General features: G+C 63.1%; 62 protein-coding genes and 1 tRNA gene (2 of these 63 cut by a window edge). 41 read left to right on the top strand and 22 right to left on the bottom strand.

Features of this window, described 5'->3' with window-relative positions:
- From NKH13_RS08130 to cyoA, 5 genes are all read right to left on the bottom strand, one after another.
- On the bottom strand, nt 1-573 hold the start of the coding sequence (locus tag NKH13_RS08130) for a DUF3182 family protein (RefSeq protein ID WP_352912002.1). 621 nt of this gene lie to the left of the window's left edge; 573 of the gene's 1,194 nt are visible here — the first part of the coding sequence; its start codon is at nt 571-573; the stop codon falls past the left edge of the window.
- Nucleotides 574-830: 257 nt separating this feature from the next.
- Nucleotides 831-1,259, bottom strand: a complete 429-nt coding sequence (gene cyoD / locus NKH13_RS08125) for a cytochrome o ubiquinol oxidase subunit IV (RefSeq protein ID WP_352911999.1) — start codon at nt 1,257-1,259, stop codon at nt 831-833.
- The gene (gene cyoC / locus NKH13_RS08120) at nt 1,256-1,909 is read right to left on the bottom strand and encodes a cytochrome o ubiquinol oxidase subunit III (protein WP_352911996.1); all 654 of its coding nucleotides are present in this window, start codon (nt 1,907-1,909) and stop codon (nt 1,256-1,258) included. Before cyoC ends, cyoD begins: the two co-directional genes overlap by 4 nt.
- Nucleotides 1,906-3,912: a cytochrome o ubiquinol oxidase subunit I gene (cyoB, locus tag NKH13_RS08115; RefSeq protein WP_352911993.1), complete on the bottom strand. Its 2,007-nt coding sequence runs from the start codon at nt 3,910-3,912 to the stop codon at nt 1,906-1,908. The genes cyoC and cyoB overlap by 4 nt, the downstream gene beginning before the upstream one ends.
- Before the next feature lie 2 nt (nt 3,913-3,914).
- Nucleotides 3,915-4,862, bottom strand: a complete 948-nt coding sequence (gene cyoA, locus NKH13_RS08110; protein ID WP_352911990.1) for a ubiquinol oxidase subunit II — start codon at nt 4,860-4,862, stop codon at nt 3,915-3,917.
- Nucleotides 4,863-5,462: 600 nt separating this feature from the next.
- Here cyoA and NKH13_RS08105 point away from each other — a divergent pair.
- From NKH13_RS08105 to NKH13_RS08055, 11 genes are all read left to right on the top strand, one after another.
- Nucleotides 5,463-6,605, top strand: coding sequence for an ABC transporter substrate-binding protein (locus tag NKH13_RS08105; protein WP_352911987.1), 1,143 nt, complete (start codon nt 5,463-5,465; stop codon nt 6,603-6,605).
- A complete protein-coding gene (locus tag NKH13_RS08100; RefSeq protein WP_352911984.1) occupies nt 6,605-7,456 on the top strand; it encodes an IclR family transcriptional regulator in 852 nt (283 codons plus the stop codon). The genes NKH13_RS08105 and NKH13_RS08100 overlap by 1 nt, the downstream gene beginning before the upstream one ends.
- 23 nt (nt 7,457-7,479) lie before the next feature.
- The gene (locus tag NKH13_RS08095) at nt 7,480-8,511 is read left to right on the top strand and encodes a sugar ABC transporter substrate-binding protein (RefSeq protein ID WP_352911981.1); all 1,032 of its coding nucleotides are present in this window, start codon (nt 7,480-7,482) and stop codon (nt 8,509-8,511) included.
- 138 nt (nt 8,512-8,649) lie between these two features.
- The gene (locus tag NKH13_RS08090; RefSeq protein ID WP_352911978.1) at nt 8,650-9,633 is read left to right on the top strand and encodes an ABC transporter permease; all 984 of its coding nucleotides are present in this window, start codon (nt 8,650-8,652) and stop codon (nt 9,631-9,633) included.
- A complete protein-coding gene (locus NKH13_RS08085; protein ID WP_352911974.1) occupies nt 9,623-11,155 on the top strand; it encodes a sugar ABC transporter ATP-binding protein in 1,533 nt (510 codons plus the stop codon). The genes NKH13_RS08090 and NKH13_RS08085 overlap by 11 nt, the downstream gene beginning before the upstream one ends.
- Nucleotides 11,156-11,217: 62 nt before the next feature.
- Nucleotides 11,218-12,213: an ABC transporter permease gene (locus tag NKH13_RS08080; RefSeq protein ID WP_352911971.1), complete on the top strand. Its 996-nt coding sequence runs from the start codon at nt 11,218-11,220 to the stop codon at nt 12,211-12,213.
- Nucleotide 12,214: 1 nt separating this feature from the next.
- Nucleotides 12,215-13,000 (top strand): SDR family NAD(P)-dependent oxidoreductase, encoded by a 786-nt coding sequence (locus NKH13_RS08075; RefSeq protein WP_352911968.1) that lies wholly within the window; start codon nt 12,215-12,217, stop codon nt 12,998-13,000.
- A 17-nt stretch (nt 13,001-13,017) separates the two neighbouring features.
- The gene (locus NKH13_RS08070) at nt 13,018-14,223 is read left to right on the top strand and encodes a CaiB/BaiF CoA transferase family protein (protein ID WP_352911966.1); all 1,206 of its coding nucleotides are present in this window, start codon (nt 13,018-13,020) and stop codon (nt 14,221-14,223) included.
- A 2-nt stretch (nt 14,224-14,225) separates the two neighbouring features.
- Nucleotides 14,226-15,011, top strand: a complete 786-nt coding sequence (locus tag NKH13_RS08065; protein ID WP_352911964.1) for an enoyl-CoA hydratase/isomerase family protein — start codon at nt 14,226-14,228, stop codon at nt 15,009-15,011.
- Nucleotides 15,008-16,783 (top strand): CoA-transferase, encoded by a 1,776-nt coding sequence (locus tag NKH13_RS08060; protein ID WP_352911961.1) that lies wholly within the window; start codon nt 15,008-15,010, stop codon nt 16,781-16,783. Before NKH13_RS08065 ends, NKH13_RS08060 begins: the two co-directional genes overlap by 4 nt.
- A 14-nt stretch (nt 16,784-16,797) precedes the next feature.
- Nucleotides 16,798-17,631 (top strand): SMP-30/gluconolactonase/LRE family protein, encoded by an 834-nt coding sequence (locus NKH13_RS08055; RefSeq protein WP_352911958.1) that lies wholly within the window; start codon nt 16,798-16,800, stop codon nt 17,629-17,631.
- Nucleotides 17,632-17,662: 31 nt separating this feature from the next.
- Here the strand turns inward: NKH13_RS08055 and NKH13_RS08050 are convergent, their stop codons facing one another.
- Nucleotides 17,663-18,004 carry a hypothetical protein gene (locus NKH13_RS08050; RefSeq protein WP_352911955.1) on the bottom strand — a complete coding sequence of 114 codons (342 nt, stop codon included), beginning with the start codon at nt 18,002-18,004 and terminating at the stop codon, nt 17,663-17,665.
- Nucleotides 18,005-18,171: 167 nt separating this feature from the next.
- Nucleotides 18,172-18,624: an EF-hand domain-containing protein gene (locus tag NKH13_RS08045; RefSeq protein ID WP_352911952.1), complete on the bottom strand. Its 453-nt coding sequence runs from the start codon at nt 18,622-18,624 to the stop codon at nt 18,172-18,174.
- A 172-nt stretch (nt 18,625-18,796) separates the two neighbouring features.
- Between NKH13_RS08045 and NKH13_RS08040 the strand changes: the two genes are divergently transcribed.
- Entirely contained in the window at nt 18,797-19,108 is a 312-nt protein-coding gene (locus NKH13_RS08040; RefSeq protein ID WP_352911951.1) for a DUF3606 domain-containing protein, read from the top strand.
- 32 nt (nt 19,109-19,140) lie between these two features.
- Here NKH13_RS08040 and NKH13_RS08035 read toward each other — a convergent pair whose 3' ends face one another.
- Nucleotides 19,141-19,689 carry a DNA-3-methyladenine glycosylase gene (locus NKH13_RS08035; RefSeq protein WP_352911949.1) on the bottom strand — a complete coding sequence of 183 codons (549 nt, stop codon included), beginning with the start codon at nt 19,687-19,689 and terminating at the stop codon, nt 19,141-19,143.
- Between the two features lie 236 nt (nt 19,690-19,925).
- Here NKH13_RS08035 and NKH13_RS08030 point away from each other — a divergent pair, with 236 nt between their 5' ends.
- Together NKH13_RS08030 and NKH13_RS08025 are read left to right on the top strand one after the other, a co-directional pair.
- A complete protein-coding gene (locus NKH13_RS08030) occupies nt 19,926-20,444 on the top strand; it encodes a metallophosphoesterase (RefSeq protein ID WP_352911947.1) in 519 nt (172 codons plus the stop codon).
- Between the two features lie 72 nt (nt 20,445-20,516).
- Nucleotides 20,517-20,831, top strand: coding sequence for a hypothetical protein (locus NKH13_RS08025; protein WP_352912223.1), 315 nt, complete (start codon nt 20,517-20,519; stop codon nt 20,829-20,831).
- A 101-nt stretch (nt 20,832-20,932) separates the two neighbouring features.
- Here the strand turns inward: NKH13_RS08025 and NKH13_RS08020 are convergent, their stop codons facing one another.
- From NKH13_RS08020 to NKH13_RS08005, 4 genes are all read right to left on the bottom strand, one after another.
- Nucleotides 20,933-21,166: a hypothetical protein gene (locus tag NKH13_RS08020; protein WP_023720474.1), complete on the bottom strand. Its 234-nt coding sequence runs from the start codon at nt 21,164-21,166 to the stop codon at nt 20,933-20,935.
- Between the two features lie 37 nt (nt 21,167-21,203).
- Nucleotides 21,204-21,413 carry a hypothetical protein gene (locus NKH13_RS08015; RefSeq protein ID WP_352474763.1) on the bottom strand — a complete coding sequence of 70 codons (210 nt, stop codon included), beginning with the start codon at nt 21,411-21,413 and terminating at the stop codon, nt 21,204-21,206.
- 291 nt (nt 21,414-21,704) lie between these two features.
- A complete protein-coding gene (locus NKH13_RS08010) occupies nt 21,705-22,694 on the bottom strand; it encodes a DUF2332 domain-containing protein (RefSeq protein ID WP_352911944.1) in 990 nt (329 codons plus the stop codon).
- A gap of 256 nt (nt 22,695-22,950) precedes the next feature.
- Nucleotides 22,951-23,027, bottom strand: a tRNA-Arg gene (locus NKH13_RS08005).
- 219 nt (nt 23,028-23,246) lie between these two features.
- Here NKH13_RS08005 and hsdR point away from each other — a divergent pair.
- From hsdR to NKH13_RS07990, 3 genes are all read left to right on the top strand, one after another.
- Nucleotides 23,247-25,691 (top strand): EcoAI/FtnUII family type I restriction enzme subunit R, encoded by a 2,445-nt coding sequence (gene hsdR / locus NKH13_RS08000; RefSeq protein WP_352911942.1) that lies wholly within the window; start codon nt 23,247-23,249, stop codon nt 25,689-25,691.
- Between the two features lie 98 nt (nt 25,692-25,789).
- On the top strand, nt 25,790-27,148 hold the full coding sequence (locus NKH13_RS07995; RefSeq protein ID WP_352911940.1) for an N-6 DNA methylase: 1,359 nt from the start codon (nt 25,790-25,792) through the stop codon (nt 27,146-27,148).
- The gene (locus NKH13_RS07990; RefSeq protein WP_352911938.1) at nt 27,145-28,878 is read left to right on the top strand and encodes a restriction endonuclease subunit S; all 1,734 of its coding nucleotides are present in this window, start codon (nt 27,145-27,147) and stop codon (nt 28,876-28,878) included. Before NKH13_RS07995 ends, NKH13_RS07990 begins: the two co-directional genes overlap by 4 nt.
- Nucleotides 28,879-29,197: 319 nt before the next feature.
- Here NKH13_RS07990 and NKH13_RS07985 read toward each other — a convergent pair whose 3' ends face one another.
- A complete protein-coding gene (locus NKH13_RS07985; RefSeq protein WP_352911936.1) occupies nt 29,198-30,118 on the bottom strand; it encodes a zinc-binding dehydrogenase in 921 nt (306 codons plus the stop codon).
- 165 nt (nt 30,119-30,283) lie between these two features.
- On the opposite strand from NKH13_RS07985, the gene NKH13_RS07980 reads away from it, so the two are divergent.
- On the top strand, nt 30,284-31,093 hold the full coding sequence (locus NKH13_RS07980) for an AraC family transcriptional regulator (protein ID WP_352911933.1): 810 nt from the start codon (nt 30,284-30,286) through the stop codon (nt 31,091-31,093).
- Between the two features lie 37 nt (nt 31,094-31,130).
- On the opposite strand, the gene NKH13_RS07975 is transcribed toward NKH13_RS07980, so the two are convergent.
- Entirely contained in the window at nt 31,131-32,024 is an 894-nt protein-coding gene (locus tag NKH13_RS07975) for a D-alanyl-D-alanine carboxypeptidase family protein (RefSeq protein ID WP_352911931.1), read from the bottom strand.
- Nucleotides 32,025-32,261: 237 nt separating this feature from the next.
- On the opposite strand from NKH13_RS07975, the gene NKH13_RS07970 reads away from it, so the two are divergent.
- On the top strand, nt 32,262-33,368 hold the full coding sequence (locus NKH13_RS07970; protein ID WP_352911928.1) for a hypothetical protein: 1,107 nt from the start codon (nt 32,262-32,264) through the stop codon (nt 33,366-33,368).
- Between the two features lie 76 nt (nt 33,369-33,444).
- Nucleotides 33,445-34,065: a nucleoside triphosphate hydrolase gene (locus tag NKH13_RS07965; protein WP_352911926.1), complete on the top strand. Its 621-nt coding sequence runs from the start codon at nt 33,445-33,447 to the stop codon at nt 34,063-34,065.
- A gap of 43 nt (nt 34,066-34,108) precedes the next feature.
- Here NKH13_RS07965 and NKH13_RS07960 read toward each other — a convergent pair whose 3' ends face one another.
- Nucleotides 34,109-34,399, bottom strand: a complete 291-nt coding sequence (locus NKH13_RS07960) for a hypothetical protein (RefSeq protein ID WP_352911923.1) — start codon at nt 34,397-34,399, stop codon at nt 34,109-34,111.
- Here NKH13_RS07960 and NKH13_RS07955 point away from each other — a divergent pair.
- Nucleotides 34,392-34,517, top strand: a complete 126-nt coding sequence (locus tag NKH13_RS07955) for a hypothetical protein (RefSeq protein WP_352911920.1) — start codon at nt 34,392-34,394, stop codon at nt 34,515-34,517. The genes NKH13_RS07960 and NKH13_RS07955 overlap by 8 nt on opposite strands.
- A 21-nt stretch (nt 34,518-34,538) precedes the next feature.
- On the opposite strand, the gene NKH13_RS07950 is transcribed toward NKH13_RS07955, so the two are convergent.
- From NKH13_RS07950 to NKH13_RS07940, 3 genes are all read right to left on the bottom strand, one after another.
- On the bottom strand, nt 34,539-35,243 hold the full coding sequence (locus tag NKH13_RS07950) for a glutathione S-transferase family protein (protein WP_352911918.1): 705 nt from the start codon (nt 35,241-35,243) through the stop codon (nt 34,539-34,541).
- 135 nt (nt 35,244-35,378) lie between these two features.
- Nucleotides 35,379-36,587, bottom strand: a complete 1,209-nt coding sequence (locus NKH13_RS07945) for a beta-ketoacyl-[acyl-carrier-protein] synthase family protein (RefSeq protein ID WP_352467770.1) — start codon at nt 36,585-36,587, stop codon at nt 35,379-35,381.
- A gap of 4 nt (nt 36,588-36,591) precedes the next feature.
- Entirely contained in the window at nt 36,592-36,846 is a 255-nt protein-coding gene (locus tag NKH13_RS07940; protein ID WP_023677013.1) for an acyl carrier protein, read from the bottom strand.
- 202 nt (nt 36,847-37,048) lie between these two features.
- Here NKH13_RS07940 and NKH13_RS07935 point away from each other — a divergent pair, with 202 nt between their 5' ends.
- Genes NKH13_RS07935 through NKH13_RS07920 form a run of 4 tightly spaced genes read left to right on the top strand, consistent with a single transcriptional unit; the run spans nt 37,049 to nt 38,828 of the window.
- The gene (locus NKH13_RS07935; RefSeq protein ID WP_352911915.1) at nt 37,049-37,888 is read left to right on the top strand and encodes an urease accessory protein UreD; all 840 of its coding nucleotides are present in this window, start codon (nt 37,049-37,051) and stop codon (nt 37,886-37,888) included.
- A 28-nt stretch (nt 37,889-37,916) separates the two neighbouring features.
- Nucleotides 37,917-38,219, top strand: coding sequence for an urease subunit gamma (locus NKH13_RS07930; protein ID WP_023677011.1), 303 nt, complete (start codon nt 37,917-37,919; stop codon nt 38,217-38,219).
- Nucleotides 38,220-38,238: 19 nt separating this feature from the next.
- Nucleotides 38,239-38,493 (top strand): DUF1272 domain-containing protein, encoded by a 255-nt coding sequence (locus tag NKH13_RS07925; protein ID WP_352911913.1) that lies wholly within the window; start codon nt 38,239-38,241, stop codon nt 38,491-38,493.
- Between the two features lie 29 nt (nt 38,494-38,522).
- Nucleotides 38,523-38,828 (top strand): urease subunit beta, encoded by a 306-nt coding sequence (locus NKH13_RS07920; protein WP_352911909.1) that lies wholly within the window; start codon nt 38,523-38,525, stop codon nt 38,826-38,828.
- A gap of 26 nt (nt 38,829-38,854) precedes the next feature.
- Here the strand turns inward: NKH13_RS07920 and NKH13_RS07915 are convergent, their stop codons facing one another.
- Nucleotides 38,855-39,349 (bottom strand): hypothetical protein, encoded by a 495-nt coding sequence (locus NKH13_RS07915; RefSeq protein WP_023722544.1) that lies wholly within the window; start codon nt 39,347-39,349, stop codon nt 38,855-38,857.
- A 126-nt stretch (nt 39,350-39,475) separates the two neighbouring features.
- Nucleotides 39,476-39,859, bottom strand: a complete 384-nt coding sequence (locus NKH13_RS07910) for a hypothetical protein (RefSeq protein ID WP_352911905.1) — start codon at nt 39,857-39,859, stop codon at nt 39,476-39,478.
- 176 nt (nt 39,860-40,035) lie between these two features.
- Between NKH13_RS07910 and NKH13_RS07905 the strand changes: the two genes are divergently transcribed.
- From NKH13_RS07905 to NKH13_RS07870, 8 genes are all read left to right on the top strand, one after another.
- The gene (locus NKH13_RS07905) at nt 40,036-40,377 is read left to right on the top strand and encodes a DUF6547 family protein (protein WP_352911902.1); all 342 of its coding nucleotides are present in this window, start codon (nt 40,036-40,038) and stop codon (nt 40,375-40,377) included.
- Nucleotides 40,378-40,547: 170 nt separating this feature from the next.
- The gene (ureC, locus tag NKH13_RS07900; protein WP_352911899.1) at nt 40,548-42,263 is read left to right on the top strand and encodes an urease subunit alpha; all 1,716 of its coding nucleotides are present in this window, start codon (nt 40,548-40,550) and stop codon (nt 42,261-42,263) included.
- 47 nt (nt 42,264-42,310) lie between these two features.
- The gene (locus NKH13_RS07895; RefSeq protein ID WP_352467774.1) at nt 42,311-42,904 is read left to right on the top strand and encodes a hypothetical protein; all 594 of its coding nucleotides are present in this window, start codon (nt 42,311-42,313) and stop codon (nt 42,902-42,904) included.
- A 57-nt stretch (nt 42,905-42,961) separates the two neighbouring features.
- A complete protein-coding gene (locus NKH13_RS07890) occupies nt 42,962-43,546 on the top strand; it encodes an urease accessory protein UreE (protein WP_352911896.1) in 585 nt (194 codons plus the stop codon).
- Nucleotides 43,533-44,228, top strand: a complete 696-nt coding sequence (locus NKH13_RS07885) for an urease accessory protein UreF (protein WP_502908305.1) — start codon at nt 43,533-43,535, stop codon at nt 44,226-44,228. Before NKH13_RS07890 ends, NKH13_RS07885 begins: the two co-directional genes overlap by 14 nt.
- Nucleotides 44,225-44,665 carry a DUF3995 domain-containing protein gene (locus NKH13_RS07880; protein WP_352911891.1) on the top strand — a complete coding sequence of 147 codons (441 nt, stop codon included), beginning with the start codon at nt 44,225-44,227 and terminating at the stop codon, nt 44,663-44,665. Before NKH13_RS07885 ends, NKH13_RS07880 begins: the two co-directional genes overlap by 4 nt.
- Nucleotides 44,662-45,303, top strand: coding sequence for an urease accessory protein UreG (ureG, locus tag NKH13_RS07875; protein ID WP_352911888.1), 642 nt, complete (start codon nt 44,662-44,664; stop codon nt 45,301-45,303). Before NKH13_RS07880 ends, ureG begins: the two co-directional genes overlap by 4 nt.
- An 81-nt stretch (nt 45,304-45,384) precedes the next feature.
- The gene (locus NKH13_RS07870; protein ID WP_352911885.1) at nt 45,385-46,152 is read left to right on the top strand and encodes a class II aldolase and adducin N-terminal domain-containing protein; all 768 of its coding nucleotides are present in this window, start codon (nt 45,385-45,387) and stop codon (nt 46,150-46,152) included.
- Nucleotides 46,153-46,174: 22 nt separating this feature from the next.
- Here NKH13_RS07870 and NKH13_RS07865 read toward each other — a convergent pair whose 3' ends face one another.
- Nucleotides 46,175-46,807 (bottom strand): HAD family hydrolase, encoded by a 633-nt coding sequence (locus NKH13_RS07865; protein ID WP_352911882.1) that lies wholly within the window; start codon nt 46,805-46,807, stop codon nt 46,175-46,177.
- A 329-nt stretch (nt 46,808-47,136) separates the two neighbouring features.
- On the opposite strand from NKH13_RS07865, the gene NKH13_RS07860 reads away from it, so the two are divergent.
- Nucleotides 47,137-48,096 carry a sugar-binding transcriptional regulator gene (locus tag NKH13_RS07860; RefSeq protein WP_352716338.1) on the top strand — a complete coding sequence of 320 codons (960 nt, stop codon included), beginning with the start codon at nt 47,137-47,139 and terminating at the stop codon, nt 48,094-48,096.
- Nucleotides 48,097-48,171: 75 nt separating this feature from the next.
- Here NKH13_RS07860 and NKH13_RS07855 read toward each other — a convergent pair whose 3' ends face one another.
- Nucleotides 48,172-48,357 carry a hypothetical protein gene (locus NKH13_RS07855; protein ID WP_292662415.1) on the bottom strand — a complete coding sequence of 62 codons (186 nt, stop codon included), beginning with the start codon at nt 48,355-48,357 and terminating at the stop codon, nt 48,172-48,174.
- 110 nt (nt 48,358-48,467) lie between these two features.
- Between NKH13_RS07855 and gcvA the strand changes: the two genes are divergently transcribed.
- From gcvA to NKH13_RS07820, 7 genes are all read left to right on the top strand, one after another.
- The gene (gene gcvA / locus NKH13_RS07850; protein ID WP_292662413.1) at nt 48,468-49,379 is read left to right on the top strand and encodes a transcriptional regulator GcvA; all 912 of its coding nucleotides are present in this window, start codon (nt 48,468-48,470) and stop codon (nt 49,377-49,379) included.
- Nucleotides 49,380-49,600: 221 nt separating this feature from the next.
- Nucleotides 49,601-50,911 (top strand): ABC transporter substrate-binding protein, encoded by a 1,311-nt coding sequence (locus tag NKH13_RS07845; RefSeq protein WP_352467784.1) that lies wholly within the window; start codon nt 49,601-49,603, stop codon nt 50,909-50,911.
- A gap of 113 nt (nt 50,912-51,024) precedes the next feature.
- Nucleotides 51,025-51,897, top strand: coding sequence for a carbohydrate ABC transporter permease (locus tag NKH13_RS07840; protein ID WP_031195183.1), 873 nt, complete (start codon nt 51,025-51,027; stop codon nt 51,895-51,897).
- An 11-nt stretch (nt 51,898-51,908) separates the two neighbouring features.
- Nucleotides 51,909-52,733 (top strand): carbohydrate ABC transporter permease, encoded by an 825-nt coding sequence (locus tag NKH13_RS07835; protein WP_352911877.1) that lies wholly within the window; start codon nt 51,909-51,911, stop codon nt 52,731-52,733.
- Nucleotides 52,734-52,784: 51 nt separating this feature from the next.
- Nucleotides 52,785-53,789 carry an ABC transporter ATP-binding protein gene (locus NKH13_RS07830; RefSeq protein ID WP_352911875.1) on the top strand — a complete coding sequence of 335 codons (1,005 nt, stop codon included), beginning with the start codon at nt 52,785-52,787 and terminating at the stop codon, nt 53,787-53,789.
- Nucleotides 53,786-54,556, top strand: a complete 771-nt coding sequence (locus NKH13_RS07825) for an L-iditol 2-dehydrogenase (protein WP_352911874.1) — start codon at nt 53,786-53,788, stop codon at nt 54,554-54,556. The genes NKH13_RS07830 and NKH13_RS07825 overlap by 4 nt, the downstream gene beginning before the upstream one ends.
- A gap of 72 nt (nt 54,557-54,628) precedes the next feature.
- On the top strand, nt 54,629-54,946 hold the beginning of the coding sequence (locus NKH13_RS07820) for a mannitol dehydrogenase family protein (protein ID WP_352911872.1). It continues 1,161 nt past the right edge of the window; 318 of the gene's 1,479 nt are visible here — the first part of the coding sequence; the start codon lies at nt 54,629-54,631; the stop codon falls past the right edge of the window.

Genomic DNA, 54,946 nt, shown 5'->3' with positions numbered 1-54,946 from the left:
CAGCAGCCTTTCGACATCGCCGACCGTCGCGGCGGTGTGCTGGTCGCGGCCCCGCGAAGCGCGCGGTGGCTTGAACCGGACCAGCCCGAGCTCCAGCAGACGTTGCGCTGCGCGCAGCGCGTCATGGCGTGAAAATGCAGTGTAGCCGGGCAGTACGGCCGCGGCGACGGCGCTGCCGAAGCCGGCGGGCCATTCCTTTGGCCGTGCCGCCGACCCGTCCACCAGCTCGTGGGTTATGGCCTTGGTGGTTGCGAGGCGCCAGGGCACCACGCCGCCGAAGAGGTCGTCGGGCCCGTTGATGCCCAGTTGGGCCGCATCGGCAGCAAGCAGGCTGTCGTCCGGCACGAAATACAGCCCGCCGCTGTCACCGCCGCCATCACGCAGGCCCTGGCGGAAGGAAAATCCCTTCAACGCTGCAATCGTGCGCGCGACGGCAGCGACGGTTTTCCATTCGTGCGCGTAGATGGTCTCGCCGCCCGGCGCGGAGAATACGACCACAACACCTTTCGTCCCGCTTGGTTGCTTACCGCTTAGCCCGGTCATGTCGAGCCCTTCGCCCATTGCCGAGCCCATCGCCGTTTCCGCGGCGATGCGTCCGAACCGAAAAACCCGCTTCCTCGGCGAATGTTCCGGGCAACGGCGCGCTATCCGGTTTGACCGAGTTGCGGCGATCGGAACATCGGCGGCTCATGGTTTTTATGCGGGAGCCTCAGACAGGGAGATGGATGTGCTCAAGGAGGCCGCGCCGCGCGCCCTGGGAGAGGCCGAGGTCGTCCGCTTGAGACCGAGCTCGCTGTCGCATGAACTGCGGCCAACGGCCGGAATAATCGCTAGCGGTTCATGTTCATGTTCGCGTTCATCGACATCAAATTGTGGTCGAGATTGGCCATGATCCAGATCGAGCCGCCGATCACCAGCACAACGATCAGCACGCCGAAGGCAAGCGCCAGGGCGTTGTTGGTGTTGTCCGGCCCCGTCGTGATGTGCAGGAAGAAGACGAGATGCACGCCCATCTGGGCGATCGCCAGCACGACCAGCGCCACCGGAATGCCGGGTGCCCATATCAGGTTCGTTCCGGGCAACCAGAACGAGGCGATGGTCAGCAGCGTTGCCAGCCCAAGGCCGATCACATAACCGCGTAACCCGGATCCGACTTCGGTGTCGCCGAGGTATTCGTCACCCGGCGCCGTATCGATGTCGTAGCGCTCCAGGCCATCGGTGTCGCGCCGTTGCGCGTGGCGATCGTCCGCATTGCTCATCGACTTGCTCCCAGGAGATAGACCACCGTGAACAGGGCGACCCAGATGATGTCGAGGGCGTGCCAGAACAGGCTGAAGCACATGAAACGCCGAAGAATATCGTCGCGGAATCCCTTGGCGAAGATCTGCGCCATCATCGTAAGCAGCCACAGCAGCCCCGCCGTGACGTGAAGGCCGTGGCATCCCACCAGCGTGAAGAACGCCGACAGGAAAGCGCTGCGTGTCGGTCCGGCACCGCTGGCAACCATATGCGCGAACTCGCGCAACTCGAGCAGGATGAAGGTGGCGCCGAGCACGAAGGTGACAGCCATCGCGACATAGAACCAGGAGCTTCGTCGCGCTGTCACGGCGAGGCTGGCGAGACCGCAGGTAAAGCTCGACAACAGCAAAGCGGCCGTCTCGATCGCGACGTTGCGCAGGTCGAACAGCTCGGCTCCGCTTGGTCCGCCCGCCGTCTTGCCCGCCAGCACGGCGTAGGCCGCGAAGAAGGCCGAGAACATCACGATGTCGCTCAGGAGGAAGATCCAGAAGCCGTAGCCCACGACGATCCGGATCGGTGCCGGGCCGCTGTCGCCGTGGCTGGGTGCACGGCCGTGGCTGCGATGGCCGAGGCGGTAGGGGTCACGCTCTCGAACGTCGATCGCGGTCATTGCCTTGGCCCCGTATGAGTGGCCAGCGCCTCGCGGCGGGCACTTCGGTTGGCGCGGTCGATCCGGGCGACTTCGGCGGCAGGAATGACGTATTCGGGGATGTCGCGCCACGCGAATATGACGAAGGTGGCGAAAGCGCCGAGCGCGCCGAGCGCCACCATCCACCAGATGTGCCAGATGAGGGCGAAGCCCATCACGGTCGCAAAGAAGGCGCAGATGAACCCGGTGGGACTGTTGCGCGGCATCTCGATCGGCTCGTATTCAGGCTCGTCGCGCAGCCGGTTTTGCTCGCGTGCCCGCTGCTTGATGTTCCAGTAGGGCTCTTCGCCCTCGACATGCGGAAGCGCGGCGAAGTTGAAGACCGGCGGCGGCGAGGGCGTGGCCCATTCCAGCGAGCGCCCGTCCCAGGGATCCCCGGTGGCATCTCGAAGCGCCGCACGCTGCCGGATGCTGACGACGAGTTGTATGATCTGCGCGACCACGCCGGCGGTGGTGATTAACATGCCGGCGCCGGCAACCAGCACCCAGGGATACCAGGCCGGCACGTCGAAATGCTGCATGCGGCGGGTCATGCCGAGCAGGCCGACAGCGTAGAGCGGCACGAAGGTGGCGTAGAACCCGATCAGCGTCAGCCAGAAGGCCAGCTTGCCCCAGCCCTCGTGCAGCCGGAAGCCGAATGCCTTGGGAAACCAGTAGGTATATCCCGCGAAGGCGCCGAACAGCACACCGCCGATGATGACGTTATGGAAATGCGCCACCAGGAACAGGCTGTTGTGGAGCAGGAAATCGGCCGGCGGCACGGCCAGCAACACGCCCGTCATGCCGCCGATGACGAACGTCACCATGAAGCCCAGCGACCACAGCATTGGCGTCGCGAAGCGGATGCGGCCGCCATACATGGTGAACATCCAGTTGTAGATCTTCACGCCGGTACCGACAGCGATAATGCTGGTGGCGATGCCGAACGCGGCGTTGACGTCGGCGCCGGCTCCCATGGTGAAGAAGTGGTGCAGCCACACCATGAAGGAGACGATGCAGATGAACAGCGTCGCGGCCACCATCGAGCGGTAGCCGAACAGCGGCTTGCTGGAGAACGTGGAGATAACCTCCGAGAAGATGCCGAACGCCGGCAGGACGAGGATGTAGACCTCGGGATGGCCCCAGGCCCAGATCAGGTTCACGAACATCAGCATGTTGCCGCCGGCTTCATTGGTGAAGAAATGAAAGCCGAAATAGCGGTCGAGCGTCAGCATCGCGAGCGTCGCGGTGAGGACCGGGAACGCGGCGACGATGAGCAAGCTGGCGGCGAGTGAGGTCCAGCAGAACATCGACATCCTGAGGTAACTCATGCCGGGCGCCCGCATCTTCAGGATCGTGGTGACGAAATTGATGCCGGTGAGCAGCGTTCCGACGCCCGCTATCTGCACTGCCCACAGATAATAATCGACGCCGACGCCCGGCGAGTAGGCGGTCTCGCTGAGCGGCGGATAGGGCAGCCATCCGGTGCGCGCGAATTCGCCGATCACCAGCGAGATGTTGACCAGCAGCGCACCGGTGGCGGTGAGCCAGAAACTCACCGAGTTGAGCGTTGGAAAGGCAACGTCGCGAACGCCGAGCTGCAGCGGCACGACCAGGTTCATCAGGCCGATGACGAACGGCATCGCCCCGAAAAAGATCATGATGGTGCCGTGGGCGGAAAAGACCTGGTTGAAGTGGTCGGGCGGCAGATAGCCGGGCGCCTGGAAGGCGAGGGCCTGCTGGGACCGCATCATGATGGCGTCGCTGAAGCCGCGCAGCAGCATCAGCAGCGCCAGCAGCGTGTACATCACGCCAATCCGCTTGTGATCGACGCTGGTGATCCATTCGCGCCACAGATAGGGGAAATGGCCGGCCAGGAAGACCCAGGCCAGCACGCCGAGGATTGCCAGGGCGACGACCGCCGAGGCGATCATCGGCAGAGGCTGATCGAACGGAATGACGTCCCAGCTCAATTTTCCGAGCATTGTCAGCCTCCTGTCTTGGGCAATACGCTCGGCTCGGGGCGACCGGCCTGGGGGCCGGGCGCGGGCGGAACGCCCTGCGTCGCGATTTCATGGAAAAGGTCCGGCTCGACCGAGCGATAGGTCGAAGGCGGCACGTCCAGGCTCTGTCTGGCCAGTTCCTGGTAGCTGGCCTTGTCGAGTGCCTGTCCCTGGTTTCGCGCCGAATTGACGAATGCATCGAAGGCGTCCGCCGCCACGGCATGCAGCACGAATTGCATGCCTGGAAAACCGTCGCCGCTGAAATGGGCCGACCGCCCATAGAATTCGCCCGGCTGATCCGCCTGCAGGTGAAGCTGCGTTGTCATGCCGTTCATCGTGTAGATCATGCCGCCGAGCTGAGGCACGAAGAACGCATTCATGACGCTTGCCGAGGTGAGCGAGAAATGCACCGGCCTGCCCGCCGGCACCACAAGCTGGTTGATGCTCGCGATATTCTGCTCGGGGTAGATGAACAGCCATTTCCAGTCGAGCGAGACGACCTGCACCTCAAGCGGCTTTTGCTGGGAATCCAGCGGCTTCATTGGATCGAGGTCATGCGACCCGATCCAGATGATGCCGCTCAGAAACAGGATGACGAGGATGGGGATCGACCAGACCACCAGTTCGATGCGTCCGGAATAGGCCCATTCCGGCAGATACCGCGCCCTTGTGTTGGTCTCCCGGAACCACCAGGCAAAACCGAGCGTCGCCACGATCGTCGGGACGACGATGGCCAGCATGATGGCGACCGAATTGAGCAGGATCGTGCGCTGCGCCGCGCCGACTGGCCCTTGCGGGTCGAGCACGCCGCCCTGGCAGCCGGCAAGCAGCCCAGCAAGTAGCCCAGCAAGTAGCCCAGCAAGTAGCATCGTCGCGCCGACGCGGCCAAAACGGATGACGGCACAATTTCGAACGATCGCCCTCAGCAACATGAAATCTCGCCGTTTCCTGAAAACCGATTGGAACGTTGCAGGCAGCGTGGCTGCCAACCCCGAATGTGCGCGCCGGTATGCTCCTGGCGACAGTTTCTTCATGCACGCGGCTCCGGCTGGCAGAACCACATGCGGCGGACGTCATCGTTAAGCGGTCGACCTGTCGAGAACCCCTCCAAATCCTAAAAACCAGCGGCAAATCTTAAGAAACCAGAAACAGTACCCAGATCGAAGTTATCGCCAGAAACGTGGCGAATGCCAAGGCGGTGAACCGGTTCATGGCCGCGCCCACAGTTGGTCCATTTAGTCCGCTCCCTGCGACTCGTCGCTGAATCCAGTGACGCTGCCCAATGACGCTGCTCTGAATGGTTGCGCCAACCGAACGTATGTTCGTCGCGAAGGTTCCAAAAAGCCAGATCCAACGCAGCCTTTGGTTGCAGTCCGGCGGCCACGCGATGCGCATCAGGGCCGCATGGGCGGCTCTCCTGCCTAGCGGAAGCCGAGGTCGGCTTTGCGTATGTAAAAATTACTTGTCTAGGTAAAAATAGTTGCTACTAATCGGCTGGGCCGACGCATGGCCGGTTCAGGAGGAATTACGGCATGACAAGACTGCGCGGCCTCGCGTGGGATCACCGACGCTGCTGGGGTCCGCTCGACGCCAGCATCGGGCCGTATTGTGCCGCCAATCCCGGCCTTGAGATCGAATGGGACCGCCGCAGCCTTTACGAGTTCGGCGAGGGCGCGCTTGGTCCGGTGCTCGACGCCTATGATCTCGTCGTGTTCGACCATCCGTTCATCGGCGATATTGCCGAAGGCGGGCTGATGGTGCCGTTCGATTTGTCGGCTGAGCAGCGCCGCGGCTTCGAACAGGATTCAGTTGGCGCATCCTGGCAATCCTACGCAAGGGACGGGCGCCAATGGGCGTTGCCGATCGATGCTGCCTGTCAGGTTGCCTCGTATCGCCCCGATCTCGTGGAGCGCTACGGACCGCTGCCGCGCAGCCATGACGAGGTGCTGGAGCTCGGCCGGAGCGCCTTGAAGGACGGCAAATGGCTTGGGCTGCCATTGGTGCCGACTGACGCCATGTGCCTGCTTTTGACGCTCGGTGAGCCCCGCGACGACGGCGACGAGTTCATCGCCAGGCAAAAAATCGAGCAGGCCGTCGGGCAGTTGCGCCAGCTTGCGGCGCTGTCGCATCCGAACTCGCCGAAATGGAACCCGATCCGCTGCTACGATCATATGATCGCACATGACGACGTGGTCTACGTGCCGTTCGCCTTCGGCTATGTGAACTATGCCTCCAAGGCAGACAGGCCGTATCTGCGCTTCGCCGACGTGCCGACGCCGCGATCCGCCGGCGCCTTGCTCGGTGGCGCCGGCATCGGCGTCAGCGCCCAATCGAAACACAAGCAGGCAGCCATCGATTACGCGCTGTTTCTGTGCTCGCCCGGCTATCAGCGCGGCGACTATGTGAAATCCGGCGGACAGCCGGGATCGCTGACGGCATGGCAAGATGGCGAGGTCAACGCTCTCTCAGGCGGCTTCTTCGCGTCGACGCTGGCGACGATCGAAGCCTCCTATCTGCGCCCGACCCATCCGGGCTTCATCAGCTTCTTCCGCCAATGCGCCCCTCATGCCGCGGCGGCCATCGCCGGCGAATTGCCGGCGGCCGAGCTCGCAGATCGGCTGAACCGGCTCTATCGCGAGACCAGGCATGGCCAGCCGCAACGGAGCGTCGCGTAATGGCCACCGATATTGCCCAGATCGTCGACGAAGGCGAAAGCGGCCGCAACGGCTACCGCGTGCCTGCGGTGGAGAAGGCGCTCAACATCCTGGAATTCATGGCTGCCAGCGGCGAGCCGCTGACCCAGACCGAGATCGCCACGGGAATGGGGCGCTCCATTCACGAGATCTACCGCATCCTGCTGCTGCTGGAGAAGCGCGGCTACATTTTCCGGACGCAATCGGACCGCTTTCGCCTGTCGCTGAAGCTGTTCGAACTGGCGCATATGCATCCGCCGGTAAACCGCCTGGTCGAATGTGCGCTGCCGGTGATGCGCGGCCTTGCCGCCAATGCCGACCAGAGCTGCCATCTGGTCGTGCGCGAAGGCGAGAGCGCACTGGTCGTGCTGCAGATCGATTCGCCTTTGCCGATGCGATATTCGGTTGCCCTCGGCTCGCATTTCCCGATCCTCGAAACGAGCTCCGGCGCGGTGCTGCTAGCGCATTCGAGCCGCGCCGAGCGTGACCGCATCGTCGAGCGGATCGTCGCTGCGGGCGAGGGCCAAGGCAGCCGGACGGAAATCGAAGCGCGGCTGAACGAAGTCGCAAGGCTCGGCTATGAAATGCGCGCCTCGCTGGCTGTCGAGGGCTGCACCAACATCTCGATGCCGGTGCGCGACCATACCGGTGCGGTCATTGCCGCGCTCACCGTCCCGTTCCTGCCGCAGAAGGCCGCGCGCTTCGATCGCAAGACCGTCTTCGAACGAACCAAGGCGGCGGCCGAGACGATATCGGCGGCGCTGGGCGCGGGCGAAGCTGCCGCCTCTTCACGTGCCGACCCGGAACGGCGGGACTATCCGTTCAGCAACTGACAAGAAATACAGGGAGAAGAAACATGAACTGGTCCAAATCGATGCTGTTTGCCTCGGCGGCCGCGCTGGCTCTGAGCGCCGCCGCCGCACACGCCGAAAACATGCCGAAGCGCATCGGCTACGTCACCAATTACGCCACGCACGAGTGGTATCAGAACGTCATCAAGGGCATGCAGGCCCGCGCCAAGGAACTCGGCATCGAGCTCGAGGTGCAGGACGCCAATCTCGACATCGCCAAGGAGGTTTCCGCCGCCGAAGACTTCATGGCCAAAGGCGTCGACGTGCTGATTGTCACGCCCGTCAACGAGGAAGGCGTCGTACCGCTGCTGCGCCAGGCGAAATCCAACAACGTTCCGGTCGTGCTCGAAGGCAATCCGGTCAAGGGCATGACCACAATGGTCGCGATTTGCGACTACGACACCGGCTACACAGCCGGCGTTGAAGCCGGCAAATACGCCAAGGAGAAGCTCGAAGGCAAAGCCAAGGTGATGAATGTCGGCCTGCCGCTGCTGTCCGCCACCGTGCTGCGGTCGCAGGGTTTCATGGATGGCCTGAAGACCATCATCCCCGACGCGGTCATGGTCCACGACCTCGACGGCGGCGGCAACCCGGACCGCGCGCTCGAAGTCTCTTCGGCGGCTCTTGCCAAGAACGCCGACATCAACATCATCTACGGCATCAACGATTCCTCGTCGCTCGGCGGCCTTCAGGCCTGGAAAGCGGCCGGCAAGTCGCAGGACGGCCTGTTGACGGTCGGCACCGGCGGCGAAGGCCTCGCCTTCATCAATGCGATGCAGAACGAGCCGTCCTATCGAATCGAGGCCGCGATGTTCCCCGAAAAGGAAGGCTACACCGCCATCGATGCAGCGGTTAAGCTCTTCAACGGCGAAGAGGTGCCGGAACACATCGTCAGTCCGACCGCGCCGATGAACGGCGACGACTGGAAGAAGTTCTATGACTACGACGGCACCACACGAACGATCAAATGGGATGCCGTCAATGCGCTTCAGCCACCGGAAAAATGCATGAAAACTTCCGCCGATCTGAAGAAGTAAGGATTCCGGGTAGCCCTTCCCGCGCGGCGGGAAGGGCATCGGATCGGATGCCGACGGCAAAACAGGTCAACCGCCCTGTTTTGGCCGGCAGTTTCCAAACGGCGACGGCACCCGATGCGGCCCCGAAATGAAATGGACATGAGCGAGCTTACGCAATCCTCCGCGCCAAGGCGTTTCATCGGCGGCCAGCTGCTGGGCAGCAGCCAGCTGGTGCTCGGCGTGATCCTGGCCGTGCTCTGCATCGCCATCTCGATTGCGGTGCCGCAATTCTACTCCGAGGCCAACATCATCGCCATCCTGCGCCAATGCGCGCTGGTGCTGATCGTTGCCTCGGGCATGACGATGCTGATCATCACCGCTGAAGTCGACCTGTCGGTCGGTGCATCGCTGGCGTTTGTCGGCTGCATCGGCATGGCCGTGCTCAATTCGACGCACAGCCTGACGCTCGGCCTGCTGGCGGCGCTCGCCTTTTCCGGTGCGGTCGGCCTGTTCAACGGCCTCGTCGTCACCAGGCTCAAGGTGAACTCGCTGATCGCCACCATCGGCACCATGATGATGCTGCAGGGCGGCGTCTATCTGTTCACCCGCGAGGCAGTGCAGAACCACCATCGGCTTGCAAGTTTCACCGATCTCGGTGCCGGCTATATCGGCGCGATCCCGCTGCCCGTGGTCATTGCCGCGCTGATTTTCGCGCTGGCCGCGGCAACGCTGCGCTTCACCACGCTCGGCCGCTATCTCTACGCGGTCGGCGCCAATGAGCGGGCGGTTCGCCTCTCCGGCGTGCGCTCGCAACGCCTGAAGCTGTTCGCCTTCGTCGTCACCGGCCTTTGCGTCGGCATTGCCGGCATGATCCTGTCGTCGCTGATGAATGCCGGCCAGCCGACCGCCGGCCGCGGCTTCGAGTTGACCGTGATTGCCGCCGTCATCCTCGGCGGCACCAGCCTGCTTGGCGGCCGCGGCTCGCTGCTCGGCACGTTGCTTGGCGTGCTCGTGCTGAAGGTCATCGACAACGGCATCATCATCCTCGGATGGAACCAGGACCTGCAAATGGTGGTGCCGGGCATCGTCATCATCCTGGCGACCTATCTCGACATCGTGCGGAACAGAGCCAATGTCGGTTGATTTCCTTCACCCCCGCAAAACCGCGGCTGTCGACAAAAGCGTGCCGGCGCTGGAGATGCGCGGCATCGGCAAGCGCTTTCCCGGCGTGGTGGCGCTGGACAATGTCGATCTGACCCTGGAACCCGGCAAAATCCACGCCCTGATGGGCGAGAACGGCGCCGGCAAGTCGACCCTGATCAAGATCATGGCCGGGGTCTACGGCAAGGATGCCGGCACCATCCGCTTGCGCGGCCGCGAGGCCGACATCAAGTCGCCGCGCGATAGCCTGAAAGAGGGCATCAAGGTGGTGTTCCAGGAGATCGCGTTGATCGCCGAATTCAGCGTCGCCGAAAACATTTTCCTTGAGGGCTATCCGACCGGCAAAGGCGGCTCGATCGACTGGAAGAAGATCCGTGCCGACGCGGCCGCCTTGTTCAAGCGCATCGGCTTCAACGTCGACCCGGCGGCGCGCACGGGATCGCTGCCGGTCAGCCAGCAGCAAATGGTCGAGATCGCCCGCGCACTCGCCCATGAAGCCCGCGTCGTGGTGATGGACGAGCCGACCTCCTCGCTGACGCCGAACGAGGTCTCGCTGCTGTTCACCGTCATCCGCCGGCTGGCCGCTCTCGGCATCGCGGTGCTCTATGTCAGCCACAAGCTCGACGAGGTCTTCGAGATCGCCGACACCGTGACCGTGCTGCGCGACGGCCGTCACGTCTCGACCAGGCCGATCGGCGAGCACACCAACGACACGCTGATCCAGGACATGATCGGCCGGCGCATTGAAAACCTGTTCCCGCGCAAGCGCGGTGCGCCGGGCAGCAAGGTAGCGCTTTCCGTTGAAGGGCTCAGCACCGCCAAGAAGCTGAAGGATGTGTCGTTCGAGGCGCATGCCGGCGAGGTCCTCGGCTTCTTCGGCCTGATGGGGGCCGGCCGGACCGAGCTCGCCAAGGCCATCGTCGGCTACGACCCGATCACTTCCGGCGCCATTTCGGTCGATGGCAGCCGGCTGCTGCCGCACGACACCCATACGGGCGTCCGGCTCGGCATCGGCCTGCTCACCGAGGATCGCAAGAGCGAAGGGCTGATGGGCGAGCTGCCGGTCTACCAGAATGCAAGCCTCGCCTCGCTCGGTGCCTTCGCCAGAATGGGCTTCGTCGACAAGGCCAGCGAACGCAAGGCGGTGCAGGACTATGTTGACCGTTTCCGCATCAGGACGCCCAGCCTGTTCCAGCAGGTCAAGAACCTGTCCGGCGGCAACCAGCAGAAAGTGCTGATCTCGCGCTGGCTGATGCGCGGTCTCAAGGTGATCGTCGTCGATGAACCGACCCGCGGCATCGACGTCGGCGCCAAGTCGGAGATTTTTGCGCTCATCGACCGGCTCGCCGGCGAAGGATTGGCGGTCGTCATGATGACGTCCGAAATGCCCGAGCTGCTGGGGCTTGCCGACCGCATCGCGGTGATGTGCGAAGGCCGCCTCACCGCGATCATGCCTCGCGACGAGGCCACGCAGGAGAACATCCTCAATGCGGCGATCGGATAGATGATGATGCTTCGCGACAGCATTCCCTGTCATTCGGCCGACGCTTTCGAAGGGACCAAGCGATGAGCCTGGCAAGCACCGACACCATGAAAGCTGGGCCGTCCATGCTGGCGCGGCTCGTCGCGCGGCAGGAATTGGCATTGCTCCTCTGCCTCATCCTGGTGATCGCGTTCTTTTCCTTCACCGCCGAGAATTTCTTCTCGGTGCGCAACATCACCAATGTGCTCGGTCAGGCTTCGCTGGCGCTCACCGCCGGCATCGGCTGCGCCATCGTCTTCATGTCCGGCGAGGTCGACATCTCGATCGGCTCACTGCTGGCGACCATCGCGCTGCCGCTGATCATCATCATGAACGACACGAATTCGCTTGTGCTCGGCATCAGCGGCGCATTGCTGTTCGGGCTGATCATCGGCGTCGTGAACGGCTATCTGACTGCCTATGCCGGCATCAATTCGCTGATCGTGACGCTGGGCACGATGTTCATCATGCGCGGCGGCGTTTATCTCTATACCGGCCAGCGCGCCATTCCAGACGATGCCGCGCTCGACAGCTTCATCGCGCTGTCGGACGGCCGACTGTTCAATGTCATTCCCTATTCGGCGGTTATCGCCATCGCCCTGCTCGCCGTCTTCGCCTACATGATGCTGCACCGGCCGTTCGGACGGCAGATCTATGCCGTCGGCGGCAATCCGGAAGTGGCACGCCTGGCAGGCTACGATGTGCGCCGCGTCAAGTTCATCTGCTTCATCATCAGCGCGCTGCTGGCGACGGTTGCCGGCATCATCCTGGCCGCCCGCGTCGGTTCGGCGCAGCATACGGCCGGGCTGAATTTCGAGTTCCAGGTCGTCGCCGCCACCGTGCTCGGCGGGGTGAGCCTTGCCGGCGGCATCGGCAGCCTGACCGGCATGGCGCTCGGCGTGCTGATCCTGCAGTTCCTGTCCAACGGGCTGCGCGGTCTCGGCCTGCCGACCGAGTGGCAACTGGTCATCACCGGCATGATCATCATTGCCGCCGTCGCCTTCGACGAAGCAAAGCGCCGGCGCGCCATTGGAGGCTGATATGGATCGTCTCAAAGGGAAAACCGCAATCGTCACCGGCGCCGCCGACGGCATCGGCCATGCGATCAGCGAGGCGATGGCAAGGGAAGGCGCGCACGTCTTCCTCAGCGACATCGCCGACGAGAAGGGTGAAAACTTCGCCGCGGAACTGCGCGCCGCCGGCCATCGCGCCGACTACATCCATTGCGACGTGGCGGAGGAGGCCGACATTGCCGCCCTGATAGACGGCGCGGTCGCCAAGACGGGCCATCTCGACATTCTCGTCAACAATGCCGCCATCGCCATCGGCGGCATGCCGGTTCACGAAATGACCGACGAGCAGTGGCACCGGCTGATCGCGGTCAACCTGACCAGCGTGTTCCGCGGCTGCAAATATGCGCTGCCGCATATGATCGCGCAGAAATCCGGCTCGATCATCAACATGGCCTCGGCACAAGGGCATATCGGGCTTGACGGCTGGACCGCCTATGCCGGCGCCAAGGGCGCGGTGATGGCAATGACGCGCCAGATGGCGGTCGAGTTCGGTCCGCTCAACATTCGCGTCAACTCGATCTCGCCCGGCACCATCAACACGCCGATGAACGACAAATTGGTCAAGGAGATCGGTGGCAACCTCGCCAAGGCCTGGGTAAAGATGCATCCGCTCGGCCGCATCGGCAAACCGTCCGAGGTGGCCGAAGCCGCCGTCTATCTCGCCTCCGACGCCGCCGGCTTCACCACCGGCACCGACCTGCGCGTCGACGGCGGCCTCACCGCGGCACCCCGCTACGTACCCGACCTGCTTTGACAACCAACGAGACAAAAATGAACAAGGCCCTCGAAGGCGTCCGCATCCTCGATTTCAGCCATCTGCTGCAAGGGCCGTTCGCCACGCAGCTGCTCGGCGACATGGGCGCCGACATCATCAAGATCGAGCGTGCCGGCGCCGGCGACATGTTCCGCGGCATGACCTTTTTCGCCAAATGGGTCGGCGGCTCCGAAAGCCCGAATTTCCTCGCCTGGAACCGCAACAAGCGCTCCATCGCGCTCAATCTGAAAAGCCGCAAGGTGCATGCCATCATCTTGGACATGGCCAAGAAGGCGGATGTGGTGGTGCAGAATTTCCGCCCTGGCGTGCTCGCCAGGCTCGGCTATGGCTACGAGGATTTCAGGGCGGTCAATCCCGCCATTATCTATTGCTCGGGCTCCGGCTATGGCGAGGAAGGCCCCTATGTCGAGCGTCCCGGTCAGGACATGCTGATCCAGGGACTGTCCGGGCTGATTTCCAACACCGGCCGCGGCGATCAGGCTCCTGTTCCGGCCGGCGCCGGCCTGGCCGACCAGATCGGCGCCATGAACATGGTCTACGGCATCCTGTCGGCGCTCTACTATCGCGAGAAGACCGGCAAGGGCCAGAAGATCGAGGTCAATCTGCTCGCCGGCATGCTGGCGCATCTCAATCAGGAATATGTCGCGGTGCTCAATCTCGGCGAGGATTTCGTGCGCCCGAATTCCGGCATCGGCCACCCCGGCATGCAGGCGCCGTTCGGTATCTACGAAGCGAAGGACGGCGGCTATGTGTCGATCGCCATGAGCCCGTTCAAGACGCTGTATGAAGTGCTGGAGGCGCCGCAGCTTGCTGTCTACGACGATCTGAAGACGTTGTTCGACAAGCGCGACGAGGTGTTCGACAAGGTCAACGCCGAGACCAGGAAGTTTGCCACGCAGGAGCTGCTGGCGCGGCTGCTCGCAGCCGACATCTGGTGTGCCGAGGTGAAAGACATCCGCCGCGCGGCCGAGGATCCGCAGGTCAGGCACATGGGCATGATCACCAGCTACGAGCATCCGCGCGGCGGCAAGGTCAGGGTGGTCGCGCCGGCGGTCAAGATGAGCGAGACGCCGGCTACCATAGAACGGCCGGCGCCGCTGGTCGGCCAGCATGGCCGCGAGATACTGGCCGAGTTCGGCCTCTCCAGCGGCGAGATTGCAGCACTTGAGGCGTCCGGCGACATGACCGTGGATGCTGCCTGACGATGAGCGTTTACCAGACACTCAGCTTGGAAATATCCGGGCGCGTCGCGGTCGTCACCTTCCGGCGCGCCGATCAGCTCAACGCCATGAACCGGCTGATGCAAAGCGAGATCACCGAAGTTTTCGAGGCGTTGTCGCAGGATGATGGCGTCGGCGCGATCGTGGTGACCGGCGAGGGGCGAGGCTTCATGGCCGGCGCCGACATCAAGGAATACGCCGCCCAGACAGCTATCGAGTTCGACGCCTTCCAGGCCGCCGGCACGCGCATGTATGCGGCGGTCGAGAACAACCGCAAGCCGGTCATCGCGGCGGTCAACGGCTTTGCGCTCGGCGGCGGCATGGAGCTGGTGCTGTGCTGCGACATCGTCATCGCCAACCAGTTCGCGAAGCTCGGCCTGCCCGAAATCAAGCTCGGGCTGGTCCCCGGCGGCGGCGGCACGCAGCGCAGCGTCCAAAAACTCGGCCGCAACCGCGCCAATCTGCTGCTGATGACCGGCGCCATCATGCCGGCTTCCGAGTTCGTCGGCGCCGGGCTGGTCAACGAGATCGTCGATGCCGAAAGGCTGATGCCGCGGGCGCTGGAACTCGCCGAGATGATCGCCGCCGAACCAGCCGCAGCGATCGAGGGGCTAAAAGCGCTGACAGCGCATGCCGTGTCGGGCGATCTGGCCGGCGGCCTTGCCATGGAGCGCGATGCCCTGGGTGGCCTCTACCGCAGCGAGCTCGGCCAGCGTCGCGTCAAGGAATTTGCTGAAAAGAGCGCGGCGCGGCCGAAGGCTGCGAAATGACGTCCCTGGTCAAGCCGAACCGGCCGCGCTTCACCGACGTCGAGGGCCTGGCTGCGATGGTCGGCGGCGGCGACGTCTTCGGTGTCGGTGGCCATCATTTTGCCCGGCTGCCGATCGCCTTGTTGCGGGCCATCGCCCGCTCGGGCGTCAAGCACCTTCGCTATGTCTGCTGGGCCGGCGGCCTGCCACTCGAACTGCTTCTCGAAGCGAATGCCGTGGCGGAGGTCGATATCTGCTTTTCCAGCCTCGATATTTTTGGCTTGCCGCCGCGCTTCCGCGCGGCTGCCGAGACCAATGCCGTGCCGGTCCGCGACTGGACGGCGCTGGCCATGATCCAGGCGTTGCGGGCCGCGCAGCAGAACCTGCCGTCGATGCCGTTTCAGCTTCCGGAGGGTTCGGACATGCTGGCGCGCGTGCCCGGCGCGATCGCCGTGCCCGATCCGATCGCGGGAATCACGACCGGGATCATCCCGGCCTTGCGGCTCGATACGTTCGTCGTCCATGCCCAGCGTGCCGACGAGAGCGGCAATGTCCAGATCATCGGGCCACGAGCGCTGGATTTCGCCATGGCCGGCGCGGCGCGCCAGGTGCTGGTCACGGTTGAGGAAATCGTCCCGGTCGGAGCGCTGCGGTATGATGGCCGGCAGAGCATTTTGACCCGCAATCAGGTGTCGGCGATCGCCCTGGCGCCAGGCGGTGCCTATCCCGCCTCCTGCCTGCCATTCTATGTGACGGATTATCAAGCGTTGGCGGGGGCGTTCGCGGCCAAGGAAATACCTTTGTCGGACAGCCTGAGTATGCCTTCGGAAGGCGTGCCGGAGCGGGTTCAAGACGCTGCAAAAGTCCGCGCTGAAACAGTCCTCGCAATGCCCGGGCTCGTGCACGGCGAAAAGGAGGCGTCCATCGACGAGATCATCGCCGCCCGCATCGCCGCTGAGCTCGACAATGAGAGCTTTGCCAGTGCCGGCGCGGTGTCGCCGCTGGCCAATGTCGCCTACCGGCTGGCCAAAGCGACGCACGCGCCGGACATGATCATCGCCACCATGAGTTGCGGCCATCTCGACATAGCGCCGAGCCCGATGATCCTGTCGCTGATCGAAAGCCTCGATTGCGAGACGGCGGTGGCGCATGCCGGCGGCGATGACACCTATTCGACCTACTACCAGGCCGGCGCGGTGACGCATGAGATCGTCGGTGCCGCGCAGGTCGATCGAGGCGGGCGCGTCAACACCATTGCGCTGCGCAAGCGCGACGGCAGCCTCATCCGGCTGCCCGGGCAAGGCGGCATGGCCGATGTCGCCAACATGCACCGCGATTATCTGCTCTACGTCCCCCGCCATTCCGTGCAGTCGCTGGTCGAGACGGTCGAGATCGCCAGCTCGGCGCGCGGCCTGCTGACTGAGGCCGAGCGCGAGCCGATGGGCTATCGGACCGGCGCGGCATTGGTGTTCACGGACCTTTGCGTGTTTCGGCTCGACCAGGAGAGCCGGCAATTGGTCGTCGTCGAGACCATGCCGGGCGTGACGCGCCAGCAGGTCCAGGATGCCACCGGCTTTGCCCTGACATTCGATGCCGATTGCCGCGAGGTTGCGCTGCCCTCGAACGAGACGCTCGACATCCTGCGAAACCGCATCGACCCGCTCGGCCTGCGGCGCCTCGAATTCGTCAGCGCCAAGGAGCGTGGCGCGCTGATCGCCGAGATCCTGGCGGCCGACCGGCTGATGGTCGAGCGCTGTATTGCCGCGCAGCGGTCGCATACTGCAACAGGCTGAAGAGGGGGCGGCGCATGGCAAAGCCGTTGCTCGAAATGTCGGCCGCGAAGGTCTTCTTCGATGGCATCTTCACCAGCCCGCGCGTCGCCCATCCGGAAGGCGTGGCCATCCATCGCGACGGCTCGATCTGGTGCGGCACCGAAACCGGCGACCTGCTGCGCCTCGCCGCCGATGGCAGCTCGGTCGAACGCATGGGCGGCACGGATGGCTTTCTGCTCGGTATAGCCTTCGATAGCGCGGGAAACTGTTTTGCCTGCGATTTGAGACATTCGGCGATCTTTCGCTGGAATGCCGCGACGGCTGATATGACGCGCTTCGCTTCGGCCGGCATTCGCGTGCCGAACTATCCCGTGATCGACGAGGCGCGCGGCTGGCTCTACGTTTCCGACAGCGTAGGCGAAGACAACCGCTCCGGCATCTTCCGCTATGATTTGAAGACCGGCGAAGGCGGCCTGTGGTGCAGCGAGGCCATGGCCTTCGCCAACGGCATGGCGATGGCGCCGGGTGGGAATGGGCTTTACGTCGTGGAAAGCCATGCGGCCTGCGTCAGCTATGTGCCGATCCGTGCCGACGGCACGGCAGGACCTCGCCGGCTCGTCGTGGACGGCGTGAACAACGTCCCCGATGGCGTCGCCTTGGCGCCGGACGGTTCGCTGTTCATCTCGTGCTACGAGCCGAGCCGCATCTATCGTTGGCGACCGGATAGCGGGCTCGAGGTGCTGATCGAGGATCCGGCGGCAACGACGCTCGCCCATCCCACCAATATCGCCTTCAAGGGCGACAAGCTCTACACCGCAAATCTCGGCCGCTGGCACATTACCGAAATCGATTTGAGGGCGATTTCCTAGATCGGGCCGAACCGGGCAGCGGTCGCCAGGGCTATCGGAGCTGGCCGTGACTGGAGCGGATGCGCAACACCTGCACCCTCGACGGCAGCTCGATCAGGAACTCTTCGTCCCGCTCCAGATGGTGGATTTTTGTCGGATCGCCGCCGGTGAACGCCGCCATCGCCTCGACGTTTTCCCAATAGGAAATCGTCACGAATTCCGAATGGGTCGGCGTGTCCTCGCGAAAGGTCTGCACGCCCAGGGCCTTCTGGGTCAGCGGCTTGATGCCGGCTTCGTAATTGTAACTCTCATAGGCATCCGCCTTTTCAGGCACGGTTCTGCCGCGCCAGATACGAGCGATGGTCGGGGTTTTCTCCGTAGTTTTCTCTGTCATGGCCAACGAATTCCTGCTGGTTTGATTGGTCCGCGGCGTTCGGGCAAGGCCAGCCAAGGAACGCATCTCCCCGGCTGGCAGCCTGGTATCCAGCTGCCAGAGCTTTCATCCTCCCCGGCCGACGTAGCTCGCGCTGCCCCAAGCCTCCTTGCCGGCCGGCAGGAGACCTACTCCTGATCCTCGGCGTCTGCTCCGTGGAAGAAGGACCGGATTTCCTGCATGTCGACGCTGCCGTCACCGTCCTCATCGACGGCGTTGAATATCCGCCCGACGAAATCCTGGACTTCGCTCTGAGAAAGCGCGCCATCGCCGTCCGCATCTACTATGGCGAACATCATTCGCATCCTCGCGCCATGCATCCCGCGTCCAACGCCACCGCGGCCTCCCATCTCCCAACCTCGATCAGGCGGGCCCATCCTGTAGTCGCGATGCCAGTGACCTCGCCGTTCTGCCCGGGGCGCGCGATCTTCTTGCATTCTCTCCTCCAGCATCTCAGTCATCATCTGCCGCATCATATCGCGCATGGCATCCTGCCCGTTCACTGCGGGCGACTGTTCGGCGCCACGATCCGGCGCCGGCGCCGCGGGCGGGCTCGTCTGGCCGAATGCCGGCGCGGCCAACAAAGCCAGCGCCGCTGCAATTACAGTGGTTTTGCTTGCGAGCATCATCGTAATCTCCATCGGTATGAATTGGTGGCTGCTGCATCCAAGCCAAACCGGCTGCTCGCCTCATGGTTCCTGGTCAGTCGCCCGACGGCGCAAAAGTCCGCCTGGTCGCGGCAACGAAAGCCGCTTGCCCACGTTGCCAGTGATGCGAAGCTCCACCAGGAGGAAAAAATGGCTGACGATAAGAGCAAGCGAGATTTTCCGCGACCGCGATCGCATTGCTGCGGAAGACGAACGTGAGGTCGAGTATTTTGCCCAACAGAACGGCATCACCGCCGACCAGGTCCGCCAGCTGATCAAGAGCTTCGGCAATGATCGCGGGCGCCTGATCGAAGCCGCGAAGGCGTTGCGAGGGATTTCACCTGCCGGAGCCGACGAGGTGACCAGCGAAGCCCGCCAACAGAGAACGCCTATGCATCTCGGCAAACCCGACGAGTGATGCCAGGCAGCTACTCTGCCGCTGCCGCAGCGTCAGAACTTGCGGCTCAAATAATCCGAGCCGCGCAGGCCGAACCGCCACTCTGCATCGACAGCCTTGGAAATGCCGATCCGGCGGCCTGTAAGAACGGCGCTGGCGTCGCCCGGCCGCCTGAATTCGAATGGCGGCACGTCCAGCGGCAGCCCGTCATGGGATTTGTCGATTGCCAGCGCCTGGCAAAGGCGACCCGGTCCCGAACAAAGCAGCCGGGGATCGTCAAGGCCGCGATTGGCCCGCATCACCTCCAGCCCGGATTGCGGTTCGATTGCGCGGATAAGCACGGCACTGCCGGGCAGGCAGACGGCATTGAGGCACCAATGCAGGCCATAGGAGCGATAGACATAGGCGCTGCCTGGGGCGCCGAACATGGCGCCGTTGCGCACCGTCCTGCCACCGAAAGCATGCGAAGCCGGGTCATCCGAACGATAGGCTTCGGTCTCGACGATGATGCCGCCAACGCCATGCAAGAGCAGCGTGGCGCCAATCATGTCGCGCGCGACGATGGTGGCGTCACGGGCAAAGAATTGATGGGTCGTGGTCACTGTGCAGCAGACTCGATCGCGCCTGAACCTGACGCGACAACAAGGTCCCGGACCGGATGCAAAATGTCCAGCCACTGCGCCGCTGAACTTGCGTGCGATATTCAGCGGAGCATAAACCACCAGTTCCTTCCAGGAACAACCGGCGACCGGGCAGGTTGGGCCAGGCATCGGGGAAGGCGAGATGGACTTGGTGCGCCACGCGCCCAGATGCGCGGCAGTTCGAAACACTCCAGCGCATGATCTACTTCACCGCCGACACGCATTTCAGCGACCCGCGCATTCTGCGCATCGATCGTCGTCCGTTCGGCTCGCTGGCGGAACATGACCGGGCGCTCATTGCGTTCTGGAACGAGACTGTCGGGCCGGACGACGAGGTCTGGCACTTGGGCGATTTTGCCAGGGGATCGGCCGCATTCGTGTCGTCGCTTCTGTCGTCTCTTCATGGCAGCAAGCATTTGATCATCGGCAACAACGATGCTGTGGCCACCATCGACGCCACGGGTTGGGCGAGCACGCAGCACTACAAGGAGCTGACGCTCGACGGCAGCCTGCTGATCCTTTGCCACTACCCTTTTCGCACCTGGAACCAGATCGGCAGGAAATCGATCGATCTGCATGGCCATTCCCACGGCAGGCTGACCCCCGTCACGCGTCAGTATGACGTCGGCGTCGACAACTGGGATTTTCGTCCGGTCACGCTGACCACCATCCTTGCCAGCCGAGGCCGAAGGACGGCTCGGACAAAACCCGGCTGAAGGCGGCTGGCCGCTACCGGAACCTCCGCGGGGCTGAGGCGTTCGAAATTGCAAGGCGTAGAGGCAACGGCAATGGCTCAGAAGATCACGACAGGCGCGAACGACCGGCCGCGCAATGAAACCATCGGCCAATCCGGCGAAGGCCTGCCGGACGACAGCAGCAGGCCGCTCGAGGTCGACGAAGGCTGGGTCGCCCGGCCGAGGAACAAGCTGCAGGGCAAGCCCCGGCAAGCCGGCCAAACCAACACGGACGAAGTTCGCGCAGGCACTCCAGGCGCCGGCGAGAATATTTGTCGCCGCTGTGCAGGGTCAGGCATGATCGACGGCCGCACCTGCCCCGAATGCGGCGGAACCGGCAAGGTGACGACGCCGATTGGCGGAGGCTGAGCAATTCCAGGAAAAGTGTGGAACGGTTTTCCGTCCGGAATTGCGTAAAACAAAAAGATAGGCCGGTTCTGCGTTTCCGGCGAAACGATGAACAGCGCCGGTCAGATCGCCGGCACCCACTTCCAGAACACGCCTTCCTTGCGTTCCGGGTAGTGCTTGAAGTCGCATTCGAAGCGCCAGCCGTAGTTCTTCGCGGCGGCAAGCGCTTCCTTGCTGACCGGGTTCATGCCGGTTCCCGGCGCAAACCAGTCCTCCAGCAGATCGTCGGGGATATAGGCGCCGATCCTCAAGGGCAGCTGTTCGAGGACGACATCCATTTCAGGTGGTGCAGGCACGGGGCGCTCCTTTGAAACCTACCCGCGAAGAAGTCGTTCAACGCCAAGCGGGTTCATTCTTCTGTTCGTAGTCCTGGAACGCCTTCTGGAGGCCGCCTATCACCTCCGCAGACGTCTCGAACATCGCCTTCAGCTGCGGCTCATCGACCTTCTCGATGTCCTCGCGAAGGTGCTGCTTCACCTCCTCCAACTTTTTCTGCATTTTCTGCGTGTGGTGGCGCGGATCGCGGTCGGCAGCGCTTGTCATGATCAAATCTCCAATTTGGTTCTCTCTGGAGAACTCGCCGGGCTCTGAGGATCGCCAGGCGGGGTTTGCAGCGTAAACGGCTTGCCGATAGCTGTGGTTCCCGACTGTGGAGCGGTCTTCGTACGCCTCAGCGCGCCGTTCTCTTTCTCAGCCGTCCGGTAGAGGCGGCGACAAGGAAAGTCGGAGAGGTCGCTTCCAATGAATTCGAGACGCGAGCCGTCGAAACGAGCATAGATGAAGCTGAGAACTGATGGCGCCTCTGGCCAAGGACGGTAATCCACTACCTATAGCCTACGCCTCGTCCGCGATCCATTCGAGCGAGGCACCATGCGGGTCAGTCCAAGCTACAGGGGAGCCGTTCGCAGATAGGAGGAAGCGGCCGGGCGGCCAGCTTGTTCCGGCGCGTGTGGCGATGGACGGAAAGACGCGTGGGAACTCGTTCGATATCCAATAAGGAGAGAGACGCATCGCCTGCTCGGCGAAAGCTTCTCTGTCACCAGGGTCGGAGACATAGTCGAGGACGGCTGTGTGAAAGATGACGAGTGTAGCGTCGTTTGGCGCTTCGTTGCAGAGTCGCACGAGGTCGCTCCCGCGCAGGTCGCCCTTCACCACCCGAGGCTTGACTGTGGCAGCGATCTTTAGGGCCGCCCGCAGATTGGCGAGCCGTGCTGTCTGTTCCGGCCAGACCAGTGTCTCTAGCCATGCGACTTGCGAGTCGTCCGAAGCATCTATCGGGCTCAGGTCCAATCCCGCCCGCCAGACGACTTGCGGCAAGGCCGTCGGCAATGGCGTTGTTTCGCTGGCGAAGCAGCGGAAGACAGGCGGCTCCAAGGCCATCGCCGGTGCGGGGATCACCTTGCGTCCGTAGTCATAGCCATAGAGGTCGGGCATGAGGCAGAGCCCTGCGGAGGTCCCGACCTCGATGAGGGCCAGCGGCTGCGGCAAACGCGCCAGGAGGGGGAGCAGGGTGGCGCACCTTCCCGGCTCGTTGGTTTGCGTTGAGCGCTCGAGCATGAGCGAGCGGATGGCGTCGGGATTAGCCTGAAGCGCCTGGCGAAACTCGGTCCACCCTGTCGGCGTGCCGAACAGGTGACGCACCGCTGCAAGTAGAAGGTTCGGTTGCCGCTTTAGGTCCGGAAGGGTCGACAGGAAACCGAGCGTCTCCCGATCCCCAGCGACTGCCCGAGCCAACTCCTCGTAGAGCGGCGAGCGACCGCGAGCTTCCGTATCGGCGAAGCGAATATATCGGGCTGAGATCTCGGCCAAGCCCTCCTCGTCCATATCCGCTGATCCTCGGTCCCGACGTCTCATCACAGTACACGATCCACGGATCTGATTGGAGCCAGGCCCGGCGTTTTTACACAAGCTTGACCCCCGCGAACTTCCCGTGGTCGCCTACTTAACCGTTGCGCTAGGAGGTTGTGCGCAATCCAAAATCTGGGGAACTGTCCCTAATTGGTGTCTCACCCAGGGGTGCGGTCCACCATGTCTCCGGTATAAACCGTAACCTATGTGTCCGGGCCGTACACTTGAAAGTTGGCGCACCCGACAGGATTCGAACCTGTGACCTCTGCCTTCGGAGGGCAGCGCTCTATCCAGCTGAGCTACGGGTGCCTTCAGGATCGGTGATCCCAAAAACGAACCAGCCGGTGAACCGGCCAGCCACGGCTTCTTAGCGGAAGCAGGCGCCGGCTTCAACGGGCAAGTCGAGTTTAGGCGAATTCCGAAGGCCCCCGCAAAGTGGCTTTAAGCAGCTCGCTAGCCGATGTGTTGAACTGCACCCTTGATCGGAGTGAGCTTACCCCATAGAGCCAAGTTGGGGGGACATCACTGATGGACAAACGAAGCCTCACCGAACGCGACATCTGCACGAAATTCATCTTGCCTGCCGTCAAGCGCGCTGGATGGGACGAGATGATGCAGGTTCGGGAGGAGGTCTATTTCACCAAGGGCCGGATCATCGTGCGCGGGAAGCTGGTGACTCGCGGCAAGGCGAAAAAGGCCGACTTCGTTCTCTACTATAAGCCGAACATCCCCATCGCGTTGATCGAAGCGAAGGACAACAACCACGGCGTTGGCGATGGTATCCAGCAGGGCCTCGACTACGCCGCGACGCTGGACATCCCCTTCGTCTTTTCCTCAAACGGCGACGGTTTCGTCTTTCACGACCGCACGGGCCAGAGCGACACCAAGGAGGCGAACCTCGGCCTCGACGCCTTTCCGTCGCCCGCCAATCTTTGGGCACGCTATCGCGCCTGGAAGGGCCTCAGCCCGGAAGCAGAACAGATCGTGCTTCAGGATTATTTCGACGACGGTAGCGGCAAAGCCCCCCGTTATTATCAGGTAAACGCCGTCAACGCCGCGATCGAGGCCATCGCCAAGGGTCGCGACCGCGTGCTGCTCGTCATGGCGACGGGGACGGGCAAGACCTACACGGCGTTTCAGATCATCTGGCGTCTGTGGAAGGCGGGTCGTAAGAAACGCATACTCTTCCTCGCCGACCGCAACGTGTTGATCGACCAGACGATGGTGAACGACTTTCGCCCGTTCGGCGCGTCGATGGCGAAGCTTTCGACGAATGCAAAGACGATCGAGCGGCAGGACGGCACCACGGTCGATCTGACACTGGCGCTCGACAGGAAGCGGCGCATCGACACCGCCTTCGAGGTCTATCTCGGTCTCTATCAGGCCATCACCGGGCCGGAGGAGCGCCAGAAACTCTACAAGGAGTTCTCGCCCGGCTTCTTCGATCTGATCGTAATCGACGAATGCCATCGTGGCAGCGCGGCCGAGGATTCCGCATGGCGCGAAATCCTTACCCACTTTTCCGGTGCAACGCAGATCGGCCTAACAGCCACGCCGAAAGAAACGGAATACGTTTCAAACGCCGATTATTTCGGCGAGCCAATCTTCACCTATTCATTGCGCCAGGGCATCAGTGACGGCTTCCTTGCACCCTACAAAGTCATCAAGGTCCACATCGATCGCGACGTTGAGGGCTATCGCCCGGAACTTGGGCAACTCGACCGAGATGGTAACGAAGTCGAGGATCGAATCTATAACGCTAAGGATTTCGACCGGACGCTGGTTCTTGACGACCGCACTTTGCTTACCGCCAAGAAGGTCACCGAATTTCTAAAGGAAACCGGCGACCGCTTCCAGAAAACCATCGTGTTCTGCGTTGACCGGGAGCACGCAGCGCGTATGCGACAGGCACTCATCAACGAGAACAAGGATCTTTGCGACGAGAACCACCGATATGTCATGCGGATCACCGGCGGTGACAGCGATGGCCAGGACCAGCTCGGCAATTTCCTTGACCCGGAATCGAAGTATCCCGTTCTAGTCACGACCTCGCGGCTTTTGTCGACTGGGGTTGACGCGCAGACCTGTCGGCTAATCGTGCTCGATCGCACGGTAGGGTCGATGACCGAGTTCAAGCAAATCGTCGGGCGTGGCACCCGCGTTCACGAGGACACCAAAAAATTCTACTTCACGCTGATCGACTTCCGTGGCGCAACCTCACATTTCGCAGATCCGGAGTTCGATGGCGATCCGGTGCAGATTTATGAGCCCAGCGAAGACGATCCGATCACGCCGCCCGACGATTCTGCAGTCGGTTTTGGTGAAATTGATCAAGCGCCATACGAACCGGGCGAAGACGAAACCATAGTCGATCAGCCGGGCTTTCCGCTATCGCCGGGAAACCAGGTGCGCAAGATTTACGTGGACGGCGTCGGCGCCCGCATCGTCGCCGAGCGCGTCGAATATCTTGACGAGAACGGCAAGCTCGTCACCGAAAGCTTGCGCGATTTCACTAAGACGGCGTTGAAGAAGCGTTTCGCCAGTCTCGACGATTTCCTCAGACGCTGGAAATCTGCCGAACGCAAACACGCGATCGTTGAGGAACTAGAAGCCGAGGGCCTGGCGCTTGACGCCATCGCGGATGAACTGGGCAAGAACCTCGATCCCTTCGATCTGATCTGCCACGTGGCATTCGACAAGAAACTTTTGACACGCCGCGAGCGTGCCGAAAACGTCAAGAAGCGCGACGTATTCACCAAATACGGGCCACAAGCCCGCGCCGTGCTCGATGCGCTGCTCGAAAAATATCGCGACGAGGGCGTAATCAATCTCGACGACGCCAACGTGCTGAAGGTGACGCCCTTCACTGCGATGGGCAGCGTCGTCCAACTAATCAAGGCGTTCGGCGGCAAGGAAGGCTTTGAAAAGGCCGTCCACGAAATGCAGGATGCCCTTTACCAGGAGATCGCATAGCCAATGATTGTCCGCACCACTGTCAAATCCATCCAGGACATCTGCGCCAGGATGTTGGCGTTGATGGCGACGCGCAGCGCATCAGCCAGTTGTGTTGGATGTTCTTCCTCAAGATCATCGACGATCAGGATCAAGAACTTGAACTGACTAAGGACGGCTACCACTCGCCGATTCCGGAAAAACTCCAGTGGCGCAACTGGGCGGCCGACCCAGAAGGCATCACCGGGCAAGCTATGCTCGATTTTATCTATGATGAACTTTTCCCTGCATTGAAAGGCTTGCAGCTCACTGGAAAACCGGGCGACCGGCGCCGCGTAGTGCGCGACGTGTTCGAGGACGCGTACAATTACATGAAATCCGGACACCTCATCCGGCAGGTCTTAAACAAGATCAATGAGGTTGATTTCAATAATCTCGACGAGCGGCGGCACTTCGGCGAGTTCTATGAGCAGTTGCTGAATGATCTTCAATCGGCAGGCAATGCCGGCGAATATTATACACCGCGCGCCGTGACTGCCTTCATGGTTGATCGCATTGACCCGCGCCCAGGAGAAACGCTGTTCGATCCCGCTTGCGGCACGGGTGGCTTTCTCACCTGCGCTATTCGTCACATGGAAAAAGGCCACGTCCGCACGCCCGCGCAGCGTGAGACGATGCAGGGCGCCTTGCGGGCGGTGGAGAAGAAGCAACTTCCGCACATGCTCTGCGTCACCAACATGCTGCTGCACGGCATCGAAGACCCGAGCTTCGTGCGCCATGACAACACGCTAGCCCGGCCGCTGATTTCATGGAGCAAGGACGAGCGCGTTGATATCGTCGTCACCAATCCTCCCTTTGGCGGGCGCGAGGAGGACGGCATCGAAAACAACTTTCCGACCTTTCGCACCAAGGAAACGGCCGACCTATTCCTCGCGCTCATCGTGCGGCTGCTGAAGGCCGACGGCCGCGCCGCCGTGGTGCTGCCCGACGGCACCCTGTTCGGCGAGGGCGTCAAGACGCGGCTCAAGGAACATCTGATGGAGGAGTGCACCCTCCACACCATCGTTCGCCTGCCTAACTCCGTGTTCAAACCCTATGCCTCGATCGGCACTAACCTCCTGTTCTTCGAAAAGGGCGCGCCGACCAAGCACGTCTGGTTCTACGAACACCGCGTGCCGGAAGGTCAAAAAGCCTATTCCATGACCAAACCGATCCGACTGGAGCATTTTCAGGGCTGCATCGATTGGTGGGGCGGCAAGGAGCGGAAGGGCCGCGAAGAAACACCGCAGGCGTGGAAAGTGAGCGCCGAGGATATCAAAGCGCGCGGCTACAATCTCGACATCAAGAACCCGCACAGTGTTGCCGACGATCACGGCGACCCGGAAACGCTGCTGGCGGCTCTAGCCAAGGCCGAGGCCGAGACGGCGGGCTTGCGTGACCATTTGAAGGCGATACTCGCTGAGGCGCTCGCCCGATGAATGCTGAACGCCTGTTGGTGCATTATGAACAGATTGCCGACGCACCGGACGCCATTGCGAGGTTGCGCCGCTTCATTCTCGATCTGGCGGTACGCGGCAAGGTCGTGCCGCAGGACGCGAGCGACGAGCCGGCGTCGGAATTGCTGAAGCGGATCGCGAAGGAGAAGGCGCGGCTCGTAAAGGCGGGAGAGATCAGGAAGCCGAAGACACTTCCCGTCGTGGATGAACCGCCGTTCGATTTACCGCAGAACTGGCGCTGGACGCGCATCCGCGAAATTGCCAGCGATCGAGGTCAGGAGATCCCGAAAGGGACATTCACTTACATCGACGTGACGGCCATCGACAAAGAGGCCGGTGTCGTCGCTGACCCGAAGGTGCTAGCGGCCAGCGAGGCCCCAAGCAGGGCACGCAAGGTCACACGGAAGGGCGACGTGATCTATTCTTGCGTTCGCCCATACTTGTTGAACGTCGCTGTCATAGAGGCCGAATTCAGCCCGGAGCCGATTGCGAGCACTGCCTTTGCAGTCCTGAACGGGCACGGCTTTGTGCTGCCGCGTTATCTCTGGATAGTGCTTCGTAGCCCGTTCATGGTGGAGTGCGTTGAGGAGAAACAACGCGGGCAGGCCTATCCGGCGATCAATGACGCGGATTTCGCAATCCTACCCTTTCCCCTCCCGCCATTCGCCGAACAACACCGCATCGTCGCCAAGGTCGATGAATTGATGACGCTGTGCGACCGGCTGGAAGCGGCGCGGGCGGGCCGCGAGCAGGTGCGCGACCGGCTGGCGGCGGCGAGCCTCGCCCGCCTCAACGCGCCCGATGCCGAGACATATCAAGATGACGCCCGCTTCGCCCTCGACGCTCTGCCCGCGCTGACCACGCGCCCCGACCAGATCAAGGCCCTGCGCCAGACCATCCTCAACCTCGCCGTGCGCGGCAAACTCGTGCCGCAGGATGCGACCGACGAACCGGCGTCGGAACTGTTGAAGCGCATCGCGAAGGAGCGCGCCGGGTTGCTTAAAGCGGGATACCCGAACCCGGATGAGGCGCGCACCCAGATTAAGAAGTTGGCCGAGCAGTCCGTTCCAGACGGGTTGGAGACACTTCCCAACGGTTGGGCATGGGCAACCCTTCTGCAATGTTCGGGGCTCGTCATCGACTGCAAGAACAAGACTGCGCCCTATGCTAGTTCAGGGATTCGTTTGATACGAACGACGAATGTTCGCGATGGCCGGATGAACTTGAACGACCAGAAGTATGTCGATCAACGGACATATGAAATCTGGAGCGCCCGTTGCACGCCTGAGCCCGGCGACATTCTCATCACGCGCGAAGCTCCTATGGGCGAGGTCTGCCTCATTCCTTCGGGCGAACAAATCTGCCTCGGGCAGCGCATGATGCTTGCGCGTTTGGTGCCCGACACGATTGATCGCAATTTCATGATCTACTCGCTTCGCGATCCAAAGCTGATGGATCGTGTTCAGGATAAGCCGATCGGCGCAACGGTGCAGCACCTGCGCGTGGGCGGCGTCGAGACCTTGCTTGTTCCCCTCCCGCCGCTCGCCGAACAACACCGCATCGTCGCCAAGGTCGATTCATTGATGGCTCTGTGCGAGCAGCTCGAGGCGAGCCTCACCGCCGCCGAGACCACCAGTCGCCGCCTGCTCGACGCGCTGCTGACCGAGGCGCTGGCGCCGGTCGACGCGCGGGAACTGGAGGCGGCGGAATGACGCTCCTGATCGAATATCACAGCCGATCTTTCCCCAGCGTATACAATTTGGCACGCATCGGAACTCTTAGCACATCATGGGATGAACATCTTCAACGCACTGATGCCTTTGCTGGGCTGGACCCCCCGAGAAGGGGACGGTCAGCTACTTCCTCGGGATGACACTTTGCAAGCTGTTCTCATCACGGCTATTGAACACACCGGTAGTCTGTTCAACCTCCGGCACAGCGCCGATTTGACGACGATGGCGCGGAACGCCGAATCGACCTCGATCGTCCCGCCGTGCCCGAAACGCAGCTTGGTCCGGCGCCACCGCCTGCTCATTCGGTCAGGGTGAGGACGGCCTTGCCGCTGATGCTGCGCTGCCGCAGCGCGTCCAGAGCCCGGCCGACGTCCCGCCACGGCACGGTCAGGACCACGCGCGTTTCGAGCCGGCCGGCAGCGATCAGCGCGAGCAGCGAGGCGATATCGGCGCCGACCTGCGGACCGGAAGTGTAGTAGGCGAAGGTCTGAAGCCGCGCGCCCTCGTGACCCGGCACGAACTGGCGGAAGCCGATGGGCGTGAGTTCGCCGCTGCTCGAGCCGAACATGACGACGGTCCCGCCAGGCGCCACCCGTTCGATGGCGTGGGCGAGGCTATCGCCGCCGACCGACTCGGTAATCAGCGAGAACAGTCCTTCGGCGAGCTCGATCGACTCCACGACCCGCTCGGCTCCCAGGCCGCGGAGATCTTCGGTATGCCGGGCGGCGGCGACCGCCACCACCGACGCGCCCTGCTGGCGGGCGATCTGGATCTGGAAACGGCCGACCGCGCCGCTTGCGCCGGTAATCAGGACCCGCTGGCCGGCAAGGTCTCCGCCGTGGCGCAGGGTCCGCAGCGCGGTCGTGCCGGCGACCGGAACGGTGGCGGCGGCGACGAAGCTGACGCCGTCCGGCAGGACGGCAAGGTGGTCGGTTGGAACGGCGACACGCACGGCCCACCCGGCCTCGTCGACCAGCGCCGCAACCCGGGCGCCGACGGCCGGCCCGGAGCCATCGGCCGCCGCGCGCTCGACAATTCCGGCGACGTCCTGGCCAGGCACCCAGCCATTCGGGCGGATGTTGAGCAGGCGCAGTTCGCCGCGGTTCAGCGAGACTGCCCGGACTGAAACCAGCGCCTCGTGCGGGGCGGGCTCGGGCTCGCCAAGCTCGGCGAACCTCAACCCGGTGGCGCTGTCGGAAGATGTGACTAAGCCGAGCATGGTTCGTACCTTCCTGCTGCCTGGCGGACGCCAGCCTGTTTTCGTGCGCCGGGCCAGGAAGCACGCCTGCATGCTCCTGAGTTACTCATCCGGTGGCCTAAATTATCGACTTTCCTGGTTGAGTAATTTAGATATCTTGGCACTTGATCGCTAAAATCAGTCAAAATGAGACAGCCTCTTCGCTTCCCCTGGCCGAATTTCGATCCGGATGACGTCCTCGCCCCGGCAATCGCCGTGCGCGTTGACGTTACCGAAACCAGGGCGGAGGTGCCCGACCACCGCCACCGCAAAGGCCAACTCGTCTTCGCGCTCGGCGGGGGCGTCACATGTCGCGTCCCCAGCGGCCTGTGGATGGTGCCGCCGCATTGCGCGGTGTGGATTCCCGGCGACATGGAGCACAGCAATATCGCGACCGCCAATGCCCGGATTTTCTTCGTCTATATCGAGCCGGGAGCTGCCGACCTGCCGGACCGGTGCTGCACACTGTCGATCTCGCCGTTGCTGCGTGAGCTCATCATCGAGCTGGCCGATCGCGGTGAGGACGAGGACGCCAGGAGCGAGCTCCTGACCAGGGTTCTGCTCGCCGAACTGCCGCGTATGCCTGTCCAGCAGCTACATTTGCCGATCTCGTCCGAGCCGCGCTTGAGGCGCATCGCCGCAGCGTTGGCGGAAGATACTGCCGACCGCAGCACCTTGGCGCAATGGGCCAGTCGCGTCGCGCTCAGCGAGAGCAGTCTCGCACGTCTCGTGGTAAAGGAGACAGGGCTGACCTTCGGGCGCTGGCGCCAGCAATTGCACCTGATCGTCGCATTGCGCGAGCTGGCCTCCGGCGCGAGCGTGCAGCAGGTTTCGGCCGATCTCGGTTACGAGTCGGTCACCGCCTTCATCACCATGTTCAAGAAAGCGCTTGGCAAGCCGCCGGCAAAGTATCTCAGCGGTATCGCGCAAAACGGCGGTTCGGCGTTTGTCGCCTGATGAGCGCCCTGATCCGCCGCCCGCCGGACGTCAGCCCTCACTGCTGCTCGGCATACAGCAGCCGCGTCGTCGCATTCGCCATCCCCGTCGACAGGCTGCGCTGGATCAGCGCCTCGACATGGTCGTTGCGCTGGCGCGCGCTGTCGGCGCCCATCACCACGATGATCAGCCTGTGCCCGTCCGCATTATAGGAGGTAACGATGTTGAAGCCGGAAGCCCTGATGTAGCCGGTCTTGATGCCGTCGACGCCGCGCACCCGGCCGAGCATGTCGTTGTGGCCGCGCACCAGCCTGCCGCGAAACATGAAGTCGCTTTCGGAGAAATAGTGGAAATGCTGCGGGAAGCGGGCGTGCAGCGCCATGCCGAGCACCGCCATGTCGCGCGCGCTCGTGTGCTGGTCGCCGTCCGGCAGGCCCGAGGCGTTGCGGAAAACGGTGCTGCTCATGCCGATCTGGCGCGCCTTGGCGGTCATCATGCCGGCGAACGCCTCTTCGCTGCCGCCGAGATATTCGGCAACGGCGACCGCCACGTCATTGGCCGATTTGACGACGATGGCGCGGATCGCCGAATCGACGTCGATCGTCTCGCCGCGCCTGAACCGCAGCTTGGTCGGCGGCTGCCGGGCGGCGTTGTCCGACACCGGAATTTGCGTCTCCTTGCTGATGCGGCCCTGGTCCAGCGCCTCGAACAGAAGGTACAGCGTCATCATCTTGGTCAGTGACGCCGGATAACGCGGCGCCGTCGAATTGACCTCGAACAGCGTCTTGCCGGTGCCGGCATCGATGACCATGGCGGCATATTTCTGCGGCGGCGCCGGCACCGCCAGCACGCTGTCGGGCGGCGCCACCGTCGTGCAGCCGGCGGCAAACAGCAGCAGCGCCAGCACAGCGACGCATTTGTGAATGAGCGAAAAGAAGCGGAAGGCGGACAAGTCAGTTCCGAAGGCAGGCTGTTTCTGAGACGAGGCGAAGCTATCTTAACGCAAAGGCACAGTCCATTTGGTTAATATCGGTCGGTGCCTGGATTGGTGCCCTGTCCACAGGCCGACGTGGCGCGGTCTGATGTGAATTGCCGGCCACCGCGCTTGCGCAACCGGCGGCGAGTGGGCTTTGCTGGCGCCGGCAGAATCGGGCCGCCAGTATCGGGCCGGGAGAATCGGTAGGTGCACATGGATACGGTCACGATCACGGCAAAGGGCATTTCGGTATCGGTCGATCTGGCCGTCGGCCATCTCGCCGACATGGCGATCGAGATCGATGGCCGTCGGCTGAAGCCGCTGCATCGCGCACCCTGGGTCGGCGAGCCGCGCGAGACGCTGCCGAAAGACCTGCCTGAAGGGACGGTCCACCTGTCGGGCGATTTCCTGTGCGCGCCGTTCTCGACCAGCGACGTCGAAGCGGCACCTTTGCATGGCTGGCCGGCCAATAGTCGCTGGGACGTCGTCGATAGCGCAGCAACGGCCGATGGCTGGCGCGCCGTCTTCCGTCTGCAGCGCCCGGTCATGGGCGCAACCGTCGACAAGATCCTGACCTTGCGCAACGATCATCCCCTTCTCTATCAGGAGCACGTCTTTTCCGGCGGCGCCGGCGCCATTCCCGTCGCCCACCACCCGATGACGGTGATGAAGGCCGGCGGCAAGCTGGCGTTCTCGGCGAAGCGCTTTGCCGCAACGCCGAACGAGGCGCCTGAGCCCGATCCGGCCCGCGGCCGCTCTTTGCTCGCCTACCCGGCGCGCAGCGCCGACCTGACGCGCTTTCCCGCCGCCGATGGCGGCACGATCGACCTGACCACCTATCGCATGGACCAGGAGCGTGAGGATTTCGTCACGCTGGTCGAGGCCGATCATGGCGGGCCGGGCTGGACGGCGCTGGCGCGCCAGGCGGAAGCCGATCTCGTGCTGGTGCTGAAGAACCCGGCCGAATTGCCGGTCACCATGCTGTGGGTCAGCAATGGCGGGCGCGATTATGCGCCATGGAGTGGCCGCCATCGCGGCGTGCTCGGCATCGAGGACGGCCGCACCGCCGTCGGCCACGCCGCATCGCTCGGCGACAATTGGCTGAAGCGCGAAGGCGTGGCGACCGCCTTTGCCCTTTCTGAAGGGCGCAGCTTTTCGTTCCGCCATGTCATCGGCGCACTGCCATGGCCATCCGGCGAGCCGCCGCGCGACGTCACGACCTCGCCGGGCCGCATGCGCATCCTGGCCGCCGATGATGCGGTGCGCGACATCGGCTTCGACAGCGATTTCCTGCGGATCGGCCAATCCAGGCCCGATTGAAGGCCTGGCACAATCCGGCGTTTGAAATTTCCGAAAACTGCCGCCAAAATGCGCCAGAACCAACGTAAGGGGGCCAATGTCCGAGATCGCCCATATCGCTGCTGCCATTTTCAAGCGCGCCGGCAGGGCGCCGCGCTTCGTCGTTGCCATTGCCGGTCCGCCCGGCGCCGGCAAATCGACATTGTCGGCAGGGTTGCACGACTTGCTGCCGGAAGGCACGGCGGAAGTCGTGCCGATGGACGGCTTCCATTACGACGATGTCGTGCTCGAGCGGCGCGGCCTTCGCGCGCGAAAAGGTGCCCCGGAAACCTTTGATTTTGCCGGCTTCGAAACGCTGCTGAAGCGCATCCGCGCCGGCGAGCCGGATATCGCCATCCCGGTCTTCGACCGCAGCATGGAGCTGTCGCGCGCCGCCGCTGCGATCATCGCCGCCGAGACCAAATTCATCCTGGTTGAAGGCAATTATCTGCTGCTCGACGAAGAGCCATGGACGCGGCTGGCGCCGCTGTTCGACTTCTCGATCTTTGTCGATGTGCCGCGCGCCGAGCTCGAGCGCCGGCTGCTGGAGCGATGGCACGAGCACGGCCGGTCCGACGAGGACGCGCGCGCCTGGATCGTTTCCAACGACATGCCGAACATCGATCGCGTGCTTGCCCGTCGGCGGCCCGCCGACCTGGTGGTCGGTGAGCAGGCCTGATCTGTAAGGACTGTTCGGCCGGAACCTTAACACTTTCAGGCCGTTATCCCGGACACGGCAATCGTGCCGCATGAGGGAACAGTTCGATGGAAACCATGGCAAGAAAGCCTGCGCCCGCCAAGGGCAGGGCAACACGATCAAAAGCAACCCGAGCGAAAACCAGCGCCGGCCCGGCAGCGGCGACGCGTTCCAAGGATGCGGCAAAGCCCAGCTTTGGCAAGGCAGCGCCGAAAAAGGTGATGCCTGCTGCGAGCAAGGCCGCAGCTCCCAAAGCCGCCAGCCCTAAAAAGCCGGCAAGCAGCAGCGCATCGATCGCAGGCAGCGCAATGCGCACCGTCAAAACGACGGCCAACGTCGCCGCTGGTGCCGTGCTTGCGACCGCCAAAGGTGCGGCGTCGCTTGCCGCTTCCGTAGTCGGCAAGAGCTCGAAACGCCGGACCAAGGCAAAATAGCCGGTCCAGTCAGGCTTTCGATCAGGCTCTGGCCGGAATGGTGAGGCCCCTCTGCACCGCCGGCCGGGCAAGGCCGCGCTCCAGCCATGCGCCCACGCTGGGGAAGTCGTCGAAACCGACGAGTTCCCGTGCCTCGTAAAAACTGATCAGATTGCGCACCCATCCAAGCATCGAAATGTCGGCGATGGTGTAGTCGTCGCCCATGATCCAGCTGCGGCGCTTGAGCCTCGTTTCGAGGACGCCGATCAGCCGTCGCGACTCGTCGCGATAACGTTCCAGCGGGCGCTTGTCGGCGATTTCGCGCCCGGCGAATTTGTGGAAGAAACCGACTTGGCCGAACATCGGCCCGATCGAAGCCATCTGGAAGAACACCCACTGGATCGTCTCGTAACGCAGCGTTGCGTCTGCCGGAACCAGCTTGCCGGTCTTGTCGCTGAGGTAGAGCAGGATGGCGCCGGATTCGAACAAGCCGATCGGCTTGCCGCCCGGGCCGTTCGGATCGATCATCGCCGGTATCTTGCCGTTCGGGTTCAAAGACAGGAATTCCGGGGTCCAGCTCTCGTTCTTGCCGATGTCGACGGCATGCGGCTCGTACGGCAGGCCAAGTTCCTCCAGCGCGATCGATATCTTCACCCCGTTCGGCGTCGGAAACGAATAAAGCTGGATGCGGTCGGGGTGGCTCGCCGGCCAGCGCGTGGCGATCGGAAACGCGGACAGATCGGTCATCGAAACTCCTGGTCGGGGACCGCGCCGAGCGGCACGGTCATGGCGGGTCGCAGAGAGTTAGGCGCGACGCCTGGCGCGATCAATATGCGCATGGAAAGTTTCACGGCCCCGGTGAAGGGCCCGCAAGGCGTGCGGTCACACGGCCTTGACCGCCAGCACCGCATTGGTGCCGCCGAAGGCGAAGCTGTTGCTGATCGCGGTGCGCACGGTGCGTTCGCGCGCCACGTTCGGCGTGATGTCGAGATCGCAGTCGGCGTCGGCTTCCCGATAGTTGGCCGTCGGCGGCACGATGCCTTCGCGGATCGCCATCACGCAGGCGATCATTTCCAGCGCGCCAGATGCGCCGAGGCAGTGGGCGTGCATCGATTTGGTCGAGGAGATAGAAAGCTTGTAGGCATGGCCGCCGAAGACACGCTTGATCGCCGCTGTCTCAATCTGGTCGTTGGCCTTGGTGCCGGTGCCATGCGCGTTGAGATAGTCGACGTCCTCGGGATTGAGCCCGGCATCGACGAGGCAGAAGCGCATCGCCGCCTCAGGCCCTTCGATAGTTGGCGCGACGATGTCGGAGGCGTCGGCGGAAAGGCCGACGCCGGCGATTTCGGCAAGGATGGCGGCGCCGCGCGCCATGGCATGCTCATACGTTTCCAGCACCACCATGCCGGCGCCTTCGCCGAGCACGAGCCCTTGGCGGTCGGCCGAAAACGGCCGGCAGGTGTCCGGCGACAGTACCCGCAGGGCCTCCCAGCCCTTGAGGATGCCCCAGACCAGCGGCGCATCGGTGCCGCCGGCGACCATGACATCGGCCCGGCCGAGCCTGATCTGATCGACCGCCGAGGCAATGGCGTGGTTGGATGACGAGCAGGCAGAGGTGATGCCGAACACCGGCCCGCGCAGACCAAGATTCATGCTGACGTGGCCGGCGGCTGCGCCCGGCATTACTTTCGGTACGGTGAAGATGCCGGCGCGGTTCTTGCCTTCGAGCAGGATGGCGCGATAGTTCTCTTCGATTGCCTCCCAGCCGCAGACGCCGACGCCGACGATGGTGCCCATCCGGTAGGTGTTGGCCGCGTGCGGGTTCAATCCCGCCTGCTGTGCCGCCTCCCGCGCGGCGATCGTCGCCAGAAGGCTGAAGCGGTCCATCGACACGACCTGCTTGCGGTCGATGCCGTGCTCGGGAAGCGCCTTGATTTCGCAGCCGACCTTGACCTTCAGATCATGCAGCAGCGGATTGTCGATCGCGCCGATTGCCGAACGGCCGGCGCGCATCTCATTCCAGATTGCCGGTGCATTGGTGCCGAGGCCGCATAATCCGCCGATGCCCGTGATGACGATGCGCTTGTGCATTCGGTCAGGCTTTTTTCGCGATCAGCGCGCGAACCGCCTCGACCATGTCGCCGACATTCTTCAGATTGCTCCAGGCATCGACCGTGTTCATCTCGATTTCGATGCCATACTCTTCCTCGAGATCGAAGATGATTTCCGTCAGTTCCAGCGAATGGATGCCAAGGGCGGTCAGTTCGGTACTGGTGGTGATTTCCTCGCCGCCCGGCTCGGCATGAGCCTTGATCTTGGCGATGATATCGTTTGCCAGCTGGTCAGCCATTCGGTTTCTTCCCCAACTCTGTCGTTTCCCGACGCCAACTGATCAGCGCCCCTTTTGTCCTCGATTACGTCGTCATCGTCGCCTTTTACCCCCGCCGGGCGCCGGTGACCGTACCAAGGTGGCTCCCTCTATAGAAACCGAAACGCTGTCAAGCAACAAGCTATATATCGACAAAGCCGCCGCAGTGCTTAACGTTGGTGTCGTGGATACGATCGCATATAGCTTGACCCCAGTGCCGGCCCAGCGTGTTGCCGGCGTCGCGCGGCTTGGCTGCGACTGGAACGGAGGCCGCACGCGTCTTCGGCGGCTGTACCAGGACGGCTCTGCCAAGATCCGCATGCCGGCGGTCTCGGCCGATCCGCTCGAAGCCGTCCTGATCAACACTGCCGGCGGGCTGACCGGTGGCGACCGTCTCGCCTGGGAGGTCGATGTCGGTGCCGGCGCCGCCGCAACCATAACGACGCAGGCCTGCGAGAAAATCTACCGCGCCGCATCCGACCGCGCCGAAGTGCGGGTGCAGCTGACCGTCGGCGAAGATGGCCATATTGCCTGGCTGCCGCAGGAAACCATCGTCTTCGACCGCTCGGCCTTTGCCCGCACACTTGACGTGGAGCTTGCCGCCGGAGCCGAGGCGCTGATCCTGGAGGCTACCGTCTTCGGCCGTCTGGCCATGGGTGAACGGGCAGCGCAAGGCCATTTCCACGACCGCTGGCGTGTCCGCCAGGACGGGAAGCTGGTCCATGCCGAGGAGTTCCGCATCGGGCCCGACATTGCGGCCACCTTGAACCGCACGGCAGTTGCCGGCGGTGCCGTCGCCGTGGCGACGCTGCTGATGGTGTCGCCGCGGGCAGAGGCTTTGCTCGAGCCGGCCCGGGGCATAGTCGGCGGCCAGGGCGGCGTCAGTTTCTGGAGCGTGCGGAAATCTGGCAAGCTTCTTGCGAGGCTGTTCGCCGAGGACGGCTACCAGCTCCGCAAGCGGCTGGTGCCGCTTGTCGAATCGCTCAACGGACGGGCAGGCCTGCCCAAATTATGGTCACTCTGATTTCGATCGTGCCACTGCAGGAAAAAGCATGAATCTGACGCCGAGGGAGAAAGACAAGCTGCTGATCGCCATGGCGGCGATCGTGGCCCGCAAGCGGCTCGAACGCGGCGTCAAGCTCAATCATCCGGAAGCGATCGCGCTGATCACCGATTTCGTCGTTGAGGGGGCCCGCGACGGCCGCGCGGTCGCCGAGCTGATGGAGGCCGGTGCCCATGTCGTCACGCGGGCCCAGGTGATGGAAGGCATTGCCGAAATGATCCACGACGTGCAGGTCGAGGCGACGTTTCCAGACGGCACCAAACTGGTGACCGTGCACGAGCCGATCAGATAACACCGCCAAGGAGAGGAAAATGCTTGAGCTGCGTCCCAACTGCGAGTGCTGCGACAAGGATCTGCCGCCCGATGCGACGGATGCGGTGATCTGCACCTTCGAATGCACCTTTTGCGCCGACTGCGCACAAAACGTGCTCGGCGGCGCCTGCCCGAATTGCGGCGGCAACTTCTCGGCCCGCCCGATCCGTCCGGCAGCGCTGCTGAAGAAATATCCGGCCTCCACCAGACGTGTGCTGAAGGCCGAAGGCTGCGGCCCCCGCAAGGCCGCCTGATCCGGCGACCGTGAAACGGAAGGCAATCAATGATCCCTGGCGAAATCATCACGGCAAGCGGCGAGATCGAGCTGAACAAGGGACTGCCGACGGTCACCTTGAAGGTAGCCAACAGCGGCGACCGGCCGATCCAGGTCGGCAGCCATTACCACTTCTTCGAGACCAATGCGGGACTGAGATTCGATCGCGACAAGGCCCGCGGCATGCGCCTCGACATCGCTGCCGGCACCGCGATGCGCTTCGAGCCGGGGCAGGAGCGCGACGTTACTCTGGTGCCGCTCGGCGGCAAGCGCGAGGTCTACGGGTTTCAGCAGAAGATCATGGGCGCGCTGTGAGATCGAAGGCGTCGAGCAGTTTCGGCTCAGCCGGGCGGCTTGGCCGCCGCATAGATGACGACCTTTCCGGGATCGTCGAATTCTACCGCCAGAACGTCCTCGGTCTGCACTCGCCGCGAGTCGATGGCGTTGAACAGCAATGCGTTCGCCTCGATCTCCTTGCGCAGCTCGGCAATGTCGTCCCGATGTTGCCTGACCTTGTTCTCGATCGCCGGCGGCGGGCCGCCTTCGGTGCGCGCGGCGTCGGTAAGAAACACGATATCGACCTTGTCGAGCTTGGATGTCTTGCGCACGACGGCGATGTTTTCACGCGTGCGGTCAATCGCCGAACTGACCTTGCCGGCTTCCGCATTTGTCTTGGTCTCTTCCTGGCCGACCTCCGAGCCGACGATCCGGTTGACGGTCTCGGCGCTGTCCAGGCTTTGCGCGTTCAGCGCGGCGTGCGGAATGCTGGCTGCCAGAAACGCGGTTGCGGCAATCCCATGCAGCCATCTGGTGTCGGAGAAGGTGGTGATCGCCATCGCTCGTTCTCAGGGTCCTTTTCGAGGCTTGTGTCAGGGCGACAGGACCGAAACGTAACGTCCCCCGTGAAGGTTCCCTTTGCGATGCGGCGGGCTGACCGGGCGCCGGCCCGCCGCCTCGTCTCGTCAGCTCGCTTTCTTGGTGATCAGCGTCAGCGCGCCATTGGTGCTCATGCTGGCGGCGATCACCTGCGCCGAGGTGAGCCCCTTGGCTTCGAGCGCGGATTTGACCTGCGGTGTCGCGTCGATCGAGCCGCGCAGTTTCTGCAGGTCGGCATCGCTGCGCTTGGCGATCACCTCGTTGACCTTGGCTTGAGTGTCCGCCGGCAGATCCTTGATATCGACGACGTTGATCGCCTGGATGGTGGGCGCCTGCGGCTGCGCCCCGGGTGCGGCAGGAGCAGGCGCCGCCGGCGCCGGACTGGGCTGCTGCGCAGGCTGTTGCTGGCCGCTGGCGGCAGTTGCGAGCACCAGCGTGGCGGCGGCTGCCAGAAGGGTCGTTTTGCGCATGGATGTTCCTTTCCATCGATTGGCAAATGGTCGTTTTGGGGTGGCCCGGCCACCTCAAACGCTAAATGGGATCGGAAAGTGTCGCTCAGCGGGTCATTGCGTGACCATAGGATGGCGGCAATGTGGGGCCCGGCCGCGGGCAGGCCGTGTTTCAGCAGAAGGCAGTGGGGAAAACTATGATTTCCGCGAGCTTTTCGGAAGGCGGTTTGCGCTACCAGAAATTCATCGACGAATTTGTCGAGCTTTCGGGCTCCGAGGTCGTAGCAGATCGGATTAGAAAGTACGGGCATACGGAACGCACGAACCACGACGATTTGCCGTTGGATTTGCAGGAGGAAACAAGAAAGGCATTTCTCCTGTCACTCACCGGATCGAATAGGGAAATTGTTGCGCAATTGATCGAAGACGCTCGAAGTAGTGCAGTCCACGATGTTCTTTCCCATCTTCAGTGGAAGCACACATGTGGAGGGCTCGATTTGACTGTCGACGGCTATCGGCTGCCGAGGGAGCCGTTCTGAGGCAGTATGCATATGGACTACATGTGCCGGCGAGCCGGGGATCCGTGGCCCGAAGAGGATCCCGAGACTAACTAGCGAAGACGTCAGTGCGGCCCGCACGGGGGACTTTGGGGTTAAAGTAAGTAGCCATTCTGGCCGTTGAGGGCCGCATCCGCAAACAGGGAACATCCATGCCCGCCAAAATCACCCGCGCCGCCTATGCCCAGATGTACGGCCCGACCGTTGGCGACAAGGTCCGGCTCGCCGACACCGAGCTGTTCATCGAAGTCGAAAAGGATCTCACCCTTTACGGTGAGGAGGTGAAATTCGGCGGCGGCAAGGTCATCCGCGACGGCATGGGCCAGAGCCAGGTTTCGCGCGCGCAAGGCGCGGTCGACACCGTCATCACCAATGCGCTGGTCGTCGATGCCACCGCCGGCATCGTCAAGGCCGATATCGGCCTCAGGGACGGCCGCATCGCCGCGATCGGCAAGGCCGGCAATCCGGATACTCAAGGCGGCGTTACCATTATCATCGGCCCGGGCACCGAGATTATTGCCGGCGAGGGCAAGATCGTGACCGCCGGCGGCTTCGACGCGCATATCCACTTCATCTGCCCGCAGCAGATCGAGGAAGCGCTGATGTCGGGCATCACCACCATGCTCGGCGGCGGCACCGGCCCGGCCCACGGCACGCTGGCGACCACCTGCACGCCGGGGCCGTGGCATCTGGCGCGCATGATCCAGTCTTTCGATGCCTTCCCGATGAATATCGGCCTGTCGGGCAAGGGCAACGCGTCGCTGCCTGCCGCGCTCGAGGAGATGGTGCTCGCCGGCGCCTGCTCGCTGAAGCTGCACGAGGACTGGGGCACAACGCCGGCTGCAATCGACTGCTGCCTGTCGGTCGCCGACGATTACGACGTGCAGGTGATGATCCACACCGACACGCTGAACGAGTCCGGCTTCGTCGAAAACACGGTCGCAGCGATCAAGGGCCGCACCATTCACGCCTTCCACACCGAAGGCGCCGGCGGCGGCCACGCGCCTGATATCATCAAGGTCTGCGGCCTGCCCAACGTCATTCCGTCCTCGACCAATCCGACCCGCCCCTACACGGTCAACACGCTGGCCGAACACCTCGACATGCTGATGGTCTGTCATCACCTGTCGCCGTCGATCCCCGAAGACATCGCCTTTGCCGAGAGCCGCATCCGCAAGGAAACCATCGCCGCCGAAGACATTCTGCACGACATCGGCGCCTTCTCGATCATCTCGTCGGACAGCCAGGCCATGGGTCGTGTCGGCGAAGTGGCGATCCGCTGCTGGCAGACCGCCGACAAGATGAAGCGCCAGCGCGGTTCGCTGCCGCAGGAGACCGGCAACAACGACAATTTCCGTGTCCGCCGCTACATCGCCAAATACACCATCAATCCGGCCATCGCGCATGGCCTGTCGAAGGACATCGGTTCGGTGGCGGTGGGAAAACGCGCTGACCTTGTGCTGTGGAACCCGGCCTTCTTCGGCGTCAAGCCGGACATGGTGCTGATTGGCGGCATGATCGCCGCCGCCCCGATGGGCGATCCCAACGCCTCGATCCCGACGCCGCAGCCGATGCACTATCGGCCGATGTTCGGCGCCTATGGCAAGGCGATGACCAATTCGTCGGTGACCTTCGTTTCGAAGGCCGCGCTCGATTCCGGCCTGCGCGGCAGGCTCGGCATCGACAAGCAGATGGTGGCGGTAGAGAACACCCGCGGCGGCATTGGCAAGCACTCGATGGTGCTCAACGACGCCACGCCGCATGTCGAGGTCGACCCCGAAACCTATGAGGTCCGCGCCGACGGCGAGTTGCTCACCTGCGAGCCGGCCACCGTGCTGCCGATGGCGCAACGCTACTTCCTGTTCTGAACCATAGGCGTTAGAACGACCGACGTAGAACATGCCGCGCCAGGCCTATGGACCAGCAACTCCCCTACGCCCACGACATTTTCCCTCATATCCGCATCGTCCTGGGCATGGTGATCGGCCTCGGCGTCACCCGCCTGCTGTCGGGGCTCGCCCGCATCGTCCAGCATCCCGGCCAATACCGGCTCTATCCCGTGCACCTCGCCTGGGTTGCGTCGGTGCTTTTAATGCTGGTGCATTTCTGGTGGTGGGAGTTCGGCCTGTTCCAGATCGAGAATTGGACCTTCGGCAAATACCTGTTCATCATCTTCTACGCCGTCACGCTGTTCCTGCTCTGCGCGCTGCTGTTTCCGGATTCGATGCTGGACTACACCAGCTATGAGGATTTCTTTTATTCGCGCCGGGCCTGGTTCTTCGGCCTGCTGGCGGCGACCTATCTGCTCGACGTGGTCGATACGCTGCTGAAAGGGCCGGCGCATTTCGCACATTTCGGCGTCGAATATCTGATCCGCACGCCGGTTTTCGTAGCGCTTTGCGTCATTGCGGTCCTGCTGCGCGACCGCCGCTTTCACATCGCCTTTGTCGCCGGCGCGCTCGTCTATCAGATATCGTTTATCCTGCGGCTCTTCGACACGATTGTTTGAGCGCCATTGGGGCGGCTGATCGGTATAGTCTAGGCTTTTTGCGAAAGGTAGTCTTACATGAAGCTCGACATCCGCACCGACTTCACCAAATTCCCGCGCGCTGTGGCGGTACTAGCTGCCGGCAAGGCCGGAACCACTACGCCGTATGACAGCGCAGTGCTTGCCCATGACGAGCGGCATCTGCGCCGTCGCGCCATCGAAACGGCCCGTAGCGACAAGGTGCTGGTCGACCTGCCCGAACCGGTGACCTTGAACCATGGCGACCGGCTGGTGCTGGAGGATGGCCGCCACATCGAGGTCATCGCGGCGGCGGAGCCGCTCTACGACGTCCGGGCCAGCGACCCTGTTCATCTGGCCGAGCTTGCCTGGCACATCGGCAACCGCCATCTCGCAGCCGCCATCGAAGCTGGGCGCATCCTCATCCTGCGCGACCATGTCATCAAGGCGATGCTGGAAGGGCTTGGCGCCACCGTGAGCGACGTTTCCGAACCGTTCAAGCCGGTGCGCGGTGCCTATTCCGGGCATGGCGGGCACGGCCATGCTCATGCCGAGGTGCATGCACACAGCCACGCCGAAGCGCATTCCCATAGCCACAGCGAATCGCATTCCCACAGCCATTCGCACGACCATGATCATGACTGACCAGCCCTCCAACGTGGCCCAGCCTTCCAACGTTGCTTTGTTGCGGCTGATGGCGTGGCTGTCGCCGTCTTTTCCGGTCGGCGGTTTTTCCTACAGCCATGGCCTGGAACAAGCCGTGCATGCCGGGCTGGTTGCCGACGGCAAAGAGCTCGCCGCGTGGCTGGAGACGCTGGTCGAGATGGGTTCGGGCTGGAACGATGCGGTGCTGTTTGCCGAAAGCTGGCGCCGTGCGCGCGAAGCCGGCGATCTCGCCGAAATCGCAGCACTCGCAGAGGCCTTGGCCGGCTCGCGCGAGCGTCATGCCGAAACCATGCTGCAGGGCGCCGCCTTCCTGAAGGCGGCCTCGGCCTGGCCGTGCCAGGTGCTGGACCGCCTGCCGGCCGAATGTGCCTATTGCGTCGCCGTCGGTGCCGTCGCCGGCGGCCACGGAATTATGCTGCGGGATGCGCTGGCCGGCTTCCTGCAGGCCTTCTTTTCCAACCTCGTCCAGGCCGCGATCCGGCTTGGTGTCGTTGGCCAGACCGGAGCGACCGCGCTGCTCGCCGGCTTCGAGCCGCTGGCCTTGGCGACTGCAGCCCGCGCTTCCGACTCGACCCTCGACGATCTCGGCGGCTGCGCTTTTATCTCCGACATCACGGCGATGAAGCACGAGACCCAGTATTCGCGGCTGTTCCGCTCATGATCGTCCTAGCCTCCGCGCTCTCCTCGGTCCTGCTGCTGATCACCGCACTGCATGTCTATTGGGGCATTGGCGGCATCTGGCCGGGCAGGGACGCTGCCTCCTGCGCCCGCGCCGTCATCGGCTTTCATGGCGTCGACGAAATGCCGGCACCCTTCGCCAGCTTCGCCGTCGCCGCATGTCTCGGCCTGGCGACACTGTGGCCGATGGCGCTCGAGGGCATCTTTGCCACGCCGTTTCCCAAGGCTGGGCTTGCCGCCACGTCACTGCTTATCGCCCTGGTTTTCCTGGCGCGCGGCATTGCCGGCTTCACGTCCTGGTGGCGCCGGCTGACGCCCGAACAGCCTTTCGCGCGGCTCGATCTGCGTTACTATTCGCCGCTGTGCCTGCTGATCGGGCTTGCCTTCGCCATTCTTGCCTTCACGGAGTTCCCCGCATGATATCGCCCAACGGTCCTCTTCGCATCGGCATTGGCGGTCCCGTCGGCTCGGGCAAGACGACGCTCACCGAAAAGCTCTGCAAGGCGCTGCGTGACGAGTTCTCGATCGCCGTCGTCACCAACGACATCTACACCAAGGAAGACGCCATGATGCTGGCCCGGCTGCAGGCGCTGCCCGAGGATCGCATCGTCGGCGTCGAGACCGGCGGCTGTCCGCACACCGCCATCCGCGAGGACGCCTCGATCAATCTGCAGGCGATCGCCGAGATGACCAAAAAATTCCCGGATCTCGACATCGTCTTCATAGAATCGGGCGGCGACAACCTCGCCGCCACCTTCTCGCCGGACCTTGCCGACCTGACGCTCTATGTCATCTCGGTTTGCCAGGGCGAGGAGATTCCGCGCAAGGGCGGGCCGGCGATCACCCGGTCCGATTTCCTGGTCATCAACAAGAGCGACCTTGCGCCCTATGTGAACGTCAATCTCGACATCATGGAACGCGACGCTGCCCGCATGCGCGGCAAACGGCCGTTCGGCTTCACCGACCTGTCGCGCGGCAAGGGACTGCAGGAGGTGATAGACTTCATCGTCGAGCATGGCGGGCTCAGGGTCGGCGCGGCCACCAGCACGGCGGCATAACGGCGCTCGCCTGCACCAAACGAAACCGGTTGCGCGTGTTCCAGCCGCGCGGCATGCTCGCTCCATTCACGGAGGTCTACGATGAGCATCACGCGCCTGCAGAAGGAAGTGCTGACCAACCTGCCGTTCTATGAGGAGCGCGTCGATCTGGCTTGCGCCTTCCGCTGGACGGCGCGGCTTAACATGCACGAGGCGGTGGCCAACCATTTTTCGCTGGCGGTCAACGACGATGGCTCGCAATTCCTGATGAACCCTAACCAGGTGCATTTCTCGCGCATCAAGGCGAGCGATCTGCTTCTGATCGACGCCAATGATCCCGACACGCTGGTCGGCCCGAATGCGCCCGATCCGACGGCGTGGGGGCTGCATGGTGCCATCCATCGCAACGTGCGTCATGCGCGCTGCGTCATGCATGTCCACTCGATCCACGCCACCGTGCTTGCCTCGCTTGCCGACTCGACGCTGCCGCCGGTCGACCAGAACTCGGCAATCTTCTTCAACCGCCATGTCGTCGACGCTCATTATGGCGGGCTGGCCTTCGAGGAAGAGGGCGAGCGCTGCTCGCAGCTTCTTGTGGACCCGAAGGTCAAGGTCATGGTGATGGGCAACCATGGCGTGCTGGTCATCGGTGACAGCGTCGCCGACACCTTCAACCGCATGTTCTATTTCGAGCGCGCCGCCGAAACCTATATCAAGGCGCTGTGGACAGGCCGGACGCTGCGGGTTCTGTCGGATGAGATCGCCGAAAAGGCGGCACGGGAACAGGAAGACTATCCCGGCCAGGCCGAGCGCCACCTTTCCGAACTGAAGGCGATCCTCGACGAGCAGGAGCCTGCCTACCGGAACTGAGTGCAGTCCCGCCGGGCCTGGCTTAAAGCCCGAGCTTGGCCCGCAATTCGTCGGCGCTGTTGATGACAATCGCCCCCGGCGGCCCTTCCATGGGCACCTCTGGCCAGAAGATCGTCTTCATTCCCGCTGCCAGCCCCGCCGTGGCGCCGGTCACGCTGTCATCGACCGCCACGGCCTCGGCGGGATCGACGTCGGCCAACCAGGCGGCGCGCAGGAAAGGTTCGGCATGCGGCTTGCCTTCGCGCACGTCGTTGCGGCTGACCGTCTTCATGCCGGGATAGACGAGGCCTACGGCGCGCAGATTGGCATCGACGATCAGCCTGTCCGAGTTGGACACCACCGCTTGCGGCACGCCAAGCTCCCGCAGCTCATTGAAAATCTCGATCGCGCCGCTGCGTGGCGTCAGCGTTTCGGCCATCGGCAGATAGTGATCGTATTTGCGCACGATCCAGTCGTCGAAAGGCAGGTCGAGGCCGAACTCGTCGCGCAGCATTTCGTAGACCGGCCATGCGGCGATGCCGAGCACCCGCTCGTGCAGGTTGGCCGGCGGTGCGATGCCGACGCTGTGCAGCGCCGCAATCAGCGCTGCCTCGTGCAGCGGCTCGCTGTCGACCAGCGTGCCGTCCATATCCCAGAAAACCGCTTTCGGCGTCATGCAAGGCTCCATTCTCCAAAATCCCTTAAAGCGTTTAGCGCGGGAGATAAACCGCCGCGTCCCCGCTAATGCATGTCGCGCAAAAGTGTGCAGCGGTTTTGCGATAACGACATGCATGAGGCCGATCGAACACGTCGCGCTTTGGAACCGAGATTGGTGCGACCTCGACAGCCTTGCTGTTGCGACGAGACTAGGTCGACCCCGTCACTTCGTTCGAACCACCAAGTCCTTAAGCAATTGCTCGTACAATAGGCAATTGCGCGCAAGTTCATTCCCTGCGAAACTATGGTACTCCGCCTCTTATGCTCGGCGGGTTGGGAGGCAGGAACTTGAATTCGCGGCAGGACAGCGGCGGCAACAGGCTGGACGACGCGGCGCGCGCCGGATGGCTCTATTACGTTGCCGGCAACACCCAGGACCAGATCGCCGCCACGCTTGGCATCTCGCGGCAGACGGCGCAGCGGCTGGTGTCGCTCGCAGTCTCCGAAGGGCTGATCAAGGTGCGCGTCGACCATCCGATCGCCAATTGCCTCGACCTTGCGGCACGGCTGAAATCGCGCTTTGCCCTTGATCTGGTCGAGGTGGTGCCGAGCGACCCGTCTTCGTCCTCCACCGTCATCGGCGTCGCAGAGGCGGCGGCGGCCGAGATCGAGCGGCGGCTGAGGTCGCCGACCCCGATTGTCATGGCGATCGGCACCGGCCGCACGCTGAAGGCCGCGATCGAGCAGCTGCCGCCGATGGAATGCCCGCAGCACAAGGTGGTATCGCTGACCGGCAACATCTCGCCGGACGGCTCGGCCGCCTTCTACAACGTCATCTTCACCATGGCCGACAGGGTCAAGGCGCGCTCGTTTCCGATGCCTTTGCCGGTCATCGCCTCCTCGCCGGAGGAGCGCGAGATGCTGCTCAGCCAGCCGATGATCCAGCCGACGCTGGCGCTTGCGGCCGAGGCCGACGTCACTTTTGTCGGCATAGGCGATCTCGGCCCGAAGGCGCCGCTTTACGAGGACGGCTTCATCTCGGAGGGTGAATTGAAGGCGCTGCAGAAGGCCGGCGGCGTCGCCGAGATCGTCGGCTGGGTGTTCGATCGCGACGGCCGCATGATCGACGGCATCACCAACGACCGGGTGTCGTCGGCGCCGCTGCCGTCGCGCGAAAAGTCGCTGGTGATCGCGCTTGCCATGGGCGACCGCAAGCTGCCGGGCATCTTCGCCGCCGTCAACCGGCGGCTGGTCAACGGCCTGATCACCGATGAGCGGACCGCCGCCGCCCTGCTGGCGGGCGCATGATCTCCGAGCCCCTGACGGTCGGAAACGATCATGTGAAATCGAAACGCATCTGAACCCCCGATAAAACGAGCGACACTACTGGCGACGGCCGCAAGGATCATTGCCGTCGAGGAAGCCCATGTCTCGCTGCAGATGCGGCGGCAGTTCCCGGACGTCGAGATAGGCCCGTTTCCGCGCCGCGTGCCTTGCCAATCCCCGCGCCAGCCGTGAAAACCAGCCATGGGCTGGAGCAAGAAGCAGCTTTTCCTGTATTGTGGTCATGATCGTCAGCCTTCGCTATCTCTAGGCGTAATTGATCTTCAACACGGAATATCGGTAGGACCGGCCGGTGCCGCCAATCAAACGTCGATCACTGCCCATAAGGAGGGCTTATGCCGGAGCTCAATTCACGACAGCTGGTTTCGCAGCTTCCTCCGCTTCAGGCGATCCGGGTGTTCGAGGCCGTGGCGCGGCATCTCTCGTTCACCAAGGCCGCCCAGGAGCTTGGCATGACGCAGGCGGCGGCAAGCTATCAGATCAAGCTTCTGGAGGAGCGCATCGGCGCGCCCTTGTTCCTGCGCCAGCCAAAACAGATCGTGCTGACCGAACCCGGCCAACGCCTGGCGCCCGCGGTCAGCGAAGCATTCGCGCTGTTGAGCGGCGCCTATGCCGCCGCGCGCACCGGCGCCGACGGCGTACTTTGCGTTTCGACGCTGCTGACCTTTGCCTCCAATTGGCTGGCGCAGCATCTCGGTTCGTTCCAGGTCGCGCATCCGTCGCTGGCGGTGCGCGTCGACACCTCGAACAGGGTTGTCGACTTTGCCAGAGAGGATATCGACATCGCCATCCGCTCCGGTGGCGGCAACTGGCCGGGCGTCGAGACCCATATGCTTTTCAGGGCCGATTTCACGCCGGTTCTCAGCCCAAAGCTCGCGGCAAGCATCGGCGGCGTCAAGGAGCCGGCCGACTTGCTGCGGCTGCCGATCCTCGACCCGGGCGACATCTGGTGGCGGGACTGGTTTGCCGCCGCCGGCCTGCCGGTCGAGGAACTGGCCAAGCGCCCCGGCACCAGCATGGGCGCGCAGGCCTATGAGGCCAACGCCGCGATTGCCGGCCACGGCGTGGCGATCGTTACCAAGGCGCTGTTCAAGACCGAACTTGCCGACGGCCGCCTGATCCAGCCCTTCGATCTTGTTGGTGACGACGGCCATGCCTATTGGCTGGTCTATCCGACAGCGCGGCGCAACGTGCCGAAGATCCGCGCCTTCCGCGATTGGATCCTGAGCGAGATCGCTTGCCAATAGGCTGAATCCCAGCCACCCGGACAGCAAAGCTCCGGCTTTTGGCGGCGCGATGAGCCCGACCGAACCCCTCTCACATATCCCGCGAGTGGCCCAGGCTTGCCGCTGCACGAGACCGACGTGCTGCGCTGCAGCAACGAATCCGTCTTGACATAATTCACCTTAAGTGAGTAATTGCTCACAGCCAAGGCAAATGCTCATCTTGGTTTATGGGAGGAATTTTGATGAAACTTCGCACGTTCACCCTAGGCCTGTTCTCGGCCAGCGCGCTTGCTTTCGCCGCGCATGCCGAATCCATCACCATCGCCACGGTCAACAATGGCGACATGGTCCGCATGCAGAAGCTGACCGACGACTTCACCGCAACGAATCCCGACATTCAGCTGCAGTGGGTCACGCTCGAGGAAAATGTCCTGCGCGAGCGCGTCACCACCGACATCGCCACCAAGGGTGGCCAGTACGACGTGATGACCATCGGCACCTACGAGGTGCCGATCTGGGCCAAGCAGAGCTGGCTCTTGCCTCTCGACAAGCTCGGCGACGATTACGACGTCAAGGACATCATCCCGGCCATAGCCGGCGGCCTGTCGGTCGACGGCAAGCTCTATGCAGCGCCGTTCTACGGCGAAAGCTCCTTCGTCATGTACCGCAAGGACCTGATGGAAAAGGCCGGGCTCAAGATGCCCGATGCACCGACTTGGGACTTCATCAAGCAGGCCGCCGACAAGATGACCGACCGCGCCAACGGCGTGAACGGCGTCTGCCTGCGCGGCAAGGCAGGCTGGGGCGAGAACATGGCCTTCCTGACCGCCATGTCGAACTCGTTCGGTGCGCGCTGGTTCGACGAGAACTGGAAGCCGCAATTCGACCAGCCCGAATGGAAGAACACGCTGCAATTCTATGTCGACCTGATGAAGGCCGACGGCCCCGAGGGCGCGTCGTCCAACGGCTTCAACGAAAACCTGGCGCTGTTCCAGCAGGGCAAATGCGGCATGTGGATCGACGCCACCGTCGCTGCCTCCTTCGTCTCCGACCCGAAGAACTCCACCGTCGCCGACAAGGTCGGCTATGCGCTGGCGCCGGACAATGGCCTCGGCAAGCGCGGCAATTGGCTGTGGGCATGGTCGCTGGCCATCCCCGCCGGCACCCAGAAGGCCGACGCCGCTCAAAAGTTCGTATCCTGGGCTACCAGCAAGCATTATGCCGAGCTCGTCGCCTCGAAGGAAGGCTGGGCCAACGTTCCGCCGGGAACGCGCTCCTCGCTCTATGCCAATCCCGAGTACCAGAAGGCAGCGCCTTTCGCCAAGATGACGCTGGACTCGATCAACTCCGCCGATCCGACGCACCCAACCGTCAAGCCGGTGCCTTATGTCGGCGTCCAGTTCGTCGCCATTCCTGAGTTCCAGGGTCTCGGCACCACCGTCGGCCAGCTCTTCTCAGCGGCACTTGCCGGCCAGTCGAGCGTCGACGATGCCTTGAAGCAGGCGCAGGACGCCGCCACCGCGACGATGACCGAGGGCGGTTACATCAAGTAGGTTCCTCCCGGTGCCGGTTGCCAATAGCAATCGGCACCGGCCGCCCGAATCCCAGTTCGGGCGGCCAGCTTCATACCGCTGAAAAACTTGGCTGACCTCGAAGGGTGACCGTCATGGCTACTCAGCAGACCCGTTCGCTTGCCCGTTTCATGATGGCGCCATCCGTGGTGCTGCTGCTGGTTTGGATGATTGTGCCGCTGGCATTCACGCTGTGGTTCTCCTTCCAGCAGTACAATCCGCTCAATCCGATGCGCGACGGCTTCGTCGGCTTTTCGAACTACGCGCTGTTCTATTCCAACCCGGCATTCCTGCAGTCGATCCTCAACACGCTCACCATCGTCGTCAGCGTGCTTTTGATCACGGTGATCGGCGGTATCTTGCTGGCGCTTCTGCTCGATCAGCCGATGTGGGGACAGGGCATCGTCCGCATCCTCGTCATCTCGCCGTTCTTCGTCATGCCGCCGGTGGCAGCACTGGTCTGGAAGAACATGATCATGCATCCGCAGTACGGTGTCTTCGCCGATATTGCGCGCTTCTTCGGCGGGCAGCCGATCGACTGGTTCGGGCAGCACCCGCTCCTGGCGATCATCATCATCGTTGCCTGGCAGTGGCTGCCGTTTGCGACGCTGATCCTGTTGACCGCGCTTCAGTCGCTCGACGGCGAGCAGAAGGAAGCCGCCGAAATGGACGGTGCCGGCTTCATCAGCCGCTTCATTTATTTGACGCTGCCGCATATGTCGCGCGCCATAACCGTCGTCATCCTGATCCAGACGATCTTCCTTCTGTCGGTCTATGCCGAGATCCTCGTCACCACCAATGGCGGCCCGGGTTACGCCTCTACCAACCTGCCCTTCCTCGTCTACCAGAAGGCATTGCTGGAGTTCAAAATCGGCCAGGCGTCCGCCGGCGGCATCATCGCCGTCATTCTCGCCAACATCGTCGCCTTCTTCGCCATGCGCGCCGTCGGCAAGAACCTGGACAAATAAGGGAGGCTAAGATGGCACGTGCAGTCACCACCCAGCACAAGACGATTGCGACCGCGGCCGCCTGGATCGTCGCGCTACTGATCTTCTTCCCGATCCTCTATACGATCATCACTTCGTTCAAATCGGAGCAGGAGGCCATCCAAGGCTTCAACCTGTTCCCGTCGGGAACCACGGAGAGCTATTCCGAGGTCCAGGCGCAGAGCGGCTATTTCAAATTCTTCCTGAACTCGGTGTTCCTGTCGGTCGGCTCGACCGTCCTGGCTCTGCTTGTCGCCGTACCGGCGGCATGGTCGATGGCGTTTTCGCCGAGCAAACGCACCAAGGACATCCTGATGTGGATGCTTTCCACCAAGATGATGCCGGCCGTCGCCGTGCTGTTCCCGATCTATCTGATCTTCCGCGATACCGGACTGCTCGACAGCCGCATCGGCCTGATGGTCATGCTGATGCTGATCAACCTGCCGATCGTGGTCTGGATGCTCTACACCTATTTCCGCGAGATCCCGGGCGAGATCCTGGAAGCGGCGCGCATGGACGGCGCATCGCTCTGGAACGAGATCATCTACGTGCTGACGCCGATGGCGGTGCCCGGCATCGCCTCGACCATGCTGCTCAACATCATTCTCGCCTGGAACGAGGCGTTCTGGACGATCCGGCTGACCACCACCGAGGCCGCGCCGCTCACCGCTTTCATCAGCTCCTTCTCCAGCCCGCAGGGGCTGTTCTGGGCCAAGCTTTCGGCCGCCTCGACGCTGGCGATCGCGCCGATCCTGATCATGGGCTGGTTCAGCCAGAAGCAGCTGGTCCGCGGCCTGACATTTGGGGCAGTAAAGTAACGGAAACTGCCTGACGCAAAACGACGAAATAGCCCTTCGGGGGAGGAAATCATGGGAAACATCACGCTCAAGAACGTCTCCAAATCCTTCGGGGCGACATCCATCATTCCCGGCCTCGACCTGGTCATCGAGAACGGCGAGTTCGTCGTCTTCGTCGGCCCGTCAGGCTGCGGCAAGTCAACGCTGTTGCGTCTGATCGCTGGCCTGGAGGATACCAGCGGCGGCACCATCAATATCGATGGCCGCGACGTCACCGGTGAGGCGCCGGCCAAGCGCAAGCTGGCGATGGTGTTCCAGTCCTATGCGCTCTACCCGCACATGACGGTGGCCAAGAACATCGCTTTCCCGCTGAAGATGGCGGGCGAGGACAAAGCCACCATCGACAAGAAGGTGAAGGACGCCGCGCGGATTTTGAACCTCACCAACTACCTCGACCGCCGCCCCGGCCAGCTCTCCGGCGGCCAGCGGCAGCGCGTCGCCATCGGCCGCGCCATCGTGCGCCAGCCATCGGCCTTCCTGTTCGACGAGCCTTTGTCCAATCTCGACGCGGCGCTGCGCGGCACCATGCGGCTGGAGATCAGCGAGCTACACCACCAGCTCAAGACAACCATGGTCTACGTCACCCACGACCAGATCGAGGCGATGACCATGGCCGACAAGATCGTCGTGCTCAATGCCGGCAATATCGAGCAGGTCGGCTCGCCGATGGAGCTCTACAAGACGCCGAAGAACCTGTTCGTCGCCGGTTTCATAGGTTCGCCGAAGATGAACCTGATCGAAGGCGCGCCGGCCGCCAAATATGGCGCCAAGACAGTTGGCATCCGCCCGGAGCATATGAACATTTCGAAGACGTCAGGCGACTGGAAGGCGACGGTCGGCGTTGCCGAGCATCTCGGCTCCGACACGTTTTTGCACGTCCAGGCAGATGGTGTCGGGCAGCTGACGGTGCGTGCCGACGGCGAATTGCCCGCCCATCACGGCGACACGATCTACCTGACACCGGACAAGACCAAGCTGCATCGTTTCGGCACCGATGGGAAGGCGATGCTGCAATGAGGCTCGGAGGTAAATCGGCGCTGATCACCGGATCGGCGCGCGGCATCGGCAGGGCGTTTGCCGAAGCCTACATGCGCGAGGGGGCGACGGTCGCCATCGGCGACATCAATCTCGAGGCTGCCGAGAAGACGGCTTCGGAAATCGGCGGCAATGCCTACGCGGTGAAGCTGGACGTCACCGATCTCGCGTCTATCGATGCGGCCGTCAAGGCGGTCGAAGCCAGGGCCGGCGGTCTCGATATCTTGATCAACAACGCTGCCCTGTTCGACCTGGCGCCGATCGTCGAGATCACCAAGGCAAACTACGACAAATTGTTCTCGGTCAACGTTGCCGGCACGCTGTTCATGCTGCAGGCCGCCGCCCGTTCGATGATTGCCCGCGGCAAGGGCGGCAAGATCATCAACATGGCGAGCCAGGCCGGGCGCCGCGGCGAGGCGCTGGTCGCCGTCTATTGCGCCACCAAGGCTGCGGTCATCTCGCTGACCCAGTCGGCAGGGCTCGACCTGATCAAGCACCGCATCAACGTCAATGCCATCGCCCCTGGTGTCGTCGACGGCGAGCACTGGGACCATGTCGATGCCTTGTTCGCCAAGTTCGAGAACCGGCCGAGGGGCGAGAAGAAGAGGCTGGTCGGCGAAGCCGTGCCTTATGGCCGCATGGGCACGGCGCAAGACCTCACCGGCATGGCGGTGTTCCTGGCCAGCGATGAGGCCGAGTACATCGTCGCCCAGACCTATAATGTCGATGGCGGCCAGTGGATGAGTTGAGGGGGGCGAAGGCGCTCTTCTCCCCGTCTCCTCCACGGGGGGAAGAGCCGTCCCGCTAAAGGGTAAAAGCAGATGACCGTGAAACTCTCTTCTTCCATCCTCGCCAAGCTGCCGCCCAAGGTCGCCGGCCCGAAATATGATCGCGTCGCGCTCAAGGCCGGCATCGTGCATTTCGGCGTCGGCAATTTCCATCGCTCGCACCAGGCCGTCTATCTCGACGACCTGTTCAATTCGGGCGTCGGCCACGACTGGGCCATTGTTGGCGCCGGCGTCTTCGAGGGCGAGAAGGTCGGCCGCGGCAAGTTGCAGGAGCAGGACTGGCTGACCACCGTGGTCGAGCAGGACAGCGGCCATATGAGCGCGCGCGTCACCGGCGTCATGATCGACTTC

It is taken from the genome of Mesorhizobium sp. M1348 (assembly GCF_040317925.1).
Classification (GTDB): Bacteria; Pseudomonadota; Alphaproteobacteria; order Rhizobiales; family Rhizobiaceae; genus Mesorhizobium.
This window is presented reverse-complemented; position numbering and strand designations above follow the sequence as displayed.

Coding starts and splice junctions, on each gene's coding strand:
- cyoD (WP_352911999.1), bottom strand. CDS start 1,259: ATGAGCAATGCGGACGATCGCCACGCGCAACGGCGCGACACCGATGGC.
- cyoC (WP_352911996.1), bottom strand. CDS start 1,909: ATGACCGCGATCGACGTTCGAGAGCGTGACCCCTACCGCCTCGGCCAT.
- cyoB (WP_352911993.1), bottom strand. CDS start 3,912: ATGCTCGGAAAATTGAGCTGGGACGTCATTCCGTTCGATCAGCCTCTG.
- cyoA (WP_352911990.1), bottom strand. CDS start 4,862: ATGTTGCTGAGGGCGATCGTTCGAAATTGTGCCGTCATCCGTTTTGGC.
- NKH13_RS08105 (WP_352911987.1), top strand. CDS start 5,463: ATGACAAGACTGCGCGGCCTCGCGTGGGATCACCGACGCTGCTGGGGT.
- NKH13_RS08100 (WP_352911984.1), top strand. CDS start 6,605: ATGGCCACCGATATTGCCCAGATCGTCGACGAAGGCGAAAGCGGCCGC.
- NKH13_RS08095 (WP_352911981.1), top strand. CDS start 7,480: ATGAACTGGTCCAAATCGATGCTGTTTGCCTCGGCGGCCGCGCTGGCT.
- NKH13_RS08090 (WP_352911978.1), top strand. CDS start 8,650: ATGAGCGAGCTTACGCAATCCTCCGCGCCAAGGCGTTTCATCGGCGGC.
- NKH13_RS08085 (WP_352911974.1), top strand. CDS start 9,623: ATGTCGGTTGATTTCCTTCACCCCCGCAAAACCGCGGCTGTCGACAAA.
- NKH13_RS08080 (WP_352911971.1), top strand. CDS start 11,218: ATGAGCCTGGCAAGCACCGACACCATGAAAGCTGGGCCGTCCATGCTG.
- NKH13_RS08075 (WP_352911968.1), top strand. CDS start 12,215: ATGGATCGTCTCAAAGGGAAAACCGCAATCGTCACCGGCGCCGCCGAC.
- NKH13_RS08070 (WP_352911966.1), top strand. CDS start 13,018: ATGAACAAGGCCCTCGAAGGCGTCCGCATCCTCGATTTCAGCCATCTG.
- NKH13_RS08065 (WP_352911964.1), top strand. CDS start 14,226: ATGAGCGTTTACCAGACACTCAGCTTGGAAATATCCGGGCGCGTCGCG.
- NKH13_RS08060 (WP_352911961.1), top strand. CDS start 15,008: ATGACGTCCCTGGTCAAGCCGAACCGGCCGCGCTTCACCGACGTCGAG.
- NKH13_RS08055 (WP_352911958.1), top strand. CDS start 16,798: ATGGCAAAGCCGTTGCTCGAAATGTCGGCCGCGAAGGTCTTCTTCGAT.
- NKH13_RS08050 (WP_352911955.1), bottom strand. CDS start 18,004: ATGACAGAGAAAACTACGGAGAAAACCCCGACCATCGCTCGTATCTGG.
- NKH13_RS08030 (WP_352911947.1), top strand. CDS start 19,926: ATGATCTACTTCACCGCCGACACGCATTTCAGCGACCCGCGCATTCTG.
- NKH13_RS08025 (WP_352912223.1), top strand. CDS start 20,517: ATGGCTCAGAAGATCACGACAGGCGCGAACGACCGGCCGCGCAATGAA.
- NKH13_RS08015 (WP_352474763.1), bottom strand. CDS start 21,413: ATGACAAGCGCTGCCGACCGCGATCCGCGCCACCACACGCAGAAAATG.
- NKH13_RS08010 (WP_352911944.1), bottom strand. CDS start 22,694: ATGGACGAGGAGGGCTTGGCCGAGATCTCAGCCCGATATATTCGCTTC.
- hsdR (WP_352911942.1), top strand. CDS start 23,247: ATGGACAAACGAAGCCTCACCGAACGCGACATCTGCACGAAATTCATC.
- NKH13_RS07995 (WP_352911940.1), top strand. CDS start 25,790: ATGTTCTTCCTCAAGATCATCGACGATCAGGATCAAGAACTTGAACTG.
- NKH13_RS07990 (WP_352911938.1), top strand. CDS start 27,145: ATGAATGCTGAACGCCTGTTGGTGCATTATGAACAGATTGCCGACGCA.
- NKH13_RS07985 (WP_352911936.1), bottom strand. CDS start 30,118: ATGCTCGGCTTAGTCACATCTTCCGACAGCGCCACCGGGTTGAGGTTC.
- NKH13_RS07980 (WP_352911933.1), top strand. CDS start 30,284: ATGAGACAGCCTCTTCGCTTCCCCTGGCCGAATTTCGATCCGGATGAC.
- NKH13_RS07970 (WP_352911928.1), top strand. CDS start 32,262: ATGGATACGGTCACGATCACGGCAAAGGGCATTTCGGTATCGGTCGAT.
- NKH13_RS07965 (WP_352911926.1), top strand. CDS start 33,445: ATGTCCGAGATCGCCCATATCGCTGCTGCCATTTTCAAGCGCGCCGGC.
- NKH13_RS07955 (WP_352911920.1), top strand. CDS start 34,392: ATGCGCACCGTCAAAACGACGGCCAACGTCGCCGCTGGTGCCGTGCTT.
- NKH13_RS07950 (WP_352911918.1), bottom strand. CDS start 35,243: ATGACCGATCTGTCCGCGTTTCCGATCGCCACGCGCTGGCCGGCGAGC.
- NKH13_RS07945 (WP_352467770.1), bottom strand. CDS start 36,587: ATGCACAAGCGCATCGTCATCACGGGCATCGGCGGATTATGCGGCCTC.
- NKH13_RS07940 (WP_023677013.1), bottom strand. CDS start 36,846: ATGGCTGACCAGCTGGCAAACGATATCATCGCCAAGATCAAGGCTCAT.
- NKH13_RS07930 (WP_023677011.1), top strand. CDS start 37,917: ATGAATCTGACGCCGAGGGAGAAAGACAAGCTGCTGATCGCCATGGCG.
- NKH13_RS07925 (WP_352911913.1), top strand. CDS start 38,239: ATGCTTGAGCTGCGTCCCAACTGCGAGTGCTGCGACAAGGATCTGCCG.
- NKH13_RS07920 (WP_352911909.1), top strand. CDS start 38,523: ATGATCCCTGGCGAAATCATCACGGCAAGCGGCGAGATCGAGCTGAAC.
- NKH13_RS07915 (WP_023722544.1), bottom strand. CDS start 39,349: ATGGCGATCACCACCTTCTCCGACACCAGATGGCTGCATGGGATTGCC.
- NKH13_RS07910 (WP_352911905.1), bottom strand. CDS start 39,859: ATGCGCAAAACGACCCTTCTGGCAGCCGCCGCCACGCTGGTGCTCGCA.
- NKH13_RS07905 (WP_352911902.1), top strand. CDS start 40,036: ATGATTTCCGCGAGCTTTTCGGAAGGCGGTTTGCGCTACCAGAAATTC.
- ureC (WP_352911899.1), top strand. CDS start 40,548: ATGCCCGCCAAAATCACCCGCGCCGCCTATGCCCAGATGTACGGCCCG.
- NKH13_RS07895 (WP_352467774.1), top strand. CDS start 42,311: ATGGACCAGCAACTCCCCTACGCCCACGACATTTTCCCTCATATCCGC.
- NKH13_RS07890 (WP_352911896.1), top strand. CDS start 42,962: ATGAAGCTCGACATCCGCACCGACTTCACCAAATTCCCGCGCGCTGTG.
- NKH13_RS07885 (WP_502908305.1), top strand. CDS start 43,533: ATGATCATGACTGACCAGCCCTCCAACGTGGCCCAGCCTTCCAACGTT.
- NKH13_RS07880 (WP_352911891.1), top strand. CDS start 44,225: ATGATCGTCCTAGCCTCCGCGCTCTCCTCGGTCCTGCTGCTGATCACC.
- ureG (WP_352911888.1), top strand. CDS start 44,662: ATGATATCGCCCAACGGTCCTCTTCGCATCGGCATTGGCGGTCCCGTC.
- NKH13_RS07870 (WP_352911885.1), top strand. CDS start 45,385: ATGAGCATCACGCGCCTGCAGAAGGAAGTGCTGACCAACCTGCCGTTC.
- NKH13_RS07865 (WP_352911882.1), bottom strand. CDS start 46,807: ATGACGCCGAAAGCGGTTTTCTGGGATATGGACGGCACGCTGGTCGAC.
- NKH13_RS07855 (WP_292662415.1), bottom strand. CDS start 48,357: ATGACCACAATACAGGAAAAGCTGCTTCTTGCTCCAGCCCATGGCTGG.
- gcvA (WP_292662413.1), top strand. CDS start 48,468: ATGCCGGAGCTCAATTCACGACAGCTGGTTTCGCAGCTTCCTCCGCTT.
- NKH13_RS07845 (WP_352467784.1), top strand. CDS start 49,601: ATGAAACTTCGCACGTTCACCCTAGGCCTGTTCTCGGCCAGCGCGCTT.
- NKH13_RS07840 (WP_031195183.1), top strand. CDS start 51,025: ATGGCTACTCAGCAGACCCGTTCGCTTGCCCGTTTCATGATGGCGCCA.
- NKH13_RS07835 (WP_352911877.1), top strand. CDS start 51,909: ATGGCACGTGCAGTCACCACCCAGCACAAGACGATTGCGACCGCGGCC.
- NKH13_RS07830 (WP_352911875.1), top strand. CDS start 52,785: ATGGGAAACATCACGCTCAAGAACGTCTCCAAATCCTTCGGGGCGACA.
- NKH13_RS07825 (WP_352911874.1), top strand. CDS start 53,786: ATGAGGCTCGGAGGTAAATCGGCGCTGATCACCGGATCGGCGCGCGGC.